Source organism: Mycobacterium sp. NGS26 (assembly GCF_059813025.1).
Window position 1 is genome coordinate 222409 of sequence record NZ_JCALDU010000002.1, and the last position, 56398, is coordinate 278806.

The 56398-nt window shown below is 70.6% G+C and carries 57 protein-coding genes (2 of these 57 running past the window's edge); 30 read left to right on the forward strand and 27 right to left on the reverse strand.

Annotated features, from left to right (window positions below; all coding sequences use genetic code 11):
• The 18 genes from hypD to nicT form a co-directional block, all read right to left on the reverse strand.
• Positions 1-1104, reverse strand: partial view of a hydrogenase formation protein HypD gene (gene hypD, locus AC5Y6X_RS07120; protein WP_324681557.1) — the 5' portion only. The gene continues 27 nt to the left of window position 1, outside the view; 1104 of the gene's 1131 nt are visible here — the first part of the coding sequence; the start codon lies at positions 1102-1104; its stop codon lies beyond the left edge, outside the window.
• Positions 1105-1114: 10 nt separating this feature from the next.
• Positions 1115-1387: a HypC/HybG/HupF family hydrogenase formation chaperone gene (locus AC5Y6X_RS07125; RefSeq protein WP_324681559.1), complete on the reverse strand. Its 273-nt coding sequence runs from the start codon at positions 1385-1387 to the stop codon at positions 1115-1117.
• Between the two features lie 11 nt (positions 1388-1398).
• Positions 1399-2511 carry a hydrogenase expression/formation protein HypE gene (gene hypE / locus AC5Y6X_RS07130; RefSeq protein ID WP_499985529.1) on the reverse strand — a complete coding sequence of 371 codons (1113 nt, stop codon included), beginning with the start codon at positions 2509-2511 and terminating at the stop codon, positions 1399-1401.
• Positions 2508-3185, reverse strand: coding sequence for a D-sedoheptulose-7-phosphate isomerase (locus AC5Y6X_RS07135; RefSeq protein WP_499985531.1), 678 nt, complete (start codon positions 3183-3185; stop codon positions 2508-2510). The genes hypE and AC5Y6X_RS07135 overlap by 4 nt, the downstream gene beginning before the upstream one ends.
• Positions 3186-3209: 24 nt before the next feature.
• Positions 3210-3962 carry a HypC/HybG/HupF family hydrogenase formation chaperone gene (locus AC5Y6X_RS07140; protein ID WP_499985533.1) on the reverse strand — a complete coding sequence of 251 codons (753 nt, stop codon included), beginning with the start codon at positions 3960-3962 and terminating at the stop codon, positions 3210-3212.
• A complete protein-coding gene (hypF, locus tag AC5Y6X_RS07145) occupies positions 3959-6307 on the reverse strand; it encodes a carbamoyltransferase HypF (protein WP_499985534.1) in 2349 nt (782 codons plus the stop codon). The genes AC5Y6X_RS07140 and hypF overlap by 4 nt, the downstream gene beginning before the upstream one ends.
• Position 6308: 1 nt before the next feature.
• Positions 6309-6545 (reverse strand): HypC/HybG/HupF family hydrogenase formation chaperone, encoded by a 237-nt coding sequence (locus AC5Y6X_RS07150; protein ID WP_499985536.1) that lies wholly within the window; start codon positions 6543-6545, stop codon positions 6309-6311.
• A gap of 5 nt (positions 6546-6550) precedes the next feature.
• The gene (locus AC5Y6X_RS07155; RefSeq protein WP_499985538.1) at positions 6551-7045 is read right to left on the reverse strand and encodes a hydrogenase maturation protease; all 495 of its coding nucleotides are present in this window, start codon (positions 7043-7045) and stop codon (positions 6551-6553) included.
• A 13-nt stretch (positions 7046-7058) separates the two neighbouring features.
• A complete protein-coding gene (locus AC5Y6X_RS07160; RefSeq protein WP_420715985.1) occupies positions 7059-7178 on the reverse strand; it encodes a DUF6893 family small protein in 120 nt (39 codons plus the stop codon).
• Positions 7166-8530, reverse strand: a complete 1365-nt coding sequence (locus AC5Y6X_RS07165) for a hypothetical protein (protein ID WP_499985540.1) — start codon at positions 8528-8530, stop codon at positions 7166-7168. The genes AC5Y6X_RS07160 and AC5Y6X_RS07165 overlap by 13 nt, the downstream gene beginning before the upstream one ends.
• Positions 8527-9168, reverse strand: coding sequence for a DUF6084 family protein (locus AC5Y6X_RS07170; protein ID WP_499985542.1), 642 nt, complete (start codon positions 9166-9168; stop codon positions 8527-8529). The genes AC5Y6X_RS07165 and AC5Y6X_RS07170 overlap by 4 nt, the downstream gene beginning before the upstream one ends.
• The gene (locus AC5Y6X_RS07175; protein WP_499985544.1) at positions 9165-9800 is read right to left on the reverse strand and encodes a DUF5947 family protein; all 636 of its coding nucleotides are present in this window, start codon (positions 9798-9800) and stop codon (positions 9165-9167) included. The genes AC5Y6X_RS07170 and AC5Y6X_RS07175 overlap by 4 nt, the downstream gene beginning before the upstream one ends.
• The gene (locus tag AC5Y6X_RS07180; RefSeq protein WP_499985545.1) at positions 9797-10711 is read right to left on the reverse strand and encodes a NifU family protein; all 915 of its coding nucleotides are present in this window, start codon (positions 10709-10711) and stop codon (positions 9797-9799) included. Before AC5Y6X_RS07180 ends, AC5Y6X_RS07175 begins: the two co-directional genes overlap by 4 nt.
• A gap of 3 nt (positions 10712-10714) precedes the next feature.
• Positions 10715-12514 carry a nickel-dependent hydrogenase large subunit gene (locus tag AC5Y6X_RS07185; RefSeq protein WP_499985546.1) on the reverse strand — a complete coding sequence of 600 codons (1800 nt, stop codon included), beginning with the start codon at positions 12512-12514 and terminating at the stop codon, positions 10715-10717.
• A 51-nt stretch (positions 12515-12565) separates the two neighbouring features.
• Positions 12566-13621 carry an NADH-quinone oxidoreductase subunit B family protein gene (locus AC5Y6X_RS07190; protein ID WP_324681583.1) on the reverse strand — a complete coding sequence of 352 codons (1056 nt, stop codon included), beginning with the start codon at positions 13619-13621 and terminating at the stop codon, positions 12566-12568.
• Positions 13622-13918: 297 nt separating this feature from the next.
• On the reverse strand, positions 13919-14674 hold the full coding sequence (gene hypB, locus AC5Y6X_RS07195) for a hydrogenase nickel incorporation protein HypB (RefSeq protein WP_499985547.1): 756 nt from the start codon (positions 14672-14674) through the stop codon (positions 13919-13921).
• Between the two features lie 29 nt (positions 14675-14703).
• A complete protein-coding gene (locus tag AC5Y6X_RS07200) occupies positions 14704-15039 on the reverse strand; it encodes a hydrogenase maturation nickel metallochaperone HypA (RefSeq protein WP_499985549.1) in 336 nt (111 codons plus the stop codon).
• A complete protein-coding gene (nicT, locus tag AC5Y6X_RS07205; RefSeq protein ID WP_499985551.1) occupies positions 15032-16141 on the reverse strand; it encodes a Nickel transporter NicT in 1110 nt (369 codons plus the stop codon). The genes AC5Y6X_RS07200 and nicT overlap by 8 nt, the downstream gene beginning before the upstream one ends.
• A 121-nt stretch (positions 16142-16262) precedes the next feature.
• Here nicT and AC5Y6X_RS07210 point away from each other — a divergent pair, with 121 nt between their 5' ends.
• A complete protein-coding gene (locus tag AC5Y6X_RS07210) occupies positions 16263-16769 on the forward strand; it encodes a Fur family transcriptional regulator (RefSeq protein WP_499985553.1) in 507 nt (168 codons plus the stop codon).
• Here the strand turns inward: AC5Y6X_RS07210 and mtr are convergent.
• A complete protein-coding gene (gene mtr, locus AC5Y6X_RS07215; RefSeq protein WP_499985555.1) occupies positions 16752-18131 on the reverse strand; it encodes a mycothione reductase in 1380 nt (459 codons plus the stop codon). The genes AC5Y6X_RS07210 and mtr overlap by 18 nt on opposite strands.
• 4 nt (positions 18132-18135) lie before the next feature.
• Complete coding sequence (locus AC5Y6X_RS07220) at positions 18136-19173, reverse strand: alpha/beta hydrolase (RefSeq protein ID WP_499985557.1); 1038 nt, start codon at positions 19171-19173, stop codon at positions 18136-18138.
• Between the two features lie 81 nt (positions 19174-19254).
• On the opposite strand from AC5Y6X_RS07220, the gene mqo reads away from it, so the two are divergent.
• The 8 genes from mqo to AC5Y6X_RS07260 all read left to right on the forward strand — a co-directional run bounded on the left by mqo (position 19255) and on the right by AC5Y6X_RS07260 (position 29791).
• On the forward strand, positions 19255-20739 hold the full coding sequence (mqo, locus tag AC5Y6X_RS07225) for a malate dehydrogenase (quinone) (RefSeq protein WP_499985559.1): 1485 nt from the start codon (positions 19255-19257) through the stop codon (positions 20737-20739).
• A complete protein-coding gene (locus AC5Y6X_RS07230; RefSeq protein ID WP_499985561.1) occupies positions 20736-21206 on the forward strand; it encodes a GNAT family N-acetyltransferase in 471 nt (156 codons plus the stop codon). Before mqo ends, AC5Y6X_RS07230 begins: the two co-directional genes overlap by 4 nt.
• Positions 21203-23032 (forward strand): VWA domain-containing protein, encoded by a 1830-nt coding sequence (locus tag AC5Y6X_RS07235; protein WP_499985563.1) that lies wholly within the window; start codon positions 21203-21205, stop codon positions 23030-23032. The genes AC5Y6X_RS07230 and AC5Y6X_RS07235 overlap by 4 nt, the downstream gene beginning before the upstream one ends.
• A 15-nt stretch (positions 23033-23047) precedes the next feature.
• On the forward strand, positions 23048-23671 hold the full coding sequence (gene cobO, locus AC5Y6X_RS07240) for a cob(I)yrinic acid a,c-diamide adenosyltransferase (RefSeq protein ID WP_499985565.1): 624 nt from the start codon (positions 23048-23050) through the stop codon (positions 23669-23671).
• 70 nt (positions 23672-23741) lie between these two features.
• Positions 23742-25157: a cobyrinic acid a,c-diamide synthase CobB gene (locus tag AC5Y6X_RS07245; protein ID WP_499985567.1), complete on the forward strand. Its 1416-nt coding sequence runs from the start codon at positions 23742-23744 to the stop codon at positions 25155-25157.
• Positions 25154-26362, forward strand: coding sequence for a uroporphyrinogen-III C-methyltransferase (gene cobA / locus AC5Y6X_RS07250; RefSeq protein ID WP_499985569.1), 1209 nt, complete (start codon positions 25154-25156; stop codon positions 26360-26362). Before AC5Y6X_RS07245 ends, cobA begins: the two co-directional genes overlap by 4 nt.
• A gap of 33 nt (positions 26363-26395) precedes the next feature.
• A complete protein-coding gene (locus tag AC5Y6X_RS07255) occupies positions 26396-27988 on the forward strand; it encodes an MFS transporter (protein WP_499985571.1) in 1593 nt (530 codons plus the stop codon).
• A gap of 54 nt (positions 27989-28042) precedes the next feature.
• Positions 28043-29791: a proline--tRNA ligase gene (locus AC5Y6X_RS07260; RefSeq protein ID WP_499985573.1), complete on the forward strand. Its 1749-nt coding sequence runs from the start codon at positions 28043-28045 to the stop codon at positions 29789-29791.
• A gap of 3 nt (positions 29792-29794) precedes the next feature.
• Here the strand turns inward: AC5Y6X_RS07260 and AC5Y6X_RS07265 are convergent, their stop codons facing one another.
• Together AC5Y6X_RS07265 and AC5Y6X_RS07270 are read right to left on the reverse strand one after the other, a co-directional pair.
• The gene (locus AC5Y6X_RS07265; protein ID WP_499985575.1) at positions 29795-30241 is read right to left on the reverse strand and encodes a ferritin-like domain-containing protein; all 447 of its coding nucleotides are present in this window, start codon (positions 30239-30241) and stop codon (positions 29795-29797) included.
• Positions 30238-30774, reverse strand: a complete 537-nt coding sequence (locus AC5Y6X_RS07270; RefSeq protein ID WP_499985576.1) for a hypothetical protein — start codon at positions 30772-30774, stop codon at positions 30238-30240. Before AC5Y6X_RS07270 ends, AC5Y6X_RS07265 begins: the two co-directional genes overlap by 4 nt.
• Positions 30775-30982: 208 nt before the next feature.
• Here AC5Y6X_RS07270 and rimP point away from each other — a divergent pair, with 208 nt between their 5' ends.
• The 6 genes from rimP (at position 30983) to AC5Y6X_RS07300 (ending at position 37232) form a co-directional block, all read left to right on the forward strand.
• Positions 30983-31504 (forward strand): ribosome maturation factor RimP, encoded by a 522-nt coding sequence (rimP, locus tag AC5Y6X_RS07275; RefSeq protein ID WP_499985578.1) that lies wholly within the window; start codon positions 30983-30985, stop codon positions 31502-31504.
• The gene (nusA, locus tag AC5Y6X_RS07280; RefSeq protein ID WP_499985579.1) at positions 31504-32559 is read left to right on the forward strand and encodes a transcription termination factor NusA; all 1056 of its coding nucleotides are present in this window, start codon (positions 31504-31506) and stop codon (positions 32557-32559) included. The genes rimP and nusA overlap by 1 nt, the downstream gene beginning before the upstream one ends.
• 172 nt (positions 32560-32731) lie before the next feature.
• The gene (locus tag AC5Y6X_RS07285; protein ID WP_324681611.1) at positions 32732-32974 is read left to right on the forward strand and encodes a YlxR family protein; all 243 of its coding nucleotides are present in this window, start codon (positions 32732-32734) and stop codon (positions 32972-32974) included.
• Between the two features lie 78 nt (positions 32975-33052).
• The gene (infB, locus tag AC5Y6X_RS07290) at positions 33053-35761 is read left to right on the forward strand and encodes a translation initiation factor IF-2 (RefSeq protein ID WP_499985581.1); all 2709 of its coding nucleotides are present in this window, start codon (positions 33053-33055) and stop codon (positions 35759-35761) included.
• Positions 35762-35773: 12 nt separating this feature from the next.
• The gene (rbfA, locus tag AC5Y6X_RS07295; RefSeq protein WP_324680642.1) at positions 35774-36247 is read left to right on the forward strand and encodes a 30S ribosome-binding factor RbfA; all 474 of its coding nucleotides are present in this window, start codon (positions 35774-35776) and stop codon (positions 36245-36247) included.
• Positions 36222-37232, forward strand: coding sequence for a DHH family phosphoesterase (locus AC5Y6X_RS07300; RefSeq protein ID WP_499985582.1), 1011 nt, complete (start codon positions 36222-36224; stop codon positions 37230-37232). The genes rbfA and AC5Y6X_RS07300 overlap by 26 nt, the downstream gene beginning before the upstream one ends.
• Here the strand turns inward: AC5Y6X_RS07300 and AC5Y6X_RS07305 are convergent.
• Positions 37229-37978 (reverse strand): enoyl-CoA hydratase, encoded by a 750-nt coding sequence (locus AC5Y6X_RS07305; protein ID WP_324680638.1) that lies wholly within the window; start codon positions 37976-37978, stop codon positions 37229-37231. The two genes, AC5Y6X_RS07300 and AC5Y6X_RS07305, sit on opposite strands and share 4 nt — an antisense overlap.
• A gap of 44 nt (positions 37979-38022) precedes the next feature.
• On the opposite strand from AC5Y6X_RS07305, the gene AC5Y6X_RS07310 reads away from it, so the two are divergent.
• Positions 38023-38292: a DUF2277 family protein gene (locus AC5Y6X_RS07310; protein WP_499985583.1), complete on the forward strand. Its 270-nt coding sequence runs from the start codon at positions 38023-38025 to the stop codon at positions 38290-38292.
• A gap of 19 nt (positions 38293-38311) precedes the next feature.
• Positions 38312-38884, forward strand: a complete 573-nt coding sequence (locus tag AC5Y6X_RS07315; RefSeq protein WP_499985585.1) for a DUF1802 family protein — start codon at positions 38312-38314, stop codon at positions 38882-38884.
• On the opposite strand, the gene AC5Y6X_RS07320 is transcribed toward AC5Y6X_RS07315, so the two are convergent.
• Together AC5Y6X_RS07320 and AC5Y6X_RS07325 are read right to left on the reverse strand one after the other, a co-directional pair.
• On the reverse strand, positions 38843-40549 hold the full coding sequence (locus AC5Y6X_RS07320; protein WP_499985587.1) for a CocE/NonD family hydrolase: 1707 nt from the start codon (positions 40547-40549) through the stop codon (positions 38843-38845). The genes AC5Y6X_RS07315 and AC5Y6X_RS07320 overlap by 42 nt on opposite strands.
• 49 nt (positions 40550-40598) lie before the next feature.
• Positions 40599-41192 (reverse strand): DUF3558 domain-containing protein, encoded by a 594-nt coding sequence (locus AC5Y6X_RS07325; RefSeq protein ID WP_499985589.1) that lies wholly within the window; start codon positions 41190-41192, stop codon positions 40599-40601.
• 149 nt (positions 41193-41341) lie between these two features.
• Here AC5Y6X_RS07325 and pptH point away from each other — a divergent pair, with 149 nt between their 5' ends.
• From pptH to AC5Y6X_RS07350, 5 genes are read left to right on the forward strand one after another with little or no spacing between them, the layout of a single operon-like run.
• A complete protein-coding gene (gene pptH / locus AC5Y6X_RS07330; protein WP_499985590.1) occupies positions 41342-42307 on the forward strand; it encodes an ACP phosphodiesterase PptH in 966 nt (321 codons plus the stop codon).
• A complete protein-coding gene (gene pptT, locus AC5Y6X_RS07335) occupies positions 42304-42984 on the forward strand; it encodes a 4'-phosphopantetheinyl transferase PptT (RefSeq protein WP_499985591.1) in 681 nt (226 codons plus the stop codon). The genes pptH and pptT overlap by 4 nt, the downstream gene beginning before the upstream one ends.
• Positions 42981-43859 (forward strand): tRNA pseudouridine(55) synthase TruB, encoded by an 879-nt coding sequence (gene truB, locus AC5Y6X_RS07340; protein WP_499985593.1) that lies wholly within the window; start codon positions 42981-42983, stop codon positions 43857-43859. The genes pptT and truB overlap by 4 nt, the downstream gene beginning before the upstream one ends.
• A gap of 22 nt (positions 43860-43881) precedes the next feature.
• Positions 43882-45072: a lipid-transfer protein gene (locus AC5Y6X_RS07345; RefSeq protein ID WP_499985595.1), complete on the forward strand. Its 1191-nt coding sequence runs from the start codon at positions 43882-43884 to the stop codon at positions 45070-45072.
• Positions 45073-45079: 7 nt separating this feature from the next.
• A complete protein-coding gene (locus AC5Y6X_RS07350) occupies positions 45080-46318 on the forward strand; it encodes an acyl-CoA dehydrogenase family protein (RefSeq protein ID WP_499985596.1) in 1239 nt (412 codons plus the stop codon).
• A gap of 78 nt (positions 46319-46396) precedes the next feature.
• Here the strand turns inward: AC5Y6X_RS07350 and mntR are convergent, their stop codons facing one another.
• Positions 46397-47101: a manganese-binding transcriptional regulator MntR gene (gene mntR / locus AC5Y6X_RS07355; RefSeq protein ID WP_324680617.1), complete on the reverse strand. Its 705-nt coding sequence runs from the start codon at positions 47099-47101 to the stop codon at positions 46397-46399.
• Positions 47102-47148: 47 nt separating this feature from the next.
• On the opposite strand from mntR, the gene AC5Y6X_RS07360 reads away from it, so the two are divergent.
• The 5 genes from AC5Y6X_RS07360 to AC5Y6X_RS07380 all read left to right on the forward strand — a co-directional run bounded on the left by AC5Y6X_RS07360 (position 47149) and on the right by AC5Y6X_RS07380 (position 53462).
• Positions 47149-48132 carry a bifunctional riboflavin kinase/FAD synthetase gene (locus AC5Y6X_RS07360; protein WP_499985598.1) on the forward strand — a complete coding sequence of 328 codons (984 nt, stop codon included), beginning with the start codon at positions 47149-47151 and terminating at the stop codon, positions 48130-48132.
• Positions 48133-48237: 105 nt separating this feature from the next.
• Positions 48238-48507, forward strand: a complete 270-nt coding sequence (rpsO, locus tag AC5Y6X_RS07365; RefSeq protein ID WP_324680613.1) for a 30S ribosomal protein S15 — start codon at positions 48238-48240, stop codon at positions 48505-48507.
• 317 nt (positions 48508-48824) lie between these two features.
• Positions 48825-51101 (forward strand): polyribonucleotide nucleotidyltransferase, encoded by a 2277-nt coding sequence (locus AC5Y6X_RS07370; RefSeq protein ID WP_499985599.1) that lies wholly within the window; start codon positions 48825-48827, stop codon positions 51099-51101.
• On the forward strand, positions 51082-52413 hold the full coding sequence (locus AC5Y6X_RS07375) for a M16 family metallopeptidase (RefSeq protein ID WP_499985601.1): 1332 nt from the start codon (positions 51082-51084) through the stop codon (positions 52411-52413). Before AC5Y6X_RS07370 ends, AC5Y6X_RS07375 begins: the two co-directional genes overlap by 20 nt.
• Positions 52414-52418: 5 nt before the next feature.
• Entirely contained in the window at positions 52419-53462 is a 1044-nt protein-coding gene (locus AC5Y6X_RS07380; RefSeq protein WP_499985602.1) for a nitronate monooxygenase, read from the forward strand.
• A 9-nt stretch (positions 53463-53471) separates the two neighbouring features.
• On the opposite strand, the gene ald is transcribed toward AC5Y6X_RS07380, so the two are convergent.
• Positions 53472-54587, reverse strand: coding sequence for an alanine dehydrogenase (ald, locus tag AC5Y6X_RS07385; RefSeq protein WP_499985604.1), 1116 nt, complete (start codon positions 54585-54587; stop codon positions 53472-53474).
• A 67-nt stretch (positions 54588-54654) separates the two neighbouring features.
• Between ald and aldR the strand changes: the two genes are divergently transcribed.
• The 3 genes from aldR to AC5Y6X_RS07400 all read left to right on the forward strand — a co-directional run.
• Complete coding sequence (gene aldR / locus AC5Y6X_RS07390; RefSeq protein WP_499985605.1) at positions 54655-55182, forward strand: HTH-type transcriptional regulator AldR; 528 nt, start codon at positions 54655-54657, stop codon at positions 55180-55182.
• Positions 55183-55202: 20 nt separating this feature from the next.
• Positions 55203-55670 (forward strand): SRPBCC family protein, encoded by a 468-nt coding sequence (locus tag AC5Y6X_RS07395; RefSeq protein WP_499985606.1) that lies wholly within the window; start codon positions 55203-55205, stop codon positions 55668-55670.
• 81 nt (positions 55671-55751) lie between these two features.
• Positions 55752-56398, forward strand: the 5' portion of a protein-coding gene (locus AC5Y6X_RS07400) for a metal-dependent hydrolase (protein ID WP_499985607.1). The gene runs 277 nt beyond the window's last position; 647 of the gene's 924 nt are visible here — the first part of the coding sequence; it begins with the start codon at positions 55752-55754; its stop codon lies off the right edge, out of view.

A 56398-nucleotide genomic window follows, 5' to 3' on the forward strand; every position in this document is an offset into this window, starting at 1 on the left:
ATCGCGGTGCATGCGGCCGAAGTTGTAGTAGGCCGCGCACGCCCCCTCGGGGGACACCATGCACGTCCCGATCGGGGTCTCGGGGGTGCACGCGGTGCCGAAAACCTTGCATTCCCAAGGCTTGAGCACGCCCTTGAGCACCTCGCCGCACTGGCACGCCTTGGGGTCGGCGACCCGCACGCCGGGCATCGCGAAGCGCAGCTCGGCGTCGAACTCCGCGAAGTCGTCGTGCAGCCGCAGCGCGCTCTGCGAGATGAAACCCAGCCCGCGCCACTCGAAGTGCGGGCGCAGCGCGAACACCTTGCCCATCAGCGCCAGCGCCGCCGGGTTGCCGCGCTCGGGCACCACCCGCTTGTACTGGTTCTCCACCTCGCAGCGGCCCTCGCGGATCTGGCGCAGCAGCATCGCGACCGCGGCCAGGATGTCCAGCGGCTCGAAACCGGCCACCACCAAAGGCTTTCCGTACACCTCGGGCACGAACCGGTACGGCCGGTTGCCGACCACGGTCGACACGTGCCCGGGGCCGATGAACCCGGACAGCCGCAGATCCGGGGACTCCAGGATCGCCTTGATGGGCGGCACGATCGTGACGTGGTTGCAGAACACGCTGAAATTGGGCAGGCCCAGGTCCCGGGCGCGCACCAGCGTGACCGCGGTCGAGGGCGCGGTGGTCTCGAATCCGATGGCGAAGAACACCACCTGCTTGTCCGGGTTGTCGACCGCCAACTTCAGCGCGTCCAGCGGGGAATAGACGAATCGCACGTCGGCGCCGCGCGCCTTGGCGTCCAGCAGGCTGCCGGCCGAGCCGGGCACCCGCATCATGTCGCCGAAGCAGGTGAAGATCACCCCGGGCCGGCCGGCCAGCCACATCGCGTCGTCGATGCGGCCCATGGGAATCACGCAGACCGGGCAGCCGGGACCGTGCACCAGCTCGACGTTGTCGGGCAGCAGGTGTTCGATGCCGTGCCGGTAGATGGTGTGGGTGTGCCCGCCGCACACCTCCATGAACTTGAAGTGGTCGGGGCCCATGCCCGCCAGGTGATCGATGGCGGCCAGCAGCTTGCGGGCGGCGGCCGGATCGCGGAACTCGTCAACGAATTTCATCACCGCTCCTTTAGCCGATGGCCGACGAGTCGAAGGCTTGCATCTCGGTGGTGTAGGCCTCGCCGAGCTGCTTGATCGCGGCCAGGGTGAGCAACGCCTCGGTCTCGTCGATCTTGGCCATCGCGAAGCCGACGTGGATCAGCACCCAGTCGTCGGGTTCGGGCATGTCGTCCTCGAGCAGCCGCACGCTGATCGTGCGCTGCACGCCGCTGACGTCCACCCTCGCCAAATAGTTTGCCGGATCGGTGATTTCGACGATCCGGCCCGGAATCCCGAGACACATCCGCTTACCTCCTAGCAGATCCGTGGCAACGGGTCCCCGACGAGCATGTCGACGATCCGCGAGCCGCCGAAGCCGGTGCGCAGCACCACGCTCTGCGCCGGTTCGGTGACGATTTCCCCGACCTCGGCCGCCTGCTCGCCCAGCGGATGCGACCGCAACGCGGCCAGCCCGGCCTCGGCCTCCTCGGGGGCGACGACGGCGACGAACTTGCCCTCGTTGGCGACGTAGAGCGGATCGATGCCGAGCAGCTCGCAGGCGCCATTCACCATGGGCTGCACCGGCAATCGCTCCTCTTCGAGCAGCACCCCCAGGCCGCAGGCCTGGGCCAGCTCGTTGCAGACGGTGCCCACCCCGCCCCGGGTCGCGTCGCGCAGCCAGCGGGTGCCCGGCGCGGCCGCCATGAGCAGCTCGACCAGCGGGCTCAGGCACGCGGTGTCGGAGCGGATGTCGGCCTCGATGGCCAGGTCGCCGCGGGCGAGCATGACCGCCATGCCGTGATCGCCCATCGACCCCGACAGCAACACCTTGTCGCCGGCCCGCACCGACGCGGGCGACAGCGCGCGCCCCGCGGGAACGACGCCGGCCCCCGCGGTGGTGACGAACAGCCCGTCGGCGGCGCCCCTGGGCACCACCTTGGTGTCGCCGGTGACGACGTGCACGCGGGCCCTGGCGGCCGCGGCGGCCATGTCGGCGACGATCTCCTTCAGCTCGGCGATCGCAAAGCCCTCTTCGAGGACGAACGCCGCCGAGATCCACGCCGGCACCGCACCGGCCATCGCCAGGTCGTTGCAGGTGCCGTTGATGGCGAGTTCGCCGACGGACCCGCCGGGAAAACGCCTGGGCTGCACCACGAACGAGTCGGTGGACATCGCGAGTCGCTCACCGCTGGGCAGCGTCAGGACCGCGCCGTCACCGAGCGACTCCAGCGCCGGGTTGCGAAAGGCCTCCATGAACACCGCGTCGAGGATCGCGGCCGAGGCCTTTCCGCCCGCGCCGTGCGCCAGTGTCACGTGGTCGTCGAGCAGGCGGGGACGACGCTTGCGAAACGACTCGATCCGCTCGATCACCTCGCCCTCGGCGAACCGTGGTCCCGACGAAAGGTATTCGCCCGCCGGCCTGTTCATGCGGCCCCCAGGCCTTCATCGCCGCACCGGTCGTGGACCGCCGCCCAGAGCCGATAGCCCAGCAACGCTTGTGATTCCTGGATGCGGTGCACGCTCTGCGAACGAACGACGAAGCAGGCATCCACATTTGGGTTGTTCACGAACGCGCCGCCGTCGTAGCCGGCGAAGCCGACGGTGTACAGGCCGCGCTGGCGCGCCTCGGCCAGCGCGCTGAGCAGGTTGGGCGAATTGCCGCTGGTCGACATCGCGATGGCGATGTCGCCGGCCCTCGCGCGGGCGATCAGCTGGCGCGTGAACACCAGCTCGAAGCCGACGTCGTTGCCCAGGGCGGTCAGGATCGCCTGATCGGCCGTCAACGACCACGCCGGCAGGGGCGTGCCGATCGGCGGCCGGGCGAACAGTCGCGCCAGGGTGGTGGAATCGGTGCAGCTGCCGCCGTTTCCGAAGGCGAACATCCGCCCACCCGCGGCGAAGCGGCGGGCCATCTCGGTGGCGGCGGTTACCAGCAGGTCCGCGTTGGCTTCCAGCGTCGAGCGCCGCAGCGCCAAACTCTCGGCCGCCTTTGCCTGCGCCGATGCGGCCAGGTCGGCCAGCAGCGACGCGGGCCCCTCTCCTTTCCGGTCCTCCTCCGCGTCGATGAACGGGTAGAGGAAGTTGGTGGGTTCGTCAGTCAAAGGTCTTGCTCCTCATCCACTTGCTCATTTGCGCCGCTCCTCAACCCCGGCCATGCCGGCGTCTTCGTCGCCGACGCGGCTGATCGCCGTACCGGCGTGCACCAGCACCAGCTCGCCGGCGGCGACGGGGTCGATCAGCGTCGTCACCACGTTCTCGACGCCCCGCGCGGTGCGCACCTGCGCTTGTCCGCTTGACGCGCTGACCACCTCGCCCAGCCGCCCCTCGTCGCCGCACGTGACGCACGCGTCGTCGTCACGTTCGGGCTTGAGCAGCCCGGAGTGTTCGAAGCACACGTGGGTCAGCTCCCACAGCAGGTGATAGAACAGCACGAAGCCGCCGGTGGCCGGCACCCGCGGGTCGGGGTCGTCGAGCCACAGGACATGGTCGGCCGCACCGGCTTTCGGTCGTTCGCCGCTGCCGATCCAGATCGTGGTGGCGCCCCACGCCGGGCCGCGACGCATCACCGAGCGCACCTGCGCGTCGTCCGCATCGGCAACCGCGACCACGATGTCGCCGGGCCGCACCGACACCCGCACCACGTCGACCAGGTCGGGCCCGGTCAGCGCCACCGCGGGCAGCGCCCGCTTCCCCATGATCACCGGGTGGACGAACTCGACCGCGATGTGCAGCGCGTGCGGTTCCCACGACGGCGCGATCGACCACATGGTCGCTCCCGCGGCGAACCGCTTGGCGAGCGTGAACGCGGTGGCCGCCAGGTCCTCGGCCAGCCCGGCGTCCAGCCCGCGATCCAGACCGGTGGATTCGGACACCGTCATGCGTCAGCCTCCTCGAGCGCTGTCAGCATCGATATCGCGGCCTGGCCCAGGGCCAGCCCGCCGTCGTTGGGCGGGACGGTGTGATGCGTCAGCACCTCGAATCCCGCCCGCCGCAACCCTTCACGGCACGCGCGCAGCAGCAGCACGTTCTGGAACACCCCGCCGGTGAGCCCGACGAGCCGCACGCCGCCGGCCACCTGGGCGACCACCCTGACGACGGCGTCGGCGACCGAGTGGTGGAATGCGGCCGCCAGCACCGCGGGTGGGGTGCGGGCGCGCAGACCCGAAACCAGGGCTCGCACCATGGTGGCCGGGTCGATCACGCCGTCGGCCCGCACCGTCAGCGGCAGCGACGGCGACGCCGCGTCGAAGGCCGTCTGGGCCAGCGCCTCGAGTTCGATGGCGGCCTGCCCCTCGTAGTCGATCCGGTGCCGCACCCTGAGCAGCGAGGCGACCGCATCGAACAGCCGGCCCATGCTCGAGCACGGCACGCATCCGGTGCCGCTCTCCAATTGCGAACGGACCAGGCGCAATTCGGCGGGTGTCGCGGCAGTGACCGGCGCCAGGTCCGGGGCCCATTCGATGTCGGCGTTCCACAACTGGGACAGCGCCATCCGCCACGGATTGCGCACCGCGGCGTCCCCGCCGGGCAGCGGCACCGCCCGCAGGTGCCCGGCCCGCGCCAAGCGGTGGCTGTCGGCGCCGAGCGTGAGAATCTCGCCGCCCCAAATCGTTTCGTCGCTGCCGTAGCCGGTGCCGTCGAATGCGACCCCGACGATCGGCTCGCCGAGCCGCCCGTGCTCGGCCAGCAGCGACACCACGTGCGCGTGATGGTGCTGGACCAGGTCCAGCGGCCGGTCGCCGGCGTGGCGCTCCGCCCAGGCCCGGGTGTGATAGCCCGGATGCAGATCGGCGGCCAGTCGCGTTGGCTCGCCGCGGATCTCGCCGAGCTGGCCCACCGCGCGCTCGAACGCGCGCAGCGTCTCCCACGTGGCCATGTCGCCGATGTGCCCGGACAGGTAGGCGCGCGGGCCGTCGGTGAGGCAGAAGGTGTTCTTCAGCTCGCCGCCCACCGCCAGCACCGCCGGGCCCCCGCTATTGAGCCCGCGGCCGATGTCGACCGGCAGCGGCGCATAGCCGCGGGACCGGCGGATCGGCAGCTCGGAGCCGTCCACGACACGCACCACCGAGTCGTCACACGGGACGTGGATGGGCCGGTCGTGGTCGAGGACGGCGTCGCAGAGCGCCGGAAGCCGTTGCGCCGCATCGTCGTCGGTGAAGCAGATGGGTTCGTCGGACCGGTTGGCGCTGGTCAGCACCAGGCAGTCGGGCACCCGCCCGGGGCCGCCGGGCACCGGCGCCAGCAGCAGGTGATGGATGGGGGAGTAGGGCAGCATCAGCCCGAGCAGCGGGCTGCCGGGCGCGACGGCGTCGGCGACCGGCGCGCCAGGGCGGCGCCGCAGCAGCACGATCGGGCGGGCGGGACCCGACAGCACCGCGGCCTCGGCGTCGTCGACGCGGGCGAAGCGGCGCGCGACGTCCAGGTCGCGGACCAGCATGGCGAACGGCTTGGCGCCCCGGGCCTTTCGCGCCCGCAGCGCGCCGACGGCGGCCTCGTCGTGCGCGGCGCAGGCCAGGTGGTAGCCGCCGATGCCCTTGACGGCGACCACCGCGCCCGCCGCCAGCGCCCGCTGGGTGGCCGCCAGCGCGGCGTCCGAGCCGTCCACCCGTGCGGCCGGCGAGGCGAACCACAGGGACGGCCCGCAATCGGGGCACGCGATCGGCTGGGCGTGGAATCGGCGATTGGCCGGGTCGTGGTATTCGGCGGCGCACCGCCCGCACATGGCGAACGCCGACATCGTGGTGGCCGGGCGGTCGTACGGCAGCTCGCGGATGATGGTGAAGCGCGGCCCGCAGTTGGTGCAGGTGACGAAGGGATGACGGTAGCGCCGGTCGCGCGGGTCGAACAGTTCGGCGACGCAGTCGTCGCACACCGCGATGTCGGGCGGGATCGGCGTTGTGGCGCCGGTGACCGTTCGGCTGGCCACGATCCGGAACCCGCCCGAAGCGCCGGTGGCCGCCACGTCCGTGACCGAGACGGCGGCAATCCGGGCCAGCGGCGGCGCCTCAGCGCGCAGCCGCCGGCCGAATTCGTCCAGGCGCGCGCGTTCGCCCTGCACCTCGAGAAACACTGCGCCCGAATCGTTTCCGACGAACCCGGTCAGCCCCAGCTCGGTGGCGATGCGGTGGACGAACGGGCGGAAGCCCACCCCCTGGACGACGCCGGACACGGCGTAGCGCAGCCGAACCTGGTCGGACCTGAGCAGCACCGGCGCGTCGGTCATCTCAACCGCCCCGGCCCATCAGCCGCAACCCGGCCATCGCCTCCTCGGCCCCGGCCCGGTCCGTTTTCTCGACGACGAAGCCCATGTGAATGATCACCCAGTCGCCGGGCGCGAACGTCTCCTCGGGCAGCATGCCGACATTGACCTTGCGCTGCTCCCCGGTGACGTCGACCAGCGCGAGCTGCCCCTCGTAACCGTCCAGCATTCGGATCACCCGACCGGGGATACCCAGGCACATGGCTCTCAGGCCTCCTCTGGCACCGCGGCGTGGGCGGGGGTACGCAGCGCCGCGACGATCTCCCGGACGGCGCGCGCGGCCCGGGGCACGGCGTTGGCGACGGGCTCGGTGAGGCCGATGCCCTCCTCGACGCTTCCGGCCTCGCAGCCGACCACAACGGTATACGGCGGGCTGCCGCCCAGCGCCCGCAGGCTGGCGAACACCGCGGCCGGATCCATGCCGTGGCCGTCCACCCCCGGCGCGACGTCCGTTGCGTGGTCGGCCTGGAACACGTGCAGCGTGCCCGGGCTGCCGCGGCTGGGCACCGCGTCGACGAGGACCAGCGTGTCCCACTCCTCGAGGAGGTCGTAGGCGAGGTGCATGCCGCTGATGCCGTAGTCGGTGACGCGGACACAAGGATCGTCCGGTGATATCTCCGCGCTGCGGACCACTTCCGAGCCGAATCCGTCGTCCCCCAGGAAGATGTTGCCGATGCCGGCCACCAGAATTCGCGCTGTCATACGCCCGACCTTGCTACATCCGCCTCAGCCTGAGATAACGGCGAGCATCGGGCAGCGACAGCAGCCCGAGCACCAGCCCGATCCCGACCACCAGGGCGATGATCGCGACGAATATCCACCCTAGGATCTCCATGCCGAACTCCCTTCACTTTGCTTGCCCGCCAACGGCTCGACCTCGTCGGGGGAGAAATACAGGTACCGGCCGTACCAGTCGTGCAGGTCGGCGGCCGGGTCGTCGTCGACCACGACCCCGACGTGCTTGTTGCCCTCGACGTCCTCGTGCACGGAGGCGACCCGGGCGGTCTTGCCGGCGACGAACATGTCCTGCGCGTCGCCGCCGGGCCGGGGCCGCAACCTCACCCGGCTGCCCCGCGCCACCGGGATCCCGTTCACCAGCACGGCGTCGACCTCGGGGCGAACGGCGTTGTCGGCCAGCGGGTCCCACCAGTCGACACCCTCGGGAATCTCGGGGATCGGCCCCGCGGAAGCCGCACGCCCATGCGGATCGCGCAGCACGCCGTGCAGGCGGGCCATCGCGTCGGGCGACATGGCGTCGCATCGGTCGATGATCCGCGCGGCGAGCGGATCGGTGGCCCGGGCCTGCGCCTTCTCCTCGTCGGTCATCGTCATCACGCGCAGGGTCAGGATCTCGTCGATCTCGGTGCAGTCGTAGAGCGCGGTGTCGCTCTGCTCGGCGACCTCGGGGTGGTCGTAGAGGATGATCGGCGACACCAGCAGGACGTCGCGGGCGCCGGGCGGGCCGGCGAGCACCGGGAAGCAGCGATGGTGGCCGCACGCGGCCGCGGCGTCGGCCGCGCCGGGCGGCGGCTCGAGCAGCGAGACGAACTGACCGCCTACGGCTTCGGCGATGATGTGGGTCCCGATCATCGACCGCGCGATCGCGTCGTCCTTGTCGGTTGCGGCGGATCCGACGTTGCGCAAACGCACCGAGACCCGGCGCAGGGTGCCGCACGCTTCGCTGGAGATGGTCAGCACGCCCCGCACCTCCCGCCGCTCGCGGACCAGGCGACCGCCCTCGACGGGCTCGATGTCGGTTGCCGCGTCCGCCGCCACTGGCAGCGTGCACGGCTGACCGTCGAGTGTGATAGGGCCGAAGGACCTTTCGCACTCGACGGCTTCGTCCCACGTCAGCCAGGATCCGGACCGGGTGGTCAGCTCGTCGACGGGCTCGAATCCTTGACAGTCGGGGCGCGCGCGCTCGGCCCGGCGGCGCTGCAGCTGCAGGAACCGCACCACCAGCGTGATCGCCCGGGCCCCGTCGACCAGGAACTGCGCCGCCAGGGTGTCGTCTTCGCCCAGGCCGCTGCCGGCCGCGCCGGGCGGGCCCAAAACACCGAACTGCCAACGCGATTGGTTCTTGCTCGAGGTTCCGCGATACGGGTAGAGCAGGTAGCCCTCGTACAGCACCGCGTCGGCGACGGCGCGGGCGCGGTCCCAGCTCTTGGAAGAAGTCTTCGAGCTCATCGCGCCGCCTCCCGCTCGGCGTCCAGCAGCGAGGTGACCGCGTGGTCCAGGTCGAGCAGCCCTTGCGCCGACTTGTAGGCGGCCAGCGCGGCGACGGTTTCGTGACTCAGCCGCACCCAGCCGGCGTTCGGGAAGTGTTGCGCGATCAGATTCCGCCAGACCGCGACCGGCATGTCATAGCGGGACTCGCAGTCCCACGGCACCTGCTGCACCGAGAACCCGCGCCCGGAGTTGACGAAAATGGTTCCGCTGAACAGGAATTGGAGGGGAATCGCGCCGTCGCGCAGCGCGTGCAGGTACTTGGCGGCGGCGACCTCGAAGTCGTAGGTGCAGTCCAGCGGGAGCGTCACGGTCGTGTTTCCGGCGAAACCCGGCACCATCGCGGTGCAGTGCTGCCACAGGAAGGTGCGCTGGGTGTGCGCCCACCGTTCCCGGGGACCGAACAGGTCGAGCAGGCCGGGCGCCTCGGCGTCGGAGTAGGACCGCCGCAGCGGCTCGATCCGGACCTGGCAGCGCAGCGCGACGGCGTGGATGGGGTTGTCGGTGCCGGCGGCGATGGCGACGCGGGCGGTCAGCACCGGTGCGACTGTGTACGGTTCGGGCGCGACGTCTGTGACTGCGAAGCTCACGCCCGTCATCGCGGCATCTCCCGGGCGCGTTCCGCGATCTGCGCGAAGAAGTCGTCGATGAACCGCCGGGCCTCACCGCCGCCGTCGAACCCCCGCCACAGCGTGCGCAGGCGCCCGACGAACTCGTAGCACGCGTCGATCGGGACGAGATAGGTTTGCGGCGGCGCGTTTTCGTCGTCCGGCACGCGGACCAGCAGCGCCTCGACGTCGTCGGCCGGTGGGCCCGAATCGGCGGCGCCGAGGGCGTTCCAGGCGTCTTGCAGGGCTGCCGAGTCCAGCTCGGACTCGGTCGCCCCGGCCGGGCCGGGGTAGAAGGCCACCGTGCGCCCGAGCGCGGAGTTGGTGAAGAAGAAGGCGACGCCGACCGGGATCTGCAGCGCCTCCCACGCGCGGCGGTCCAGCGCGAAGTCGAGCGCCAGGTAGCGGTCGGGCACCGCCCGGTAGCGCAGCTCGGCCTGGGTGTCGGTGAACAGCAGATAGCAGGCGCGGCACACGCACATCAGCTGGCGCTCCGCCACATTCACCACGTGCTGATGCTCGTCGGCGATCGACTCGGAGCACATCTCGCAGCGTTCGCCGGCCGGCTCGGGGACCCGAGGGTTGCTCCTGATGCGCGTCAGCACGTCGTACGGGGTCGTCACGCGCCGGCCCCCATCGGCTCGGCCCCCATCGGTTCGGCCAGTGCCACCGACGGCACCCCGTCGCGCAGCAGCAGGGGCAGCGGCTCGAGGTGGGTTCCGTTCGGGCCGGCGCCCGCGTGCACGACGTCGAACTGCATGTCGCAGCGCGGGCAGCCCAGCAGCGTCTCGCGCAGTTGCGCACCCGCCAGCGAGTCGTCACACACCGGGCAGAGGTCGCGGTAGGCCAGTGGCAGGTCGCCGATCCTGCACACCAGCAGCGCGGTGCCCGAGATGCGGAACCCCGCAACCTCGCCGGGCTCCAAGTCCGCCAGTTCGGGCACCGGATGCCACGTCGAGCCATTCGAACGCACATGTGCCAGAAGCGATTCGGCGGGGATGACGGCCGGCTCGGCCGCGGCTCCGGCGGGTTCGGCGCTGACCGCCTCGATCGAGGTGATCTCCGGGGCCGCCGCCCGGATCGCGTCCTGCACGGCGAGCTCCAGCGTCACCGCCGAGGACGCACAACTCCGGCAGCTGCCCGTGAACGCCAGCCGCACCGTGCCGTCGGCGACGTCGAGCAGGTCGACGTCGCCGCCGTGGGAACCCAGGTAGGGGCGCACCCGGTCCAGCGCGTCGGACACCCGCCGGCGCACGTCGTGCGGGTGCAGGCCGTGCACCAGCAGCAGGCTGGCCATCAGGTCGTCGGCGGCCAGCCGCTCCAGCAGTCCGGCGTCCCCGGCCAGCCGCACGATCCGCTCCAGCCCGGCCCCGTAAAGCCCGACCACCTCGCGGACCAGTTCCTGGGCGCGTTCATAGGCGCCCGGCCCGCTCGCCGCGCAGGAATCCAGCAGCGTCTGGATCCGATCGCCCGCCGTGCGCCACTGCGCGTCTGGTTCCGACGTTCCCGCGGATTGGTCCGGGCGATCCTGCATGCTTCACTCCCCGGCGGGCGACTGGGTGGGCGTGTGCAGTCTCTCCAGGGTCTTGCCCTTGCCGAGGTACATGTGCACGCCGCAGGGCAGGCACGGGTCGAAGCTGCGCACCGTGCGCATGACGTCGATGCCCTTGAAGTGCTCCCGCGAGTTCTCCTCGAAGATCGGCTGGCCCTGCACCGCGTCCTCGTAGGGGCCCGGCGTGCCAAAGCTGTCGCGCGGGTTGGCATTCCACGGGGTGGGCGGGTACGGGTGGTAGTTGGCGATCTTGCCGTCCCGGATCACCATGTGGTGACTCAGCACGCCGCGGACCGCCTCGGTGAAGCCGCAGCCGATGGCCTCGTCGGGCACCTCGAAGCGCTCCCACGTCTTGGTGCGCCCGGCGCGGATCTCCGCCAGCGCCTTCTCCGCGAAGTGCAGCGCGCACGCCGCCGCGTAGGCCTGGAAGTAGGTGCGGGCGCGGTCGCGTTCGATCGTGTTGCTGCCGTGCTTTGGGATCTTCCACTCCAGTTCCACCGGCCCCTTCAGGGCGGTCTTGGGCAGGTTGATCTGCACGCTCGAACCGGTCGCCTTGACGTAGCCGATGTCGACCAGGCCGGCCAGCGCCGTCGCCCACAGCCTGGCCAGCGGGCCGCCGCCGGTGTCCAGGGCCAGGTGGTCCTTGCCGTCGAACCAGCGCGGCGACATCACCCAGCTGTACTGGCCGCCGTCCATGTCCCGCTTGGCCGGGTGCGGGTTGGTGTGCTGGTTCCACGGGTGCCGCCGGTCCACCGCGTTGCCCAGCGGATCGGTCTTGACGAACATCTCCTGGTCGGTCCAGTCGTCGTAATACGAACTGCCCAACAGGATCCGGATGCCGAGGTTGATGTCCACCAGCGAGTGGGTGACCAGCTTGCCGTCCACCACCACGCCGGGGGTGACGAACATCGCGTTGCCCCAGCGCTCCATGTCCTTGTACGCGAAGTTGCACACCTCGGGGTCCTGGAAGGAGCCCCAGCAGCCGAGCAGGGTGCGGCGCAGGCCGACCTTCTCGTAGCCGGGCAGCGCGTCGTAGAAGAAGTCGAACAGGTCGTCGTGCATCGGCACGACCTTCTTCATGAACTCGACATAACGCATCAGCCGGGTCATGTAGTCGGTCATCAGCTGCACGGTCGCCACGGTGCCCACCCCGCCGGGGTACAGCGTGGAGGGGTGCACGTGGCGACCCTCCATGAGGCAGAACATCTCTCGCGTCCAGCGGCTGACCTGCAGCGCCTCCCGGTAGAACTCGCCGCTGAACGGGTTGAGCGAGCGCATGATGTCGGCGATCGTCCGATACCCGTGCGCATCGGCGTGCGGCGCCGCCGTCTTCTCCGCCTGGGACAGCACGCTGGGGTTGGTCTCGGAGACCATCTTCTCGCAGAAGTCCACGCCGACCAGGTTCTCCTGGAAGATGTTGTGGTCGAACATGTATTCCGCGGCCTCGCCGAGGTTGACGATCCACTCGCCCAGGTGCGGCGGCTGCACCCCGTAGGCCATGTTCTGCGTGTAGCAGGAGCACGTCGCGTGGTTGTCGCCGCAGATCCCGCAGATGCGGCTGGTGATGAAGTGTGCGTCGCGAGGATCCTTGCCCTTCATGAAGATCGAGTAGCCGCGGAAGATCGACGACGTGCTGTGGCACTCGACGACCTCCTTGTTCTCGAAATCGATCTTGGTGTAGATGCCGAGGCTGCCCACGATCCGGGTGATGGGATCCCACGCCATCTCGACCAGCTGGCCGGGTTCGCGGGTGGCATGTGACGGCTCGGGGATGATCGTTGTCATCGAAGTCTCTCCGTGTTGAGTGGAAAATTGGTGCCGCGACCTACCAGGTTCTCACCAGGTTCTGCGGGCTCCGGTGGTGAGCTGGTCGCCGCCGTGGCGCCAGCGCGGCTCCTTGTCGACGGTGCGCTCGGTGATGCCGCGCAGGCTGCGGATCACGCTCCCGTACAGGCCCGACGCGGTGGTGGAAACCTTGCCGCCCGGCGGCTCGTCCATGAACGGCATGAACTTGTCCGGGAAGCCGGGCATGGTGCAGCCGATGCAGATGCCGCCGACGTTCGGGCAACCGCCGACGCCGTTGATCCAGCCCCGCTTGGGCACGTTGCACTTCACGACCGGGCCCCAACAGCCAAGCTTGACAATGCATTTCGGCGACCCGTACTCGGTGGCGAAATCGCCCTGCTCGTAGTAGCCGGCCCGGTCACAACCCTCGTGCACGGTGGCGCCGAACAACCACTTGGGGCGCAGCGCGTCGTCGAGCGGGATCATCGGCGCCTGGCCGGTGGCCATGTAGAGCAGGTACGTCAGCGTCTCCGCCAGGTTGTCCGGCTGGATCGGGCAGCCGGGCACGCAGACGATCGGGATGCCGGCCTTGCTCTTCCAGTCCCAGCCGAGGTAGTCGGGCACCCCCATCGCGCCGGTCGGGTTGCCGGCCATCGCGTGGATGCCGCCGTAGGTCGCGCAGGTCCCCACCGCGACGACCGCGGTGGCCTTGGGCGTCAACCGGTCGAGCCACTCGCTGGTGGTCATCGGTTGCCCGGTGGCCGGATCGTTGCCGAACCCGCACCAGTACCCCTCGTCCTTGATCTTCTCGTTGGGGATGGACCCCTCGACCACGAGCACGAACGGTTCCAGCTCGCCGCGGTCGGCCTTGAAGAACCACGCGAGGAAGTCGTCGGCGCCGCCGGTGGGTCCGCACTCGAAATCGATCAGGGGCCAGTGCACGGCGACTTTCGGGAGTCCGGGGAGGGCGCCGAGCGCGATCTCCTCGACGCTGGGTTGGGTGGCGGCAGTCAACGCCACCGAATCACCGTCGCAACTGAGGCCCGCGTTTATCCATAGAACATGGATCAATGTTTCTTCTGCTTTGACTGCTGCTTCTGTGGGCATGCCGCAGCTTTCCGGGGCGGGCTGGAGCCCCTGCGCCGCCGGAGTCGACCATCGGCCCACTTGCGCAGCGCTGTTTTTGGGTCTACCCCCGCCATCAGGCGTTGTCAACGGGTCGCCGGTGGCGGCGCAATACACAGGTATTCTATGGGTTTGCCCGACGGGCCAATCACCGTTGGGGCACAAGGGTTTTCGGTGACACGCGGGCCCCGTTCGCCGGGGCGCCAACCGGGCCGGTCGGGGGCGGCGGTTCACGTTGTCATGCAAGTCATTTGCAGGAGGCAAATGGGCCGTGCCGCGTCAGTCGTCGGCGTCCCGGGCGAAGCGGCGCAGCCAGCCGAACCAGGCCCCCATGCCGGCCCCGGTGCGGGCGCTGACCGGGAGGATGGTGGCCTCCGCGTTGACCTCGCGGACGTGCGCGATGTAGGTGTCCACATCAACGTCGAGGTGGGGCACCAGGTCAATCTTGTTGAGCAGCACGACATCCACGGACCGAAACATCACCGGGTACTTCAGCGGCTTGTCCTCGCCCTCGGTGACGGAGTACACCATCGCCTTGGCGTGCTCGCCGACGTCGAATTCGGCCGGGCAGACCAGGTTGCCGACGTTCTCGATGATCACCAGGTCCAGCGCGGGCAGGTCGAGGCCCGGCAGCGCCCGGCTGACCATGGGCGCGTCGAGGTGGCATTCGCCGCCAAACCCGTTGCTGGTGTTGAGCAGTGACACCTGGGCGCCGCGGCCGCTGAGCTTGGCCGCGTCCAGGTCGGTGGCGATGTCGCCCTCGATCACGCCGATCGCGAACTCACCGGCCAGCTCGTCCAGGGTCGCCTGCAGCACCGTGGTCTTGCCCGAACCCGGTGAGCTCATCAGGTTCAGGGCGCGGATCCCGTTGCTCTCGAACGCGGACCGGTTCGCGCCGGCGAGGATGTCGTTTTCGGCGAAGATCGACTCCAGCACGTCGATGCGTTGCCGGCCCGTCTCGTAGCCGGAGTGATCACCGTGGTCGTGCTCGTGGGTGTGCACGGTGCCGTCGTCGTGCCGATGGAATCGGCCCATGGCCGAATCCTAGTCCCGGGCGGGTGGCGTCACGACACGTCGAGCGACGTCACCAGGAATTCGTTGCCGCGCAGCACCTCGACGTCGGGGCTGTCGCAGCGCGGGCACCAGATCGACCACGCCGACGTGATCTCCGACCGCTCGCCGCATGCGCGGCAGCGCACCTCGGCGGTGACGCACTCGAGTTCCAGCTCGGCGTCGGGCATGTTCTCGCTCTCCCGGACGAGGGTCCAGCAGAACGACAGCGATTCCGGAACCACCTGGCGCAGCGCCCCGATCCGCACCCGCACCACGTCGACGTGCCGGCCCCCGGCGTGGGTCTTGACCACGCCGGCGATCGCCTCGCACAGCGACAGCTCATGCATCGCCGGTCACCGGCGGGGAAGCCCATCTCTCCTCGATGCGGCCGTAGCGCCAGACGAGCACGGCGACGGCCCAGGTGAGCGCGAACGCGCCGACCACGAAGTAGCCGACCGCGTTGAGGTCGAGGCCGTCGACCCAGTTCCAGAACGCGCCCCGCCAGCCGAACTGGCCGGCGAACAGGCCCAGCAGCTCGACGCTGCCGATCACCAGGGCGACGGCCACCGACAGCGCGGTGATGGTGATGTTGTAGTAGATCTTGCGCACCGGGTTGGACAGGGCCCAGCCATAGGCGAAGTTCATGAACGACCCGTCGGCGGTGTCCAGCAGGCACATGCCGGCGGTGAACAACACGGGCAGGCACAGGATGGCGTACCACGGCAGCCCGGCCGCCGCGCTGGTGCCGGCCAGCACCAGCAGGGCGATCTCGGTGGCGGTGTCGAAACCCAGCCCGAACAGCAGCCCGATCGGGTACATGTGCCAGGACGCGGTCACCGATCTGGTGAAGCGGCCGAGCAGCCGGTTGACCAGGCCGCGGTTGTCCAGATGCTGTTCCAGCTCGGCCCCGTCGGTGTCCGGGTCGTAGGCGCCGCGGCGCAACCGCACGAACATCCGCAGGATGCCGACCAGGACGACGACGTTCAGCGCGGCGATCAGGTACAGGAACACCCCGGAGACGCCGGCGCCGATCACGGCCGTGTAGCGATGCAGCGCCGACGAATCGTCCTCCACCGGCCCGGCGACGGCCTTGATGCCGGTCGCCAGCAGCAGCGCCAGCAGGAACACCACCGTGGAGTGGCCCAGCGAGAAGAAGAATCCCACCGCAAGGGGGCGCCGGCCCTCGTTCATCAGCTTGCGAGTGGTGTTGTCGATGGCGGCGATGTGGTCGGCGTCGAAGGCGTGCCGCATGCCCAGGGTGTAGGCGGTGAGCCCGACGCCGATACCGAATGCCTTGCCGCCCAGGCTGAGTCGCGCCGGATCGGCGACCAACACCAACGTGGCCCAGCCCACCAGGTGCAGGGCCGCGATCACCGCCAGCATCGATCCCAGGCGCCACCACTCCGCGGGGGACAGGGCGCCGCGCCACCCGGGCGCACCGAATGCCATGCCGGTCCTTCCGCGGGACGGAACGCAACTGGCACGACTGTAGGTTTCCTCCGAAGCTGCATGCAAGCGACTTGCAGGAACGGCTCTGGCAATCGGCGGTGCCGGGCGCGACACTGAACGGGTGACGCCCAAGCCGTCGGCGCTGGACCCCGCGGTCATCGAACGTATCGGTGAGTTCCTGCGCGCCCGCGGGCTGCGGCGGATGGCGTCGCGGATCCAGGTGCTGGCGGTGCTCGAGCCGGTCAACGGGCACCTGCCGGTGGCCGAGATCCACCGGCGGGTGCGCGCCTGCCTGCCGCCCGGCGCCCAGCCGCCCGACGTGGCGACCATCTACCGCACCGTGACCACGCTGGTCGACCAGGGGGTGCTGCACGCCCTGACCCTCGACGGCGGGGTCACCACCTACGGCCTGGCCACCGCCCCGCACCACCACGCGGTGTGCACGCAATGCGGCTCGATCATCGAGGTGCCGGCCCGCCAGCTCAGCTCGGCGCTCGAGCACGCGATGGCGGGCAGTTCCTTCGCGCTGTCGGAGCGGGCCGGCCTGACGCTGCGCGGCCTGTGCCCGCGGTGCCAGGGCGGCGAGCGCCGGGCGCGCCCGGCCCGGCGCTCAGCACAGGCCCAGTAGCGCGTTCTCCACCACCTCGGGCAGCGCCGGATGGATCCAGTACTGGCCGCGGGCCATTTCCGGGGCGGTCAGGCCGAAGCTCATCGCCTGGATCAGCGGCTGGATGATCGACGACGCCTGGTGGCCCATGATGTGGGCGCCCAACAGGCAGCCGCTGTGGCGCTCGGCGATGAGTTTCACGATTCCGGTGTCGTCCTCCATCGCCCAGCCGTAGGCGACGCCGCCGTAGCTCTGCACCGCGACGGACACGTCGAATCCCCGTGCGACGGCCTGGTTTTCGGTGAGCCCGACGGTTGCCAGCTGCGGGTCGGTGAACACCGCCGACGGCACGAAGCGGTGGTCGGTCACCGCCATCGACTCGGTGTCGTCCCAGTCGCAGAGCAGGTTGCGCTGCACGACGCGGGCCTCGTGGTTGGCGACGTGCTTGAGCTGATACGGGGACGAGACGTCGCCCAGCGCGAAAACCCCACGCGCGGAGGTGCGTTGGTATTCGTCGACCACCACCCGGCCGTTCTCGACCTCGACGCCGGCCTGGCCGGCGTCGAGGAGATCGGCGTTCGACAGCCGGCCCGTCGCCACCAGCAGCAGGTCGGCGTCCAGCTTGGAGCCGTCGTCGAGCTCCAGCGCTATGCCGGAGCCGCGATTGGAACCGTTCACGACGTTGCGGTGGGTGCGCAGCTCCCACTTGCTCGACGCGATGCGGGTGAAACGCTCGCAGATCGTGTCGTCGCAATGCCTCAGCATGCAGCCGCCCCGGATCACCAGGGTCACCCGCGCGCCGAGGGCGGAGAAGATGTGTGCGAATTCGGCTGCCACATAGCCACTTCCGACGATCACGATGTGCTCGGGCAGCTCGGGGATCCGCATCACGGTGTCGCTGGTGTGGTAGGCGACACCGGACGCGAGGATCGCGGGCGGAACCACCGGCCGCGAGCCCGCCGCGATCACCACCTGGTCGGCGGCGAACTCCTCGCCGGCATCCGTGCGCAACAGATAGCGCCCGTCGGGCTGCACCGGCCCGAACCGGGTGTGCTGGTCGTACACGTCGACGTTGGGTGCGCTGCGCCGATAGTCCTCGCCGCTGATCGCGATCGGATCGATCCGCCCGAAGACGCGCGAGACGATGTCGTCCCACCGCACCCGGTCGATGTGGGCGTCTACGCCGTAGCGCGCGGCATCCCGGATCGAGTCGGCGACCCCGGCGGCGTAGACGAACATCTTCGTCGGGATGCACCCGACGTTCAGGCAGGTGCCGCCGAAGGTGCCCTGCTCGCAGATCGCCGCCCGCTTGCCGGCGTAGCGCTCGTCGAGAATGCTGTTGCCCGAGCCCGTTCCGATGATCGCGATGTCATAGGTCTCCACGGCGTCACCCTTTCCCGGTCGGTGTCGGTGCGTCGGTGTTTATGTCGAGGTAGCGATCCAGCCACAGGTCCAGTTGCCGGTAGGCGAACCGGCGCGGCTCGGGCAGCGACAAGAACACGTCGTGTTTGGCGTCGGGCACCGGAACGATGGTGCTGCGGTTGCCGATGCAGCCCGCCCATCGGGCGATCTGGTTGACGTCGAGAACCGCGTCGCCGCGCTGCATGGACTCCGGGTCGTCGCTCTCGCGCACGCTGTGATCCGACCTCAGGATCAGGTTGGGCACGCCGACGTCGAGCCCGCGGTGCAGCCGGGCCTGGCCGCGGCGGATGGCGTGCAGCCAGCCGAGCGTGATCGGGAAGCCGCCCAACGGTTTCCACTGCAGGTTGTAGTCGAACTCGCCGGAGTAGTCGCGGTGCAGGGTGGTGCCGTAGCCGCCCTCGGTGGGTGCGCGGACCACACCCTTGGAGCGCACCTTCGCCAGCCCGGCGATCAGCGCCGTGGTGGCGAACAGCCGCAGCACCGCCGGGCCGTGCAGGTCCAGAAACGGGCTGTTGAGAACCAGGCCGTGAACCAATCCGTGCACCAGGCCGCCGATGCCGGCGTGCGCCGCCGCGCCGCGCCGGCGCATCCGGTCCAGCCACAGCGCCGCGACGAGCCCGCCGGAGGAGTGGCCGTACACCAGGACCCGCCGGTGCCGCTCGCTGATGAGGGCCAGCGCCTGTTCGAGTTCGGTGTCGTAGTCGGCCAGGTCGGTGATGAAGTGCGGGGTCTGGCCGTCGCGCCGGGAGCGGCCGCACTTCTGCAGGTCCAACGCGTAGAAGGCGAAGCCCCGCTCGGCGAAGTGATCGGCCAGCGCGGTCTGGAAGAAGTAGTCGGTGTAGCCGTGCACCGCGAGCACCGCGTGGTCGGCACGGCGGGCCTCGGCCTCGGGCCCGCGCCGGATCAGGGTGGCGACGATGTCGCCCTCGCCGGCGGGATCGCGCCCCAGCGGGAGCGTGCGCTGCCAATACCCGGGCAGGACATCGGCGACCCAGCCAGTCACCAGGCCAGCTTAAAGGTTTTGCTGGTGACGGGTGGGCCGCACGCCGCCGGCGCCCGGATGGCACCGGGATAACCTGGGACGGTGTCAGGGCTAGCCACAACCGCGCGCACCGACGTCGCGCTGGTGGGCGCGGGCATCATGAGCGCCACGCTCGGCGCGTTGCTGCGGCGGCTGGAGCCGGACGCCTCGATCACCCTGATCGAGCGGCTGGACGCCGCCGCCGCCGAGAGCAGCAGCCCGTGGAACAACGCCGGCACCGGGCATGCCGGGCTGTGCGAGATGAACTACACCCCGGAGCGCGCCGGCCGCATCGACATCGCCAAGGCGGTGGCCGTCAACGAGCAATTCCAGGTGACCCGCCAGTTCTGGGCGTACGCCGTCGAGAACGGCATCCTGGCCGACCCCGGCTTCGTCACCGCCGTCCCGCACGTCAGCTTCGTCCGCGGCGCCGAGCGGGTCGACTACCTGCGCCGGCGTCAGCGGGCGCTGTCCGGCAACCCGCTGTTCGCCGGCACCGAATTGATCACCGGCCCGGACGAATTCGCCCGCCGGCTGCCGTTCATGGCCGCCGGGCGCGACTTCTCCGAGCCGGTCGCGCTGAACTGGGCCGCCGACGGCGCCGACGTCGACTTCGGCGCGCTGGCGCGACAGCTGATCGGCTTTTGCGTGCAGGGCGGCGCGACCGCGCTGTTCGGTCACGAGGTCGCCAACCTGACCCGTCGGTCCGACGGCGGCTGGACGCTGCTGATCCGCAACCGCCGCACCGGCGAAAAGCGGCGCCTGAACGCCAAATTCGTGTTCGTCGGGGCCGGCGGCCACGCCCTGCCGCTGCTGCAGCGGTCGGGCATCAAGGAGGTCAGGGGCTTCGCCGGCTTCCCCATCGGCGGCCGGTTCCTGCGCGCCGACAACCCCGCGCTCACGGCCGCGCACCGAGCCAAGGTGTACGGCGTCCCCGCGCCGGGGGCCCCGCCGCTCGGCGCGCTGCATCTGGACCTGCGGTTCGTCAACGGCAGGCCGTGGCTGGTGTTCGGGCCCTACGCGGGCTGGTCGCCGAAGTTCCTCAAGCACGGCCACCTGACCGACCTGCCCCGGTCGATCCGGCCCGACAACGCGCTCTCGATGCTCGGTGTCGCCGTCACGCAGGGGACGCTGATCAACTACCTGATCGGCCAGCTGCGGCTGTCCGGCCCCGACCGGATGCGCGCGCTGCGCGAATTCGCGCCCGGCGCCGTGGATTCGGACTGGGAGCTGACGACGGCGGGCCAGCGGGTGCAGGTGATCCGCCGGGACCGGCGCAGGGGCGGGGTGCTCGACTTCGGCACCACCGTGTGCAGCGACGCCGAGGGCACCATCGCGGGCCTGCTCGGCGGTTCGCCGGGGGCGTCGACGGCCGTGCCGGCCATGCTCGACGTGCTGCAGCGCTGCTTCGCCGGCCGCTACCAGTCGTGGCTGCCGACGCTCAAGGAGATGGTGCCGTCGCTGGGGGCGCAGCTGTCCCGCGAGCCCGCGCTGTACGACGAGGTGTGGTCGTGGGGCACCAAGGCGCTGCGCTTGGGGGACTCATGACGGAATCCCTGCGCCGCGCCTGGGCCAAAGACCTTGACGTCCCGACCCTTTACGAGCTGCTCAGGCTGCGGGTCGAGGTCTTCGTCGTCGAACAGGCCATCCCGTACCCGGAGCTGGACGGGCGCGACCTGCTCGCCGAGACCCGGCACTTCTGGCTGGAGACACCCGACGGCGAGGTGATCTGTACGCTGCGCCTGATGGAGGAGCACGCCGGAGGCGAGAAGGCGTTCCGGATCGGGCGGCTGTGCACCAAACGCGCGGCGCGGGGCCAGGGTCACACCACCCGGCTGCTGCGGGCCGCGCTGGCCGAGGTGGGCGACTACCCGTGCCGGATCAACGCGCAAACCTATCTCGCGGACATGTACGCCCAGCACGGATTCGTCCGTGACGGTGACGATTTCGTCGACGACGGGGTGCCGCACGTGCCGATGCTGCGGCCCGGCTCCGGCCCGGTGGCGCAGCCGTGAAGCCCTATCCGTTCAGCGCGATCGTCGGGCACGATCAGCTGCGGCTCGCGTTGTTGCTGTGCGCCGTCCGGCCGGAGATCGGCGGGGCGCTGATCCGCGGCGAGAAGGGCACGGCCAAGTCGACCGCGGTGCGCGGGCTCGCCGCGCTGCTGTCCGCGGCGACGGGCGGCGCGGGCGCCGGCCTGGTCGAAATGCCGCTCGGCGCAACCGAGGACCGGGTGATCGGCTCGCTGGACCTGCAGCGGGTGCTGCGCGACGGCGAGCACGCGTTCTCGCCGGGACTGCTGGCCCGCGCGCACGGCGGCGTGCTGTACGTCGACGAGGTCAACCTGCTGCACGACCATCTGGTCGACGTGTTGCTCGACGCCGCCGCGATGGGACGCGTGCACATCGAACGCGACGGCGTCTCGCACTCCCACGAGGCACGGTTCGTGCTGATCGGCACGATGAATCCCGAGGAGGGCGAGCTGCGTCCGCAGCTGCTGGACCGGTTCGGCCTGACCGTCGACGTGCACGCGTCGCGCGACGTCGACGTGCGGGTGCAGGTCGTTCGGCGGCGGATGGCCTACGAGGCCGACCCGGACGCGTTCGCCGAGAGCTATGCCGAGGCCGACGCCGAGCTGGCCCGCCGGATCGCGGCCGCGCGCGCCCTCGTCGACGATGTGGTGTTGCCGGACAACGAATTACGGCGCATCGCGGCGCTGTGTGCGGCGTTCGACGTCGACGGCATGCGGGCCGACCTGGTGGTGGCCCGCACCGCCGCCGCGCACGCCGCGTGGCGCGGCGCCGGCACCGTCGAGGAGCGCGACATCCGGGTGGCGGCCGAGCTGGCGTTGCCGCACCGGCGCCGTCGCGATCCCTTCGACGATCCCGGCATCGACCGCGACCAGCTCGACGAGGCCCTGGCGCGGGCCGGCGAACCCGAACCCGAGCCCGACCCCGAGCCCGACCCGCCAGGCGGCGGCCAGTCCGCCAACGGCCCTGTCCCGCAACAGGACTCGATGTCGGCACCGAGGCCGCCCGAGCCCAGCGCGGCGCCGTCGCAGACCTTCCGCACCCGGGTGCTGCGGGTGCCGGGCCTCGGCGAGGGGGCGCCGGGGCGACGGTCGCGGGCCCGCAACGCGACCGGCCGCGTGGTGGCGGCCGCCGACGGCGACGAGGCGACCGCGCACGGGCTGCACCTGTTCGCCACCCTGCTCTCGGCCGCCGAGCGCGCCGGGGCGGGGCCGCTGCGGCCGGGCCCGGACGACGTGCGCCGCGCCATCCGCGAGGGGCGCGAGGGCAACCTGGTGATCTTCGTGGTGGACGCGTCGGGTTCGATGGCCGCGCGCGACCGCATGGCCGCCGTCGGCGGCGCCACCCTCTCGCTGCTGCGCGACGCCTATCAGCGTCGGGACAAGGTCGCGGTGATCACCTTCCGCGGACGCGAGGCGCGGCTGCTGCTGCCGCCGACGTCGAGCGCGCACATCGCCGGCCGGCGGCTGGGCCGGTTCGACACCGGCGGCAAGACGCCCCTGGCCGAGGGGCTGCTGGCAGCGCGCGAGCTGATCGTCCGGGAGAGGGCGCGCGACCGCGCGCGCCGTCCGTTGGTGGTGGTGCTCACCGACGGCCGGGCCACCGCGGGGCCGGACCCGTTGGGCCGCAGCGCAACCGCGGCGGCCCGGCTGGCCGCCGAGGGCGCGGCGGCGGTGGTCGTCGACTGCGAAACGTCGTACGTGCGGCTGGGTTTGGCCGGTCAGCTCGCCCGCCGGCTGGGCGCCCCGGTGGTGCGGCTCGAGCAGCTGCACGCCGACCATCTGACGCGGGCCGTGCGCAGCGTCGCCTGAGAGAGGTAATCGCCCATGCCACAAGGCCGTCCGCTGCAGGTGCCCGACGATGGCCTGACCACCCGGGCGCGGCGCAACGCGCCCCTGCTGGCCGTGCACACCGGCGACGGCAAGGGCAAGTCGACCGCGGCATTCGGGATGGCGTTGCGGGCGTGGAACGCCGGGCTGAACGTCGCGGTGTTCCAGTTCGTCAAGAGCGCCAAGTGGAAGGTGGGCGAGGAGGCGGCATTCCGTGAGCTCGGCCGGTCCCACGACCGGGACGGGGTCGGGGGCGCCGTCGAATGGCACAAGATGGGCAGCGGCTGGTCCTGGACGCGCACGTCGCGCAGGGCGGGCGGCGAGGCCGATCATGCGGCCGCGGCCGTCGACGGCTGGGCGGAGATATCGCGGCGGCTGGCCGCGCAGCGCCACGACTTCTATGTGCTCGACGAATTCACCTACCCGATGAAGTGGGGCTGGGTCGACGTCGACCAGGTGGTCGACGCGCTGCTGGCCCGGCCCGGGCAGCAGCATGTGGTGATCACCGGGCGCGACGCCCCGCCGCGGCTGGTGGAGGCCGCCGACCTGGTCACCGAGATGCGCAAGGTCAAACACCCGATGGACGCCGGCCGCAAGGGCCAAAAGGGCGTCGAATGGTAACCCCTCGGCTCGAGCGCGCTCATCCGTACGGCGACACGCCGTGTTGCGTGGCATTTTGGGGACGCTCGCGGTGAACGCTGTCCCCGCGATCGTCGTCGCCGCACCCGCGTCGGGCAGCGGGAAGACCACGGTCGCAACGGGTTTGATCGGGGCGCTGCGCCGGGCCGGGCAGGTCGTCGCGCCGTTCAAGGTGGGCCCGGACTTCATCGACCCCGGCTACCACAGCCTGGCCGCGGGACGGCCCGGCCGCAATCTCGACCCGGTGCTGGTGGGGGAACGGCTCATCGGGCCGCTGTACGCCCACGGCGCCGGCGGCGCGGACATCGCGGTGATCGAGGGCGTGATGGGACTGTTCGACGGGCGGATCGGGCCGGCCGCGGCCGGCGCCGCGGCCACCCAGGCGGCGGGCTCCACCGCCCACGTCGCCGGCCTGCTGGGCGCCCCGGTGCTCCTGGTGGTCGACGCGCGCGGGCAGAGCCACAGCATCGCGGCACTGCTGCATGGCTTTTCGACGTTCGACCCCGCGACCCGCATCGCCGGCGTGATCCTCAACCGGGTCGGGTCGGACCGACACGAGCACGTGCTGCGGCAGGCCTGCGAGCATGCCGGCGTCCCGGTGCTGGGTGCCGTCCCGCGAACGGCCGAATTGGAGCTGCCGGCAAGGCATTTGGGCCTGGTCACCGCCGTCGAGCACGGGCGGCGCGCGCGGCTCGCGGTCGACGCGATGACCGCCGTGGTCGCCCGCCACGTCGACGTGGCCGCCGTGGCTGCGGCCGCCGGAATCAGCACCGCCGACGCGCCGTGGGATCCCGCCGCGGCGGTGGCCCGGGCGCCGGGCGGGCGCCCCGTCGGCCGGGCTGTCGTCGCCATCGCGGCGGGCAAGGCGTTCAGCTTCGGCTATGCCGAACACGCCGAGCTGCTGCGCGCCGCCGGCGCCGACGTGGTCGAGTTCGACCCGCTCGCCGACCCGCTGCCCGGCGGCACCGACGCGGTGCTGCTGCCCGGCGGCTTCCCCGAGCAGTTCACCGCGGAGCTGTCCGCCAACGACGTCGCGCGCACCCAGATCAGGGAGCTCGCCGCCGCGGGGGCGCCGGTGCACGCCGAATGCGCCGGGCTGACCTATCTGGCCGACGATCTCGACGGGCATCCGATGTGCGGCGTGCTGGCCGGATCGGCGCGGTTCACCCCGCGGCTGACGCTGGCCTACCGCGACGCCGTCGCCGTCGCGGATTCGTCGCTGTATCGCGCCGGGCAGCGGGTCGTCGGGCACGAATTCCACCGAACCGCAGTCACATTCGCCGACGGCTACCAGCCGGCGTGGGCGTACCGCGGCAACGGCGCGGACGACGGCCAAGACGCGGCGCGGGAAGGGGCCGTGCACGGCGGCGTGCACGCGTCGTACCTGCACACCCATCCGGCCGCCACGCCGGAGGCGGTGACACGCTTCGTCGCGCACGCCGCCACACGCCATAGGCTTGCCCGGTGACCGACGAGAACCCCTACCTGGTCGGCTTGCGGCTGGCCGGCAAGAAGGTCGTCGTGGTGGGCGGCGGCACGGTCGCGCAGCGCCGCCTGCCGCTGCTCATCGCCAGCGGTGCCAACGTCCACGTCATCTCCCGCAGCGCCACCCGCGCCGTCGAGGCGATGAGCGGAATCACGTTGTCGTTGCGCGAATATCGCGACGGCGACCTCGCCGGCGCCTGGTACGCGATCGCGGCCACCGACGACGCGCGGGTGAACGCCGCGGTGGTCGACGAGGCCGACCGGCGCCAGATCTTTTGCGTCCGCGCCGACATCGCGGTCGAGGGGACCGCGGTGACCCCGGCGTCCTTCAGCTACGCGGGGCTGTCGGTCGGGGTGCTGGCCGGCGGCGAGCACCGCCGGTCGGCGGCGATCCGGTCGGCCATCCGCGAGGCGCTGCAGCGGGGGATCATCCCGGAAACCGTCGAAGAGGGCTCCGATGTCGTGCGCGGAGGCGTGGCGCTGATCGGTGGCGGTCCCGGCGACCCCGAGCTGATCACCGTCCGCGGCCGCCGCCTGCTGGCGCAGGCCGATGTGGTGGTCGCCGACCGGCTGGCGCCGCCCGAACTGCTCGCCGAGCTGCCGCCGCACGTGGAAGTCATTGACGCCGCGAAGATCCCGTACGGGCGGGCCATGGCCCAGGACGCGATCAACGACGTCATGATCGACCGGGCCCGGGCCGGCAACTTCGTCGTCCGCCTCAAGGGCGGCGACCCCTTCGTGTTCGCGCGCGGTTATGAGGAGGTGCTGGCGTGCGCCGACGCCGGGATCCCCGTCACGGTGGTGCCGGGTGTGACGAGCGCCATAGCCGTGCCGGCCCTGGTCGGCGTCCCGGTCACGCATCGGGCGGTGAATCACGAGTTCGTGGTGGTCAGCGGCCATCTGGCGCCCGGCCATCCCGAATCGTTAGTGAATTGGGATGCGCTGGCAGCAATGTCTGGCACGATCGTCTTGCTGATGGCGGTCGAACGCATCGAGCTCTTCGTCGAAGTCCTGATAAAAGGGGGTAGACCTGCGGATACGCCGGTGCTGGTGGTCCAGCACGGAACCACGGCCGCCCAGCAGACGTTGCGGTCCACGCTGGCCGACACGCCCGAGCAGATCCGCGCCGAGGGTATTCGACCTCCCGCGATCATCGTGATCGGGCCCGTGGCGGCGTTCGGCGTTTAAAGGATCATTAAGATTACTGTAAGGTAACCCGATATGACGGCTCTCAACGACGCAGAGCGTGCGGTCCGGAATGTGGCATCCGCGCGCCCCGATCGTCCGGCCCCGGTGCGCGCCGAGCGCCCGGTGGAGACCGCCTCAACACGTATGAGCAGGTATTATCCCGCGTGGTTACCCTCTTATCGCTTCATCGCGGCGGTCATCGCGATCGGGGGAATGCAGCTGCTCGCGACCATGGACAGCACCGTCGCCATCGTCGCGCTTCCTAAGATTCAGAACGAGCTGAGCCTGTCCGACGCCAGCCGCAGCTGGGTGATCACCGCATATGTGCTGACCTTCGGCGGGCTGATGCTGCTCGGCGGCCGGCTCGGCGACACCATCGGGCGCAAGCGCACCTTCATCGTCGGCGTCGCGCTGTTCACCATCTCCTCGGTGCTGTGCGCCGTGGCGTGGGACGAGGCGACGATGGTGATCGCCCGGCTCTCGCAGGGCATCGGGTCGGCCATCGCGTCGCCGACCGGCCTCGCGCTCGTCGCGACCACCTTCCCCAAGGGTCCGGCGCGAAACGCCGCCACGGCCGTGTTCGCCGCGATGACGGCGATCGGCTCGGTGATGGGCCTGGTCGTCGGCGGGGCGCTGACCGAGGTGTCGTGGCGGCTGGCGTTCCTGGTGAACGTGCCGATCGGGCTGGTGATGATCTACCTGGCCCGCACGGCGCTGCGCGAAACCAACCGGGAGCGGATGAAGCTCGACGCCGCCGGGGCCATGCTGGCCACGCTGGCGTGCACCGCCGCCGTTTTCGCCTTCTCGATGGGCCCGGAGAAGGGCTGGGTCTCGGTCACCACCATCGGTTCGGGTGCGGTGGCCGTGGCCGCCGCCATCGCCTTCGCCATCGTGGAGCGCACCGCCGACAACCCCGTCGTGCCCTTCGACCTGTTCCGCGACCGCAACCGGCTGGTCACGTTCGTCGCGATCTTTCTGGCCGGCGGGCTGATGTTCAGCCTGACCGTGTGCATCGGCCTGTACGTGCAGGACATCCTGGGCTACAGCGCGCTGCGGGCGGGCATCGGGTTCATCCCGTTCGTCATCGCGATGGGCATCGGCCTGGGCGTCTCCTCGCAACTGGTGTCGCGGTTTTCGCCCCGCGTGCTGACGATCGGCGGCGGGATCCTGCTGTTCTGGGCGATGATCTACGGCTGGGCGTTCATGAGCCGCGGCGTGCCCTACTTCCCGAACCTGGTGCTGCCCATCATCGTTGGCGGCATCGGCATCGGCATCTGCGTCGTCCCGCTGACCCTGTCGGCGATCGCCGGTGTCGGTTTCGACCGGATCGGCCCGGTGTCGGCGATCGCGCTGATGCTGCAGAGCCTGGGCGGCCCGCTGGTGCTGGCGGTGATTCAGGCGGTGATCACGTCCCGCACGCTCTACCTGGGCGGCACCACCGGCCCGGTGAAGATCATGAACGACGCGCAGCTGCACGCGCTCGACCACGGCTACACCTACGGCCTGCTGTGGGTGGCCGGGGTGGCCGTCATCGTGGGCGGCGCGGCGCTGTTCATCGGCTACACCCCCGCGCAGGTCGCCCACGCCCAGGAAGTCAAGGACGCCATCGACGCCGGCGAGCTGTAGCCGCCGACCCGCACCGCACCGCACGCCCGGACCCACCCGTTAGGCTGGCCCGCTGTGATCACCCGGATGTCCGAGTTGTTCCTGCGCACCCTGCGTGACGACCCCGCCGACGCCGAAGTGGCCAGCCACAGGCTGCTGGTCCGGGCGGGATACATCCGGCCGGTCGCGCCCGGGCTGTACAGCTGGCTGCCGCTCGGCCTGCGGGTGCTGCGCAACATCGAACGCATCGTCCGCGACGAGATGAACGCCATTGGCGCGCAGGAGATCCTGTTTCCGGCCCTGGTGCCGCGCGCGCCGTACGAGACGACGAACCGCTGGACCGAATACGGCGACAGCGTGTTCCGGGTGCGCGATCGGCGCCGCAACGACTACATGTTGGGCCCCACCCACGAAGAGCTCTTCGCCCTGACCGTGAAGGGGGAGTACAGCTCCTACAAGGATTTTCCGCTGACCCTGTATCAGATCCAGAACAAATACCGCGACGAGGCGCGGCCCCGCGCCGGCATCCTGCGCGCCCGGGAATTCGTCATGAAGGACTCCTACTCCTTCGATCTCGACGAGGACGGGCTCAAGGTGTCGTATCACGCGCACCGGGAGGCCTACCGGCGCATCTTCGATCGGCTCGGGCTGCGCTACGTCATCGTGTCGGCGCTGTCGGGCGCGATGGGCGGCAGCGCCTCCGAGGAGTTCCTGGCCGAGAGCCCGGCCGGTGAGGACACCTTCGTGCGGTGCCTGGAGTCCGGTTACGCGGCCAACGTCGAGGCGGTGATCACCCCGCGCCCCGACGCGGCGCCGACCGACGGGCTGCCCGAGGCGGTCGTGCACGACACCGGCGACACCCCGACCATCGCCAGCCTGGTGGCCTGGGCGAACGAGGCCGACCTGGGCCGCACGGTCACCGCCGCGGACACGCTGAAGAACGTCATGCTCAAGGTCCGCCCGCCCGGCGGCGACTGGGAGCTGCTGGCCATCGGGGTGCCCGGCGACCGCGAGGTCGACGACAAGCGGCTGGGTGCCGCGCTGGAACCCGCCGACTACAAGTTGCTCGACGACGACGATTTCGCCAAGTACCCCTTTCTGGTGAAGGGCTACATCGGACCGAAGGCGTTGCGGGACAACGACGTTCGCTACCTTGTCGATCCGCGGGTGGTGGACGGCACCAGCTGGATCACCGGCGCCGACGAGCCCGGCCGGCATGTGGTGGGGCTGGTGGCCGGGCGTGACTTCACCGCCGACGGCACCATCGAGGCCGCCGAGGTGCGCGAGGGCGATCCGTCGCCCGACGGCGCCGGACCGCTGGTCATGGCGCGCGGCATCGAGATCGCGCACATCTTCCAGCTCGGCCGCAAATACACCGACGCGTTCACCGTCGACGTGCTCGGCGAGGACGGCAAGCCGGTGCGGCTGATCATGGGCTCCTACGGGCTGGGGGTGTCGCGGCTGGTCGCCGTCGTCGCCGAACAGCAGCACGACGAGCTGGGCCTGCGGTGGCCGCCGTCGATCGCGCCGTTCGACGTCCACCTGGTGATCGCCAACAAGGACGCCGAGGCCCGCGCCGGGGCCGAGACGCTGGCCGGCGACCTGGATCGGCTGGGCCTGCAGGTGCTGCTCGACGACCGGCAGGCGTCGCCGGGGGTCAAGTTCAAGGACGCCGAGCTGCTGGGCGTGCCCCGGATCGTCGTGGTGGGGCGCGGCTGGGCCGACGGCGTGGTGGAGCTGCGCGACCGCTTCAGCGGAGAGACCCGGGAGCTGGCCGCCGGCACGTCGCTGGCCGTCGACATCGTGGCGGCCGTCAGGCCGTAGCCGTCATTCGTTGCCGCCGGGGAAGCTCGTCGTGATGGGCCAGGCGTTCAGGACCCGGTTCCAGCGGGCGGCCAGCACCGTGCCCTGGGTCAGCGCCGTCGAGGCGAACGCCCGGTCCTCGCCCGTCTCGGCGTGCTCGATGACGGCGCGCCACGCCGTCTGGCCGTCGCTTTCCATCCGCACGGCCAGCCGCGCCGCGTCCGCCGGGCTGCCCACCAGCATCGGCAGCTGGTAGCCGGCGGCCGCGACCGGGGCGGTGACCTTGCGGGCGGTCAGCATGGCGATCACGTCGTCACGGCGTTGGCGGTGCTGCTGCAGCGCCTCCACCACCAGGTTGTTGACGCCCGGCGGCGACAGCGCCGACACGATGCCGTAGCCGTAGATCGTCGAGTGCTCGACGGACAGGGCGTCGCACAGCGCCGCGTTGTCGGCGTCCTTGCCGGAGGTCACGGCGTCGGCCCCGCGGGCACCAGGGCGACCGTGTAGGACGCCGTGCAGGAGGCGGCGATGGAGCCGAGCAGCCCGGCCCGGTAGCCCGACGAGGTGGCCACCAACCGGTTGGCGCTCTCGGCCGAGGCGCGCAGCGCGTTGACCACGTCCGGCAGCGGCGGGGGTGGTGGTGGCGGCGGTGGCGGCGCCCCCGGCGAGGCCGGGCTGGGGCTGGGCGTCTCGCTCGACGAGGACGCGAGCTTGCCCGCCGCCCGGGCGATCTCGGTGGACAGGGCACGGGCGTGCGCGGCGCGCTGGGTGGCGACCACCGTCAGCGCGGCGGCGATCTGCGGCGGGTTGCCGACGGCCGAGGCGGCGGCACCGGCCAGGGCGCTGTCGCGCCGGGCCTGGTCCAGCGGCCCCAGCAGCTCCTCGACGGCCGGGGGCTTGGGCGGGGGCTCGCCGCAGGCGGATGCGACCACCCCGAGCGCGGCGATGGCCGCGCCGCCGGCGAGCACACCCCGCCGATTGGTGACGGGTATTGCGCTGCGCACAGCAACATCCTGCCATTGGTTGAAGGGCTGCCAAGCCGGGAGGAGCCGGACCACGCGATCGCGCCGTCAGACCCGATTCCTGGCGTATCGTTGATAGCTGGTTCTCGTGGAACGGGGGGTTCCGCCGGGACACCGGAAGCCGCTCGGATCCTAATAAGTCGACGACATCCGACCAGATGACCGGACAACTCAAGATGAGGAGCTCGCCGTGACCACCGGGCTACCTTCGCAGACGCAGGTGATCGAGCTACTCGGTGAAGAGTTCGCGCGCGCCGGCTACGAGATCGAAGACGTGGTCATCGACACCCGCGCGCGCCCGCCGCGCATCAGCGTGGTCGCCGACGGCGACACCGCCCCGGACCTGGACACCATCGCCACCCTGTCGCGGTCGGCGTCGGCTTTGCTGGACGGCCTGGAAAACATCCGCGACCGCTACGTGCTGGAGGTCAGCTCGCCGGGCGTGGACCGCCCGCTGACCAGCGCGAAGCACTTCCGCCGGGCGCGGGGCCGCAAGGTCGAGGTGGCGCTGGCGGACGGATCGAGGCTGACCGGTCGCGTCGGCGAGACGCGCGACGACACGCTGGCGCTGGTGGTCCGCGCCGGGCGCGACTGGGCGGTGCGCCGGATCCCGCTCGCGGACATCGTGAAAGCCGTTGTCCAGGTTGAGTTTTCGCAACCGGCTCGGGCCGAGCTGGAGCTGGCTGGATTGGCTGAGAAGGAGCGGCGCTGATGAACATCGACATGGCCGCGCTGCACGCGATCGAGGTGGACCGGGGCATCTCGGTCAACGAACTGCTCGAGACGATCAAATCCGCGCTGCTCACCGCCTACCGACACACCCAGGGTCACCAGAACGACGCGCGCATCGACATCGACCGCAAGACCGGCGTCGTCCGGGTGATCGCCCGCGAGCTGGACGAGGACGGCAACCTCATCAGCGAATGGGACGACACCCCGGAGGGGTTCGGCCGCATCGCCGCCACCACCGCGCGCCAGGTCATGCTGCAGCGATTCCGGGACGCCGAGAACGAGCGCACCTACGGCGAGTTCTCCACCCGCGAGGGCGAGATCGTCGCGGGGGTGATCCAGCGCGACAGCCGGGCCAACGCCCGCGGCCTGGTCGTCGTCCGGATGGGCACCGAGACCAAGGCCTCCGAGGGCGTCATTCCGGCGGCCGAGCAGGTCCCCGGCGAGAGCTACGAGCACGGCAACCGGGTCCGCTGCTATGTCGTCGGGGTGTCCCGCGGCGCCCGGGAGCCGCTGATCACGCTGTCGCGGACGCACCCCAACCTGGTGCGCAAGCTGTTCTCGCTCGAGGTCCCCGAGATCGCCGACGGGTCGGTGGAGATCGTCGCGGTGGCCCGCGAGGCCGGCCACCGCTCCAAGATCGCGGTGCGCTCCAATGTCCCCGGTTTGAACGCGAAGGGCGCCTGCATCGGCCCGATGGGCCAGCGGGTCCGCAACGTGATGAGCGAGCTGTCCGGGGAGAAAATCGACATCATCGACTACGACGAGGATCCGGCCCGGTTCGTCGCCAACGCGTTGTCGCCGGCCAAGGTGGTCTCGGTGTCGGTGATCGACCAGACCGCCCGGGCCGCCCGGGTGGTGGTGCCCGACTTCCAGCTGTCGCTGGCCATCGGCAAGGAGGGCCAGAACGCGCGGCTGGCCGCCCGGCTGACCGGGTGGCGCATCGACATCCGCGGCGATTCGCCCGCCGCCTCCGCGGGGCAAGCGGAGAACCAGCCCGAACACGGCGCCAGCCACCCGATGGCACACGACCGCTAGCGCCCCGCGGCCGGTTCTGACCGGCGGTCCGGTGCGGCTACACTGAGCCGTGATTCAGCGCGAGCCTTCGGCCCCCGGCACACGGGCGCACCGACACCCAGGTGGACCTGTGCGAACGTGCGTCGGGTGCCGAAAGCGAGAGCTGGCCGTCGAACTGCTTCGCGTGGTGGCCGTGTCGACCGGGAACGGCGAATACGCCGTGATCGTTGACGCGGGGAGTAGCCTGCCGGGGCGGGGTGCATGGCTGCATCCCGTACCGCAGTGCGTCCAACAGGCGATTCGGCGGCGGGCTTTCACCAAAGCGCTGCGAATCACCGGTGCACCGGATACATCCGCGGTGGTCGAGCACGTAGAGTTGCTCAGTGCGCCCGACCCGGCAACAGAAGAGGCAGCAAAGAACATGAGCACACCGTGAAGTCCCGATGACAATGCGTCATAGCTAAACCCGAGGCGCGGCCGGCCCACGACTGTCGCCTCATAGACAGGAGATGTAGTGGCAGGTAAGGCCCGCGTACACGAGTTGGCCAAGGAACTCGGTGTCACCAGTAAGGAAGTGCTCGCCCGGCTGAATGAACAGGGCGAATTCGTCAAATCCGCGTCGTCGACGGTAGAGGCGCCGGTCGCCCGCCGGCTGCGCGAATCGTTCGGCGGGGGCAAGCCCGCCGCCGACAAGGCCGCCAAGGCTCCCGCCAAGGCGGCCAAGGCGGCCGACAAGGGGGTCGACAAGTCCGTCGGCAACGGTGAGGCCGGCGCGCCGGCCAAGCGTGCCGACGCCGTCGCCCAGGGTTCCCCGGCCGCGACGGCCGAAGCGCCGGCGCCCCAGGCGCCCGGACGGCCCGCGCCGCCCCCGGGTCAGCCTGCAGGCCCGGCCCCCGGCCAGCCGACCCAGGGCATGGCGCCGGGGCCGCGTCCCGGTCCGGCGCCGAAGCCCGGCGTGCGCACCCCGCGCGTCGGCAACAACCCGTTCTCGTCGGCGCAACCCGTCGACCGCCCCATTCCCCGTCCGCCCGCGCCCCGTCCCGGCGCGGCCCGGCCCGGGATGCCCCGCCCGGGGGTGTCGCCGGGCAGCATGCCGCCCCGTCCCGGCGGGGCCGCGGCGCAGGGTCGCCCGGCCCGCGCCGGTGGGCCCCGGCCCGGGGGCGGCCGGCCCGGTGGGCCCGGTGGCGGCCGCTCCGACGGCGGCGGCGGTAACTACCGCGGCGGCGGCGGGGGCGGCGTCGGCGCCGCGCCCGGTGGTTTTCGCGGCCGTCCCGGTGGCGGCGGCCGTCCCGGACAGCGCGGCGGCGCCGCGGGCGCGTTCGGCCGTCCCGGCGGTGCGCCCCGGCGCGGCCGCAAGTCCAAGCGGCAGAAGCGCCAGGAATACGACTCGATGCAGGCGCCGGTCGTCGGCGGTGTGCGGTTGCCGCACGGCAACGGCGAGACGATCCGGCTGGCGCGCGGGGCGTCGCTGTCCGACTTCGCCGAGAAGATCGACGCCAACCCGGCCGCGCTGGTGCAGGCGCTGTTCAACCTCGGCGAGATGGTGACGGCCACCCAGTCGGTCGGCGACGAGACGCTCGAGCTGCTGGGCAGTGAGATGAACTACAACGTCCAGGTCGTGTCCCCCGAGGACGAGGACCGCGAGCTGCTCGAGTCGTTCGACCTCACCTACGGCGAGGACGAGGGCACCGAGGAGGACCTGCAGACCCGTCCGCCGGTGGTGACCGTGATGGGCCACGTCGACCACGGTAAGACCCGGCTGCTGGACACCATCCGCAAGGCCAACGTCCGCGAGGCCGAGGCCGGCGGCATCACCCAGCACATCGGCGCCTACCAGGTGTCCGTCGACCTCGACGGCACCGAGCGGCTGATCACCTTCATCGACACCCCGGGCCACGAGGCGTTCACCGCCATGCGTGCCCGCGGCGCCAAGGCCACCGACATCGCGATCCTGGTGGTCGCCGCCGACGACGGCGTGATGCCGCAGACGGTGGAGGCCATCAACCACGCGCAGGCCGCCGACGTGCCGATCGTGGTGGCGGTGAACAAGATCGACAAGGAGGGCGCCGACCCGGCCAAGATCCGCGGGCAGCTCACCGAATACGGTTTGGTGCCAGAGGAATTCGGCGGCGACACGATGTTCGTTGACATCTCGGCGAAGGTCGGCACCAACATCGAGGCGCTGGAGGAGGCGGTGCTGCTGACCGCGGACGCCGCCCTGGACCTGCGGGCCAACCCCGACATGGAGGCCCAGGGTGTGGCGATCGAGGCGCACCTGGACCGCGGACGCGGGCCCGTCGCAACGGTTTTGGTGCAGCGCGGGACGCTGCGCGTCGGCGACTCGGTGGTCGCGGGCGACGCCTACGGGCGGGTGCGCCGCATGGTCGACGAGCACGGCGAGGACGTCGAGGAGGCGCTGCCGTCGCGGCCGGTGCAGGTCATCGGCTTCACGTCGGTGCCCGGCGCGGGCGACAACTTCCTGGTCGTCGACGAGGACCGCATCGCCCGCCAGATCGCCGACCGGCGCAGCGCCCGCAAGCGCAACGCGCTGGCGGCCCGCAGCCGCAAGCGGATCAGCCTGGAGGACCTGGACTCGGCGCTGAAGGAAACCAGCCAGCTGAACCTGATCCTCAAGGGCGACAACGCCGGCACGGTCGAGGCGCTGGAGGAGGCCCTGATGGGCATCCAGGTCGACGACGAGGTCGCGCTGCGGGTCATCGACCGCGGCGTCGGCGGCATCACCGAGACCAACGTCAACCTGGCGTCGGCCTCGGACGCGGTGATCATCGGCTTCAACGTGCGCGCCGAGGGGAAGGCGACGGAGCTGGCCAACCGCGAGGGCGTGGACATCCGCTACTACTCGGTGATCTACCAGGCGATCGACGAGATCGAGAAAGCCCTGCGCGGCATGCTCAAGCCGATCTACGAGGAGAACGAGCTGGGGCGCGCCGAGATCCGCGCGATCTTCCGGTCCTCGAAGGTCGGCATCATCGCCGGCTGCATGATCACCTCCGGCATCGTGCGCCGCAACGCCAAGGCCCGGCTGCTGCGCGACAACATCGTCGTCGCCGACAACCTCACGGTGACCTCGCTGCGGCGGGAGAAGGACGACGTGACCGAGGTCCGCGAGGGCTTCGAGTGCGGTATGACGTTGGGCTACAACGACATCAAGGAAGGCGACGTCATCGAGACCTACGAGCTGGTGCAAAAGGAGCGCACCTGATGGGCGGCCGGCATGGCTGACCCCGCTCGGGCGCGCCGGCTGGCCAAGCGGATCAACACGATCGTCGCCTCGGCGATCGAGTTCGAGATCAAGGATCCCGGGCTGGACGGGGTGACCATCGTCGACACGAAGGTGACGGCCGACCTGCACGACGCGACGGTGTTCTACACGGTGATGGGGCGAACGCTGGACGACGAGCCGGACTACGGTGCCGCGGCGGCCGCGCTGGAGCGGGCCAAGGGCACGCTGCGCACCAGGGTCGGCGCGGGCACCGGGGTGCGCTTCACCCCCACGCTGACGTTCACCCGGGACACGACGTCCGACCACGTGCGGCGGATGGACGAGCTGCTGGCCCGTGCCCGCGCGGCGGACGCCGATCTGGCGCGGGTTCGGGTGGGTGCCAAGCCGGCGGGGGAGGCCGATCCGTACCGTGATAGCGGGCCCGACGCTAAGGACACCGGTGACGACGATCAACGCGAAGACTGAGCCGCCCGCCGCCCCGATCGCGGGGGCGCGGGTCGACGCCGCCGGCGCCGCCGAGTTGCTGTCGGCGGCGACGACGATCGCGGTGATCTGCCACGTCCACCCGGACGCCGACACCATCGGCGCCGGGCTGGCGCTGGCCACGGTCCTGGACAGGTGCGGCAAGGCCGTCGAGGTCAGTTTCGCCGCGCCGGAGGCGTTGCCGGAGTCGCTGCGGTCGCTGCCCGGGTGCCACCTGCTGGTCGGCCCCGACGAGATCCGCCGCGACGTGGATCTTGTTGTGACCGTTGATGTTCCGAGCGCCAAGCGGCTCGGTGCCCTGATCGACCTGGCCGGCCCGGACCACCACCTGCTGGTGATCGACCACCACGCCTCCAACGACATGTTCGGCACCGCCAACTTCGTCGACCCGACGGCGGACTCCACCACGCTGTTGGTCGCCGAGCTTCTCGACGCGTGGGGCAAGCCGATCGACACCGATGTCGCGCACTGCATCTACGCGGGGCTGACGACCGACACCGGGTCGTTCCGCTGGGCCAGCGCCCGGGCGCTCCGGCTGGCGGCCCGGCTGGTGGACGCCGGCGTGAACAACGCCGCGATCAGCCGGGCGCTGATGGACACCCATCCGTTCGCGTGGCTGCCGCTGCTGTCGCGGGTGCTGGGCTCGGCGCAGCTGGTGCCCGACGCGGCGGGCGGCCGCGGCCTGGTCTACGCGGTCGTCGACAACTCCGAATGGGTCAATTCGCGCCCGGAGGAAGTCGAGAGCATCGTCGACATCGTGCGCACAACGCAGCAGGCCGAGGTGGCCGCCGTGTTCAAGGAGGTCGACCCGCAGCACTGGTCGGTGTCCATGCGGGCCAAGTCCGACGTGGATCTGGCGGCGGTCGCGTCGGTGTTCGGCGGCGGTGGTCACAAGCTGGCCGCCGGCTATTCGATCAACGGGTCGATCGACGACGCCGTCGCGTCACTGCGCGCCGCGCTCGGCTAGCGCACCTGGGAGCGTCCGCGTTGCAGCACGGCCTCGCGGTTGGCGGCGATGTCGGCACCGCTGGTCCGGAATTGGCGGGCCGCCATGGCCTCCAGCCAAAGCCCCTCGCTGGTTTGCGACTCGTCGATCCGGTGGTAGGACGCCAGCAACGCCCGCACCGCGTCCTGGTTGTTGCCGACGATGCTGGCCGCCACCCCGCGGGCGGCGGCCGGCAACTTCTCGTGCGGCACCACCTCGGTCACCAGCCCGGCCCGCAGCGCGTCGGCGGCCGACAGGTAGTCGCCGGTCAGGCTCATCCGCCGGGCCAGGCCGACGCCCACCTTCTGCGGTAATCGCACGCTCAACCCCCAGGTGGGCAGCAGCCCCACCCGGGCGTGGGTGTCGGCGAAACGCGCCCGCTCCGAGGCGATCACGATGTCGCAGTACAGGACCAGCTCCAGGCCGCCGGTGACCGCGGCGCCGTTGACGGCGCCGATGACCGGCTTGGTCATCGGCGGCCAGCGCGGCGAGATGTCCGGCAGCGCCGACTCGCTGCCCAGCTCCTTGAGATCCAGCCCGGCGCAGAACACCGGGTCGGCGCCGGTGAGGATGACGACGTCGACGTCGTCGTCGGCCTCCGCGTCGGCCAGGGCGCCGAAGAACCGGTCCCGCAACGCCGAGGACAGCGCGTTGCGGGATTGCGGCCGGTTCAGCGTCAGGGTTCGCACCCGCTCGTCGGTGCCGATCAGCAGGATGTCGTCGGTCATGACAACACCGTAGAGGCCCGCGGCCCGCGGTTATCGTTGAGGGCATGTGCCGGAACATCACCGAATTGCGGGGCTTGCAGCCCGCGGCCACGGCCGAGGAGATCGCCGCCGCCGCGCGCCAGTACGTGCGCAAGGTCAGCGGCATCACCCGCCCGTCCGCAGCCAACGCCGAGGCGTTCGAGGCCGCGGTGGCCGAGGTCACCGAGACGACGACGCGGTTGCTGCGCGCCCTGCCGCCGCGGCGCCAGCCGCCCAAGACCGTCCCGCCGCTGCGCCGGCCCGAGGTGGTGGCCCGGCTGGCCGCGGCGAAATGACCGGCGAAATGGCGGCGAATTGACCTTGACGGCAACCGCACCCGCGCTCAAGGAGTGGAGCGCGGTCGTGCACGCGCTGCTGGACGGCCGCCAGCGGGTGCTGTTGCGCAAGGGCGGCATCCATGAGAAGCGGTTCGAGGTGGCGGCGCAGGAGTTCCTGCTGTTTCCGACGGTCGCGCACAGCCACGCGCAGCGCGTCCGGCCCGAGCATCGCGACCTGTTGCCACCGGCGGCCGCCGACAGCACCGACGAGCACCTGGTGATCCGGGCCGCCGCGAAAGTTGTTGCCGCACAAGAGGTCAACCGGCCCGACGGGCTGGCGGCGATCGAGGATCTGCACATCTGGACGCCCGAGTCGGTGCGGGCCGATCGGCTCGACTTCCGGCCCAAGCACAAACTGGCCGTGTTGGTGGTCTCCGTGATCCCGTTGGCCGAGCCGGTGCGAATCACCCGCACCCCCGAGTACGCGGGCTGCAAGAGCTGGGTGCAGCTGCCGGTGCGGCCGGACCTGGCGGCGCCCGTCCATGACCCCGTCTATAGCGAAGCCGCGCTAGCCGAGGTCGCCGTCCGGGTCCGCGACGCCGTCGGCTGACGGGTCGGGCGGGCCGACGGGAAGCAGCAGCCGGGAGCGCTCGTAGCGCACGGTGTGGGTGGCCGGCTTCGACTGCCGGCCCGTCAGAATCGGTTCGCCCGTGCCGAGATTGCGCGCGTAGCGGGGAAACCAGCTGCCGGCGATCAGCAGGCGGATGCGCGAGCCGGCCCGGAAACGGTGGGCGATCCCGTCGAGCTCGATGCGCACCGTCCCTCTAACCGCCTTGGTGGCGGCCCCCAGCCGGCGGTAGCCGTCGCTGACATTTCGGGAGCGGCCCTTGGCATCGACCTCGCTCACCCGGACGAACAGGTCGACATGCGGATTGTCCGCGGCATGCGCGAGCTCGACGACGGGGCTGCCGTACACGCACAGGTCGCGGGTGAGGGTCGCGCCGGTGAAGGCGAGCACGTCGTCGCGCAATGCGAGCCGGCTGTCGTCGCGGTAGCCACCGTTCAGGGAGAGCAGCGGGCCACCGGTTGTGGGCGTCGGGTCGGCGGGGTCGTAGCGAAACGTCGCCGGTGCCACGCCGGCCAGGCCGGTCGGCGCGACCTCGTCCAGATACCGCCCGGGCCGCAGGTACAGCGCGTGCTCGGTGGTCTTGGGCGGCCAGTCGTTCAGGTTGTGCCACCCGTGGCCGGTGACGCAGACGCGGACGCGGCTGGGGCGGCTCGGCGTGCCGTCACCCAGGTGGGCGTCCAGCCAGTCCAGCGATTCTCGCGCGCAGGCGGCCAATCCCTTGGTGAGCAGCTGGGTGTGCGTCCAGGGGCCGATCGTGAGGGCGGTGTCGACGCGCCGGCGGCGCAGATGCGTGTACTGCTGCAGGGTCTGCCGCAGGAAGATGTCCTGCCAGCCACCCAGCAGGAGCACCGGCACCTGCACGCGATCGAGCGCCTCGCCGAACCGCAGTGCCTCCCAGAACGATTCGTCGTGTTCGGGAGGGCGGGCCCACGATTCGAACCAGGGCGCACCGTCGCCGAGCAGGGCCCGGGCCGCGGCGCCCATCGGTATTCCGGCCGCCGCGTCGGCGACCTTGCGGGGACCCAGCAGTTGCGGGACTGCCGTCGAGATTCGCCTGGGACCCTCCTGCCGGGCCACCAGGTCGCTCCAGGCCAAAAAGTCGTTGACCGCGAACGAGCCGGTGCCCCACACGGAGGCCAGGAAATCGTGCGGGCCCGCGGTGATCACGGCCGCCGCCAGTTCCGGCGGCGGATCGGACGCCAGCAGCGCCCACTGCGTGAATCCAAGATACGAGATCCCGATCGTCGCGAACCGGCCGGTGAACCAGGGCTGCTCGCGCAGCCACCCGACGGTGTCGGCGCCGTCGGCGGACTCGTTGACCATCGGCTCGAACCGCCCGCCGGACCCGAACGTCCCGCGCACGCTCTGCAACACCACGTGGTAGCCGCGGGCGGCATACAGCCTGGCGAAGACCAGCGAGAAGGGAAATCCCCGCCCGTAGGGGCCGCGGACCAGCACGGTGCCGGCGGGTGCCGGGGTGGTCGGCGCGTAGTGGTCGGCCACCAGGTGGACCCCGTCGCGCATCGGGACCCCGACCCGATGCACGGTGTACTCGGTGGTCGCCCGCGGCAGACGCAACGCTCGGCCAAGGGCGTTGTCGCCGAGTCGCTTCAGGGATGTCTTCACGGGTGTTGCCGTCACGACCATCAGGCTAAAGGCCGACCGGCCACGGTTGCCCTTTGACGTGGACGATCGCCTAGAACTTGTAGTACGGCGCCAGGTCGTTGGCCCGCTGCAGGTTGGTTGACGGGCAGTCGACCTCGGGGTTGGAGTAGATCGTCGAGTAGTACAGCGCCTGCTGCAGCACCCCGTAGCTGGTCTTGAACGCGACCATGCAGGAGAAGTACCAGTAGCTGTTGTGATAGGTCGGCTTGAGGACCCAGTACGTGGCGGCGCGGTGCCCGGCGATCGTGGTCTCCAGGGCGTCCGGCGGCAGCGACTCCTCGTACTTGCGCCAGATGATGGGCTCGACGGCCACCTGGTAGTTGCCCGCGTCGAAGTGGCAGCGCAGCCCGTCCTCGTGTTCGGGCGGGGTGAACGCCAACCCGAGCCGCTGCACGACGTCGAACGGGATGTCCTCGCACGCGTCGAACGGGCGCGGGTCGGTGGTCGCCACGATCGGGCTCTTCATCGTGGTCTCCGGGGTCTCCAGCGGCGCGGCGGTCGATCGCAGCTCGACGGCCTTGCGCGCGGCCGGCGCGGGCGGGCCGCTTTGCCAGCCCACCGTGCCGCCCAGCGCCGCCGCGATCAGCGCAGCGACCGCCCCGATCAGACGCACCCTGGTGAACACGACACCCCCTGACGCCTCGGCGGGCCCTTGCCGGGAGTGTACAAGTCGGGTCAGCACCGTCACAGTGAAACGAGAACATGTTCTAATCCCCCCGGGCAAGGGCCCGGCCGAAACCGGCTCGTCGCGCCGGGTCGTTAGGCTGGTCTGTCGTGGCGAGTCAGCAGTCGAGCAACGGGGGACAACCAACCCTGTGGGCCGTCTCCGACCTGCACACCGGGCACATCGGCAACAAGCCGGTCACCGAGTCGCTGCACCCGTCGTCGCCGGACGATTGGCTGATCGTCGCCGGCGACGTCGCCGAACGCACCGACGACATCCGCTGGGCGCTCGACCTGCTGCGACGCCGGTTCGCCAAGGTGATCTGGGTGCCGGGCAACCACGAGCTGTGGACCACCAACCGGGATCCCGTGCAGGTCTTCGGGAAGGCCCGCTACGACTACCTGGTCAACATGTGCGACGAGATGGGCGTCGTCACGCCCGAGCATCCGTTCCCGGTGTGGACCGAGCGCGGCGGCCCGGCCACCATCGTGCCGATGTTCCTGCTCTACGACTACAGCTTCTTGCCGGAGGGGGCGATGAGCAAAGCCGAGGGGCTGGCCATCGCGCGGGAGCGCAACGTGGTGGCCACCGACGAGTTCCTGCTGTCGCCGGAGCCCTACCCCACCCGCGAGGCCTGGTGCCGGGAGCGGCTCGAGGTCACCCGCGACCGCCTCGAACAGCTGGACTGGATGACGCCGACCGTGCTGGTCAACCACTTCCCGCTGGTGCGCGAGCCCTGCGACGCGCTGTTCTACCCGGAGTTCTCGCTGTGGTGCGGCACCACCAAGACCGCCGACTGGCACACCCGCTACAACGCCGTCTGCTCGGTCTACGGCCACCTGCACATCCCGCGGACCACCTGGCACGACGAGGTGCGCTTCGAGGAGGTGTCGGTGGGATACCCGCGGGAGTGGCGGCGCCGCAAGCCCTACACGTGGCTGCGGCAGGTGCTGCCCGACCCGCAATACGCGCCGGGCTACCTCAACGACTTCGGCGGCCACTTCGTGATCACCCCCGAGATGCGCCGGCAGGCCGCACAGTTCCGGGAACGGTTGCGGCAGCGGCAGTCACGATGACGGCGCACACACTGGTGTCGTCGGTGCTGCCGGCGTCCGGGGACCTGGCGCATTCGGAGGTCTACACCGACCCGCCCGGCCTGTCCCCGCTGCCCGAGGAGGAGCCGCTGATCGCCCGCTCGGTTGCCAAGCGGCGCAACGAGTTCGTCACCGTGCGCCACTGCGCGCGGATGGCGCTGGATCAGCTCGGCGTGCCGCCGGCGCCGATCCTCAAGGGCGACAAGGGACAACCGTGCTGGCCCGACGGCGTGGTCGGCAGCCTCACGCACTGCACGGGCTACCGCGGCGCGGTGGTGGGGCGCAGCGGCCCGGTGCGTTCGGTGGGCATCGACGCCGAACCGCACGACGTGCTGCCCGACGGCGTGCTGGACGCGATCACCCTCGAAGAGGAGCGCCACGAGATCGCCGCCCTGCCCGAGGGCCTGCACTGGGACCGAATCCTGTTCTGCGCCAAGGAGGCAACCTATAAGGCGTGGTTTCCGCTGACCGAGCGTTGGCTGGGCTTCGAGGACGCGCACGTGGTGTTCGACGTCGATCCCGCGGCCGGGGGAGCCGCCGGGGTGTTCGTCTCCAAGATCCTGATCGACGGCGCCGCCCTGTCGGGCCCGCCGCTGACCGCGCTGCGGGGGCGCTGGTCGGTCGATCGCGGGCTGGTGCTGACCGCGATCGTGCTATGAGCGCGGGCATTGTCGTCGTCGACAAGCCCGCCGGAATGACCAGTCACGACGTCGTGGGGCGGTGCCGCCGGATCTTCTCCACCCGCCGGGTGGGACACGCGGGGACGCTGGACCCGATGGCCACCGGCGTGCTGGTGATCGGGGTCGAGCGCGCCACCAAGATCCTCGGCCTGCTGACGGCGGCGTCGAAGTCGTATGCGGCGACCGTCCGCCTCGGCCAGACCACCACCACCGATGACGCGGAAGGCGAAGTGCTGCAATCTGTTTCGGCCGAGCGCGTGACGCGGGAGGCGATCGAGGCCGCGGTCGCGGGGCTGCGCGGCGAGATCCGGCAGGTGCCGTCGACCGTCAGCGCGATCAAGGTCGGCGGGCGTCGCGCCTACCGGTTGGCGCGTGAGGGCCGCGACGTGCAACTCGAGGCCCGACCGGTGCGCATCGACCGGTTCGAGGTGTGCGACGTCCGGTCCCACGACCGGGTCGTCGACGTCGACGTCGAGGTCGACTGCTCGTCGGGGACCTACATCCGCGCGCTGGCCCGCGACCTGGGCGCGGCGCTGGGCGTCGGCGGGCACCTGACGTCGTTGCGGCGCACCCGGGTCGGCCGGTTCGCGGTGGGACAGGCGCGCTCGCTCGACGACCTGGCCGAGCGGCCCCGGCTGAGCTTCACGCTGGACGAGGCGTGCCTGCTGATGTTTCCGCGCCGCGAGCTGACCGCCGCGGAGGCCGAGGCCACCGGCCACGGCCGGTCGCTGACGCCGGCCGGCATCGATGGCGTCTACGCGGCCACCGACCCGGACGGCCGGGTGATGGCGCTGCTGCGCGACGAGGGCTCGCGGACCAAACCGGTGGTCGTCATCCGGCCCGCGACGCTGTAGACACCCGCCGTACGCTAGGGCAATGACAAACAAGGTTTACGTCGTCGGCGTCGGCATGACGAAGTTCGAGAAGCCGGGCCGCCGCGAGGGCTGGGACTACCCGGACATGGCGCGGGAGTCGGGGACCAACGCGCTGGCCGACGCCGGCATCGACTACGGCGAGGTGCAGCAGGGCTACGTCGGCTACGTCGCCGGCGACTCGACGTCGGGGCAGCGGGCGCTGTACGAGCTGGGCATGACCGGCATCCCGATCGTCAACGTCAACAACAATTGCTCGACGGGCTCGACGGCGCTTTTCCTGGCGGCGCAGGCCGTCCGCGGCGGCCTGGTCGACTGCGCGATCGCGCTGGGCTTCGAGAAGATGCAGCCGGGCGCGCTGAGCGGCGGCGCGCAGGACCGCGAGTCGCCGATGGGCAAGCACGTCAAGGCGATGGCCGAGATCGACGAGTTCGCGATGCCCGTCGCGCCGTGGATGTTCGGCGCCGCCGGCCGCGAGCACATGCGGCAGCACGGCACCACCGCCGAGCACTTCGCCAAGATCGGCTACAAGAACCACAAGCACTCGGTGAACAATCCCTTCGCGCAGTTCCAGGAGTCCTACACCCTCGATGACATCCTGGCGGCCCGGATGATCTCCGACCCGCTGACCAAGCTGCAGTGCTCGCCCACGTCGGACGGCTCGGGCGCGGCCATCGTGGCCTCCGAGCGCTTCGTCGACAGCCACGGGCTGGCCGGACAGTCGGTGGAGATCGTCGGGCAGGCGATGACGACGGACTTCGCCTCGACGTTCGACGGCAGCGCCAAGAACCTCATCGGCTACGACATGAATGTCCAAGCGGCGCAACAGGTTTATGACCAGTGCGGGCTCGGGCCCGCCGACTTCCAGGTGATCGAGCTGCACGACTGCTTCTCGGCCAACGAGCTGCTGCTCTACGAGGCCCTCGGCCTGTGCGGCCCGGGTGAGGCGCCCAAGCTGATCGACAACGGCGACACCACCTACGGCGGACGCTGGGTGGTCAACCCGTCCGGCGGCCTGATCTCCAAGGGGCACCCGCTGGGCGCGACGGGTCTGGCGCAGTGCGCCGAGCTGACCTGGCAGCTGCGCGGCACCGCGGACAAGCGTCAGGTCGACAACGTCAGCGCCGCTTTGCAGCACAACATCGGGCTGGGCGGCGCCGCCGTCGTCACCGCCTACCAGCGCGCCGAACGCTAAGGGCGCCATGATCGAGTGGTCCGACACCGACCTGATGGTGCGGGACGCCGTCCGCCAGTTCATCGACAAGGAGATCCGCCCGCACCTCGACGAGCTGGAGACGGGCGCGCTGTCGCCCTATCCGATCGCCCGCAAGCTGTTCAGCCAGTTCGGCCTCGACGTCATGGCCGCCGAGGCCGTCCAGAAGATGCTGGACTCCGAGCGTGCGGGGAACCGCGAAAGCGGTGGCGGCTCAGGCGGTTTCGGCGGCGGCGCGCAGGCGTCGATGATGGCGGTGCTGGTCTCCGAGATCGCCGGCGTCAGCATCGGGCTGCTGAGCACCGCGTCGGTCAGCATCGGCCTGGGCGCGGCGACCATCGCCAGCCGCGGCACGCTGGCCCAGAAGGAACGCTGGCTGCCCGACCTGATGACGCTGAAAAAGATCGCGGCGTGGGCCATCACCGAGCCGGACTCCGGCTCGGACGCGTTCGGCGGCATGAAGACTAACGTCAAGCGCGACGGCGAGGACTACATCCTCAACGGGCAGAAGACCTTCATCACCAACGGGCCCTACGCCGACGTCCTGGTGGTCTACGCCAAGCTCGACGAGGGCGACGCCTCCTTGAGCAAGGAAGACAAGCGGAACCGGCCGGTGGTCGTCTTCGTGCTCGACGCGGGCATGCCGGGCCTGACGCAGGGCAAGCCGTTCAAGAAGATGGGCATGATGTCCTCGCCGACGGGCGAGCTGTTCTTCGACAACGTGCGGCTGAGCCCCGACCGGCTGCTCGGCGAGAGCGAACAGCACGGCGACGGCCGCGACAGCGCCCGCGCCAACTTCGCCGCCGAGCGGATCGGGATCGCGATGATGGCTTTGGGCATCATCAACGAATGCCACCGGCTGTGCGTGGATTACGCCAAGAGCCGCACGCTGTGGGGCCGCAACATCGGGCAGTTCCAGCTGATCCAGCTCAAGCTGGCCAAGATGGAGATCGCCCGAATGAACGTGCAGAACATGGTGTTTCAGGTGATCGAGCGGCAGCGGGCCGGCAAGCCGCTGACGCTGGCCGAGGCGTCGGCGATCAAGCTGTACTCGTCGGAGGCCGCCACCGACGTCGCGATGGAGGCCGTGCAGCTGTTCGGCGGCAACGGCTACATGGCCGAGTACCGGGTGGAGCAGCTGGCCCGCGACGCGAAGTCGCTGATGATCTACGCCGGCAGCAACGAGGTCCAGGTCACCCACATCGCCAAGGGCCTGCTGGGCACCTAGCCCCGCATCGCCGAGAGTGAAGCTGTTGCGAATCCGCCGCCGAAATCTCGCAGCAGTTTCACGCTCGGCGAAGGACCGTCAGGCCGTCACCCAGATCGCGCGGGCCGCCGGGCTGCCCAGGTCGACGGTGGCCTCGGCGCCGTCGGCGCATTCGATCGCCACCGAGATCATGCCGGCGAATTCGCGGCGGGTCAGCACCCGCACCCGGGAGTCGAGGCTGATCCCGACGCTGTCGAAGTAGCGCAGCATCTCCGGATCGGAGTCGGAGATGCGGGCCACCGTCCCGGTGTCGCCGTCGCCGCACGCCCACAGCTGCCGGGCGGGGGGCGTCGGGACCTGCCCGTCGGAGGCGGGGATCGGGTCGCCGTGCGGGTCGCGCCGCGGGAATCCCAGCTTGGCGTCGATGCGGGCCACCAGCCGGTCCGACACCGCGTGCTCGAGCACCTCCGCCTCGTCGTGCACCTCGTCCCAGCCGTAGCCGAGCTCGTTGACCAGGAAGGTCTCCAGCAGCCGGTGGCGGCGCACCATCTCCAGCGCGGCCCGCCGGCCCGCCTCGGTCAGGGTCACCGCCCCGTACTTCTCGTGATCCACCAGGCCCTGCTCGGCCAGCTTGCGGATCGACTCCGACGCGGTGCTGGCGGACACGCCGATCTTCTCGGCCAGCATCTTGGTGCTGACCCGCTGCGGCGCCCCCGCGGGCGACCACTCCTGGGCATTCCAGATGACCTTCAGATAGTCCTGGCCAACCGCGGTGAGACCGCCAGGCTCGTCGTCAGCCCTCACAAGCAGAAAGTTTAGGCGCGAACCTGCGACGCCGTAGGCTTGCGGTCGTGCAGCGGTGGCGGGGCCAGGACGAGATCCCCACGGACTGGGGCAGATGCGTGGTCACCATCGGGGTCTTCGATGGTGTGCACCGCGGCCATGCCGAGCTCATCGCGCACGCCGTGAAGGCCGCCCGCACCCGCAACGTTCCTTCCGTGTTGATGACGTTCGACCCGCACCCGATGGAAGTGGTCTATCCCGGCAGCCACCCCGCGCAGCTGACCACGCTGACCCGCCGCGCCGAGCTCGTCGAGGAGCTGGGCATCGACGTCTTCCTGGTGATGCCGTTCACGACCGACTTCATGAAGCTCACCCCGGAGCGCTACGTCCACGAGCTGCTGGTGGAACACCTGCACGTGGTGGAGGTCGTGGTGGGCGAGAACTTCACCTTCGGCAAGAAGGCCACGGGCAACGTCGACACCCTGCGCAAGGCCGGCGCGCGGTTCGGATTCGCGGTCGAGTCGATGTCGCTGCTGTCCGAGCACCACAGCAACGAAACCGTCACGGTCTCCTCCACCTATGTCCGGTCCTGCGTGGACGCCGGCGACATGGTCGCGGCCACCGAGGCGCTGGGCCGCCCGCACCGCGTCGAGGGCGTGGTGGTCCGCGGCCACGGCCGCGGCGCGGAGCTGGGCTTTCCCACCGCGAACGTGGCGCCGCCGATGTATTCGGCCATCCCCGCCGACGGCGTGTACGCCGCCTGGTTCACCGTCCTCGGGCACGGTCAGGGGGCGGGGGCCCCCGGGGCGATGGTCCCCGGCGAGCGCTACGAGGCCGCCGTCTCCGTCGGCACCAATCCGACCTTCTCCGGACGCACCCGCACGGTCGAGGCGTTCGTCCTCGACACCACCGCCGACCTGTACGGGCAGCACGTGGCCCTGGACTTCGTCGCGCGCATCCGCGGGCAGCGCAAGTTCGACTCGGTGGGCGACCTCATCGCCGCGATGGACAACGACACCGAGCGGGCGCGCGCGCTGCTCTCGGCGGGCTGACCGGCCGGGCTGCTAAACTGCCGGACGACATCGGCGCGCGCTGCGGTTCGCGGTGGCCGCGCCTTGATACCTCGATGATCGCGGACCAATTGATGGAGTAGCTTCGTGGCGCTTACAGCCGAGCAGAAAAAAGAAATCCTCAGCCAGTACGGCCTGCACGACACCGACACCGGGTCCCCGGAGGCGCAGATCGCGCTTCTGACCAGGCGGATCGCGGACCTGACCGAGCACCTCAAGGTGCACAAGCACGACCACCACTCGCGGCGGGGATTGCTGCTGCTGGTCGGGCGCCGGCGGCGGCTGATCAAGTACATCTCCCAGATCGACGTCGAGCGGTACCGCTCGCTGATCGAGCGGCTGGGTCTGCGGCGCTGACCCGGGCGAATCCGCCCGTGTAGAGTGAGAGCGTTCTGGGCCCACCCGGCCCGGGCAAACGGTGCGGTTCGCGCAGATCCGCGCGTGCCGTTCCAGCGTGTCACTGTGCACGTCCAAGGGAGCTGCCCGGTCTGCATCGGGCGGTCTTCGGTAGTGGCTGCCGGGCTCTCCGGATCTGGGGCAGGTCGGCCGCTTCGATCGATGGCCGTAGCCGCATTCAGACTTCTTCCTCTCAGGGAAATTTGGGAAGCTCTCGGGGTAGTTGCGCGCGACGACGCGAAAAAGCTGAATAACCCAGAGAGGCCGTACGGACACCCATGTCTGTAGCTGAAATAGAAAAAGGCGTGTTCGAGGCAACCGCCACCATCGACAACGGGAGCTACGGCACCCGCACCGTCCGATTCGAGACCGGCAGGCTGGCCCAGCAGGCCGCCGGCGCCGTGGTCGCTTACCTGGACGAGGAGAACATGCTGCTGTCGGCGACCACCGCCAGCAAGTCCCCCAAGGAGCACTTCGACTTCTTCCCGCTGACCGTCGACGTCGAGGAGCGGATGTACGCCGCGGGCCGCATCCCCGGTTCGTTCTTCCGCCGCGAGGGCAGGCCGTCCACCGACGCGATCCTGACCTGTCGGCTCATCGACCGTCCGCTGCGCCCGTCGTTCGTGGACGGCCTGCGCAACGAGATCCAGATCGTGGTGACGATCCTGAGCCTGGACCCCAACGACCTCTACGACGTGCTGGCCATCAACGCCGCGTCGGCCTCCACCCAGCTGGGCGGCCTGCCGTTCTCCGGCCCCATCGGGGGTGTGCGGGTGGCGCTGATCGACGGCACCTGGGTCGCGTTCCCCACCGTCGAGCAGATCGAACGGGCGGTGTTCGACATGGTGGTGGCCGGCCGGATCGTCGGCCAACACGAAGGCAAGCCCGACGTGGCGATCATGATGGTCGAGGCCGAGGCCACCGAGAACGTCATCGAGCTCGTCGAGCGCGGCGCCCAGGCCCCGACGGAAAGCGTTGTGGCGCAGGGCCTGGAGGCGGCCAAGCCGTTCATCGCCGTGCTGTGCGCGGCCCAGCAGGAGCTCGCCGACGCCGCCGCGAGGCCGACCAACGAGTACCCGGTGTTCCCCGACTACGCCGACGACGTGTACTACTCGGTGTCCTCGGTGGCCACCGACGAGCTGGCCGCCGCGCTGACCATCCCCGGCAAGGCCGAACGCAACGAGCGCACCGAGGAGATCAGGGCACAGGTTCTGGAGCGGTTCACCGGAGACTCCGGCACCTACGCGGGCCGCGAGAAGGAGGTCAGCGCCGCGTTCCGGTCGCTGACCAAGAAGCTGGTGCGCCAGCGCATCCTCACCGACCACTTCCGCATCGACGGCCGGGGCATCACCGACATCCGCGCGTTGTCGGCCGAGGTCGCCGTCGTGCCGCGCGCGCACGGCAGCGCGCTGTTCGAGCGCGGCGAGACGCAGATCCTGGGCGTGACGACGCTGGACATGGTCAAGATGGCCCAGCAGATCGACTCGCTGGGGCCCGAGACGTCCAAGCGCTACATGCATCACTACAACTTCCCGCCGTTCTCCACCGGCGAGACCGGCCGGGTCGGCTCGCCCAAGCGGCGCGAGATCGGGCACGGCGCCCTGGCCGAGCGCGCCCTGATCCCGGTGCTGCCCAGCGTCGAGGAGTTCCCGTACGCGATCCGGCAGGTGTCGGAGGCGCTGGGCTCCAACGGCTCGACGTCGATGGGCTCGGTGTGCGCCTCCACGCTGGCGCTGCTCAACGCCGGGGTGCCGCTGAAGGCGCCGGTGGCGGGCATCGCGATGGGCCTGGTCTCCGACGACGTCGAGACCGACGGTCGCACCGAGCGCCGCTTCGTGACGCTGACCGACATCCTGGGCGCCGAGGACGCGTTCGGCGACATGGACTTCAAGTGCGCCGGCACCAAGGACTTCGTCACCGCGCTGCAGCTGGACACCAAGCTCGACGGGATCCCGTCGCAGGTGCTGGCGGGCGCGCTCGAGCAGGCCCGCGATGCCCGGCTGACCATCCTGGAGGTCATGGCCGAGGCCATCGACTCGCCCGACGAGATGAGCCCGTACGCGCCGCGGGTGACCACCATCAAGGTCCCGGTCGACAAGATCGGCGAGGTCATCGGCCCCAAGGGCAAGGTCATCAACGCCATCACCGAGGAGACCGGCGCGCAGATCTCCATCGAGGACGACGGCACCGTGTTCGTCGGCGCCACCGACGGGCCGTCGGCGCAGGCCGCGATCGACAAGATCAACGCCATCGCCAACCCGCAGCTGCCGACGGTGGGGGAGCGATTCCTCGGAACCGTGGTCAAAACAACGGATTTCGGCGCCTTCGTGTCGCTGCTGCCGGGGCGCGACGGGCTGGTGCACATCTCCAAACTCGGCAAGGGCAAGCGGATCGCGAAGGTCGAGGACGTGGTGAACGTCGGCGACAAGCTGCGGGTCGAGATCGCCGACATCGACAAGCGCGGCAAGATCTCGCTGGTCCTGCTGGGCGAAGAGGACAGCACGGCCCCCGACGCCCCGGCGGCCGCGCCAGCCGATGCCGCCAGTTCCGTTTAGAAGGCCAGCAGCCGCCGAAGCCGCGCCCGAACATCGCCTGCGCCGCACCACCCTGCCGGGCGGGTTGCGGGTGGTCACCGAGTACCTGCCGGCGGTGCGATCCGCGTCGGTCGGCGTCTGGGTCGGCGTCGGGTCGCGGGACGAGGGCGCCAGCGTGGCCGGGGCGGCGCACTTCCTGGAGCACCTGCTGTTCAAGTCGACCCCGACCCGCAACGCCGTGGACATCGCGCAGGCGATGGACGCGGTCGGCGGGGAGCTGAACGCGTTCACCGCCAAGGAGCACACCTGCTACTACGCGCACGTGCTCGACAGCGACCTGGAGCTGGCCGTCGACCTGGTCGCCGACGTGGTCCTCAACGGCCGCTGCGCCTCCGACGACGTCGAGCTCGAACGCGACGTGGTGCTCGAGGAGATCGCGATGCGCGACGACGACCCCGAGGACGCGCTGGGCGACATGTTCCTGGCGTCGCTGTTCGGCGATCACCCGGTGGGCCGGCCGGTGATCGGCACCGCGCGGTCGGTGTCGGCGATGACGCGGTCCCAGCTGCACTCGTTCCACGTGCGGCGCTACACGCCGGAGCGGATGGTGGTCGCGGTCGCCGGCAACGTCGACCACGACGAGGTGGTCGCGCTGGTGCGCGAGCACTTCGGGCCGCGACTGGTCCGCGGGCGCCACCCCGTCGCGCCGCGCAAGGGCTCCGGCCGGTTGAACGGCGGCGGCGGATTGCTGCTCGGACGCCGGGACGCCGAGCAGACCCACGTGTCCCTGGGCGTGCGCACGCCGGGGCGGCGGTGGGAGCACCGCTGGGCGCTGTCGGTGCTGCACACCGCGCTGGGCGGCGGGCTGAGTTCGCGGCTGTTCCAACAGGTTCGCGAGTTGCGCGGCCTGGCCTACTCGGTCTACTCGGCGCTGGACATCTTCGCCGACAGCGGCGCGCTGTCGGTGTACGCCGCCTGCCTGCCCGAGCGTTTCGCCGACGTGATGCGGGTGACCAGCGAGGTGCTGGAAGCGGTGGCGCGCGACGGCATCACCGAATCCGAATGCCGCATCGCGAAGGGCTCGTTGCGCGGCGGGCTCGTGCTGGGCCTGGAGGATTCCAGCTCCCGGATGAGCCGCATCGGCCGCAGCGAACTGAACTACGGCAGGCACCGCAGCATCGAGCACACCCTGCGGCAGATCGACGCGGTCACCGTCGACGAGGTCAACGCGGTGGCGCGACGGCTGCTGCGCAAGCGCTACGGCGCCGCGGTTTTGGGTCCGTACGCCTCGAAACGATCGCTGCCCCAACAACTTCGGGCGATGGTAAATTAGCGCAGATGGTGCTCGTTGACCAGAGGGTACTGGGCTTTTGGGACATCATGGTGCCCATCGTGGGCGCGCCGATGGCCGGGGGCCCGGGCACCCCGGCGCTGGCCGCCGCGGTGACCAACGCGGGCGGGCTCGGTTTCATCGCCGGCGGGTACCGCACCGCCGAGCAGTTCGCCGACGACATCGCCGCGGCGCGCGCGGCCACCACCGGCCCGCTCGGCGTCAACCTGTTTGTGCCCCAACCCAGTGTCGCCGACTGGGTGGCGCTGGAGTACTACGCGGAGGAGCTCGAGGACATTGCCGAGCATTACCAGGTCGAGGTCGGCCGGCCCGAGTACGGGGACAACGACGACTGGGAGCGCAAGCTGGAGGTCGTGGCCGACGTGCGCCCGGAGCTGGTGTCGTTCACCTTCGGCGTGCCGTCGCCGGACGTCATTCGCCGGCTGGGCGCGCTGGGGCTGTTGGTCATGATCACGGTGACGTCGGCCTACGAGGCCGGGGTCGCCATCGCCGCCGGCGCGGACAGCCTGGTGGTCCAGGGCCCGGGCGCGGGCGGGCACCGCGGCACGTTCGCGCCCGACATGGACCCCGGCACCGAGTCGCTGCACCAGCTGATCGACCGGATCCGCAGGGCGCACGACGTGCCGATCGTCGCGGCCGGCGGACTGGGCACCGCCGAGGACGTCGCGGCCGTGCTGCGCAGGGGGGCGGTGGCCGCGCAGGTGGGCACGGCGCTGCTGCTGTCCGACGAGGCGGGCACCAACCCGGCGCACCGCACCGCGATGGTGAACCCGCTGTTCGGCAGGACCATCGTCACGCGCGCGTTCTCGGGGCGGTACGCGCGCGGCCTGGAGAACGAGTTCATCCGCATCTTCGATCGCGTTGCGCCGCTGGGGTATCCGGAGGTGAACCAGATGACGGCGCCGATACGGGCGGCGGCGGCCCAGCTGGAGGACCCCGACGGGATGAACCTTTGGGCCGGAACGGGATTCAAGGATGCCCGGCCCGGGCCGGCGGCCGACATCGTGGCCGGCCTCGCCGCAACCGACTGAAGCCCGGCGTCAGGCCAGCAGGCTCGCCGGGTCGGTGAACTCCAGATCGAGGTCGGCGGCCACCCGATCGGACAGCAGCGCACCCTCGTGCGTCGAAAGCCCGTGTGCCAGCGCCGGATCCGACCGGCACGCCGCCCGCCAGCCGCGGTCGGCGAGCGTGAGCACGTAGGGCATCGTCGCGTTGGTCAGCGCGTACGTCGACGTCTTGGGCACCGCGCTGGGCATGTTGGTCACGCAGTAGAACAGCGTGTCGTGCACGGCGAAGGTGGGGCGATCGTGGGTGGTCGGCCGCGAATCCTCGAAGCAGCCGCCCTGGTCGATGGCGACGTCCACCAACACCGCACCCGGTTTCATCTGTGCCACAAGCGAATTCGAGACCAACTTGGGCGCCCTTCCGCCCGGCACCAGGACGGCGCCGATCACCAGGTCGGCCGCCTTGACGGCGGTTTCGAGCTCGTAGGCCGACGAGTGGCGGGTGCGGACCGCGCCCCCGAACGTGGCGTCGAGGCGTCGCAGCTTGTCGAGTTTGACGTCGAGGACGGTGACGGCCGCGCCCATGCCGCCGGCCACCCGGGCGGCGTTGTATCCCGCTGTGCCGCCGCCGATCACGACGACGTCGGCCGGTTCGACGCCGGGCACCCCGCCCATCAGCACGCCGCGCCCGCCGTGGGTGCGCATCAGGTGATACGCCCCGACCTGAGCGGAAAGCCGGCCCGCGACCTCGCTCATCGGCGCGAGCAGCGGCAGCGTGCCGTCGGCGGATTGGACGGTCTCATACGCGATCGAGGTCGTGCCCGACGACAACAACGCGTCGGTGCAGGCGCGCGACGCGGCCAAATGCAGGAACGTGAACAACACCTGGCCGGGCCGCAGGAAGCCGTACTCGTCGAGCGTCGGTTCCTTGACCTTGAGCAGCAGGTCGGCGTCCGACCACACCTGCCCGGCGGCACCGATCAACTGGGCGCCCGCCGCCTTGAAGTCCGCGTCGGCGATCGCCGACCCTTCCCCGGCGCCGGACTGGATGAGAACCTCGTGGCCGCGGCGGGTCAGTTCGACGACGCCCGACGGGGTGACGGCCACCCTGAACTCGTTGTTCTTGGTCTCGGTCACGACGCCGACGCGCATGACTCAAGTGTGAAGAAAGTTCGAAGGACCTTCAAACATGCTGACGATAATTCTATAGTGTGCGGGTATGCCCGATAAGTCGACGCCAGCTGCGGGTCCGCCGGGTGGCCCGCCGAAGGATGTTCGGCCCGCCGACCGGCCCGCCGACCTGGATGACGTGGACCGCCGGATCCTGGGTGTGCTGCACGCCGACGCGCGCATCGCCAACAACGCGCTCGCCGAGGCGGTCGGGATCGCGCCGTCGACCTGTCACGGCCGGGTGCGGCGGTTGCTGGAGCTCGGCGTCATCCGGGGTTTCTACACCGACGTCGACCCGGTCGCGGTGGGCATGCCGCTGCAGGCGATGATCTCCGTCAGCCTGCAGTCCAACGCGCGCGGCAAGATCCGCAGCTTCATCCGGCAGATCCGCCGCCGCCGGCAGGTGATGGACGTCTATTTCCTCGCCGGCGCCGACGATTTCCTGCTGCACGTCGCCGCCCGCGACACCGAGGACCTGCGCTCGTTCGTGGTCGAGAACCTCAACGCCGACGCCGACGTCGCCGGCACCCAGACCTCGCTGATCTTCGAGCACCTGCGCGGGGCGGCACCGATCTGAGTCGCGGTTATGATCCTCGAATGAGCGACCCGAGCGTGTCGGCCACCGTTGCGATCGACGCCCACCCCGACGTCGTCTATGGGCTCATCACCGACCTGCCGACGCTGGCGTCGCTTGCCGAGGAGGCGTACGCCATGGAGTGGCGCAAGGGCGATTCCGCGCGCCGGGGCGCGGTGTTCGCGGGCCACAACCGAAATGGCGGGAAGCGGTGGACCACCAAGTGCACCGTCACCGACGCCGAACCGGGCCGGCTGTTCGCGTTCGAGGTGCGACACACCGTCTTGCCCATCGCACGCTGGCAATACGACATCGTCTCGGCCGACGGCGGCTGCCGCGTCACCGAGAGCACCTGGGACCGCCGGCCGGGCTGGTTCCGCAAGATCGCCGGCAGGGCCACCGGCGTCGGCGATCGGGTGGCCGCCAACACCGAGCACATCCGGCTCACCCTGCAACGCCTCAAGCAGCGCGCCGAAAACCCCGGGGGATAAAAAACCCGGTACCGGCGGTTTCGCATATGTTGGGCGGTGTCACTATACTTGCCAAACGCGTGTAACCGCAGGTAGGGGGTCATGATGTTCACCGTCGACGACCAGGCAGCCGGTCCACACTATGGTCGGTCCGGGGCATCGCTGGACCACGAACGCCTCGTCCTCGAGGCGCGCGACGTCGAGTTCGACTGGGCGAAGCTGCCGTTGCACTACGTGCCCGGCGAACCTTTTGCCACCCACGTCCTGGACGTGCTGCACCTGCTGCTGCCCGCGGGCGAGGAGTTCTTCGTCGAGGTCTTCAAGAAGGCGTTGCCCCTGATCAAGGACGACCAGCTGCGGCTCGACGTGCAGGGATTCATCGGCCAGGAGGCGGTGCACTCCCAGGCGCACGCCGGAGTGCTGGACCACTTTGCCGCCCGGGGCATCGACGTGACGCCCTACACCGACCAGATCAAGTGGCTGTTCGAGAAGTTGCTGGGCGAGCGGCCGCGGTGGAGCGCGCGCCGACAGCACAGCTGGCTGCTGGAGCAGATCTCCTTCGTGTCGGCGATCGAGCACTACACCGCGATCCTGGGCGAGTGGATCCTTGACTCCCCGGCCCACGACGAGATCGGCACCGACAAAACGATGCTGGACATGCTGCGCTGGCACGGCGCCGAGGAGGTCGAGCACAAGGCGGTGGCCTTCGACACCATGAAGCACCTGCGGGCCGGGTATTTGCGGCAGGT

Coding starts and splice junctions, on each gene's coding strand:
- nicT (WP_499985551.1), bottom strand. CDS start 16,141: ATGGCATTCGGTGCGCCCGGGTGGCGCGGCGCCCTGTCCCCCGCGGAG.
- nusA (WP_499985579.1), top strand. CDS start 31,504: ATGAACATCGACATGGCCGCGCTGCACGCGATCGAGGTGGACCGGGGC.
- AC5Y6X_RS07125 (WP_324681559.1), bottom strand. CDS start 1,387: ATGTGTCTCGGGATTCCGGGCCGGATCGTCGAAATCACCGATCCGGCA.
- hypE (WP_499985529.1), bottom strand. CDS start 2,511: ATGAACAGGCCGGCGGGCGAATACCTTTCGTCGGGACCACGGTTCGCC.
- pptT (WP_499985591.1), top strand. CDS start 42,304: ATGACGGCGCACACACTGGTGTCGTCGGTGCTGCCGGCGTCCGGGGAC.
- ald (WP_499985604.1), bottom strand. CDS start 54,587: ATGCGCGTCGGCGTCGTGACCGAGACCAAGAACAACGAGTTCAGGGTG.
- AC5Y6X_RS07310 (WP_499985583.1), top strand. CDS start 38,023: ATGTGCCGGAACATCACCGAATTGCGGGGCTTGCAGCCCGCGGCCACG.
- AC5Y6X_RS07150 (WP_499985536.1), bottom strand. CDS start 6,545: ATGTGCCTGGGTATCCCCGGTCGGGTGATCCGAATGCTGGACGGTTAC.
- AC5Y6X_RS07170 (WP_499985542.1), bottom strand. CDS start 9,168: ATGACGGGCGTGAGCTTCGCAGTCACAGACGTCGCGCCCGAACCGTAC.
- AC5Y6X_RS07255 (WP_499985571.1), top strand. CDS start 26,396: ATGACGGCTCTCAACGACGCAGAGCGTGCGGTCCGGAATGTGGCATCC.
- AC5Y6X_RS07200 (WP_499985549.1), bottom strand. CDS start 15,039: ATGCATGAGCTGTCGCTGTGCGAGGCGATCGCCGGCGTGGTCAAGACC.
- AC5Y6X_RS07140 (WP_499985533.1), bottom strand. CDS start 3,962: ATGACGGTGTCCGAATCCACCGGTCTGGATCGCGGGCTGGACGCCGGG.
- AC5Y6X_RS07155 (WP_499985538.1), bottom strand. CDS start 7,045: ATGACAGCGCGAATTCTGGTGGCCGGCATCGGCAACATCTTCCTGGGG.
- aldR (WP_499985605.1), top strand. CDS start 54,655: ATGCCCGATAAGTCGACGCCAGCTGCGGGTCCGCCGGGTGGCCCGCCG.
- hypF (WP_499985534.1), bottom strand. CDS start 6,307: ATGACCGACGCGCCGGTGCTGCTCAGGTCCGACCAGGTTCGGCTGCGC.
- AC5Y6X_RS07230 (WP_499985561.1), top strand. CDS start 20,736: ATGACGGAATCCCTGCGCCGCGCCTGGGCCAAAGACCTTGACGTCCCG.
- AC5Y6X_RS07370 (WP_499985599.1), top strand. CDS start 48,825: ATGTCTGTAGCTGAAATAGAAAAAGGCGTGTTCGAGGCAACCGCCACC.
- AC5Y6X_RS07345 (WP_499985595.1), top strand. CDS start 43,882: ATGACAAACAAGGTTTACGTCGTCGGCGTCGGCATGACGAAGTTCGAG.
- truB (WP_499985593.1), top strand. CDS start 42,981: ATGAGCGCGGGCATTGTCGTCGTCGACAAGCCCGCCGGAATGACCAGT.
- AC5Y6X_RS07375 (WP_499985601.1), top strand. CDS start 51,082: ATGCCGCCAGTTCCGTTTAGAAGGCCAGCAGCCGCCGAAGCCGCGCCC.
- AC5Y6X_RS07350 (WP_499985596.1), top strand. CDS start 45,080: ATGATCGAGTGGTCCGACACCGACCTGATGGTGCGGGACGCCGTCCGC.
- AC5Y6X_RS07305 (WP_324680638.1), bottom strand. CDS start 37,978: ATGACCGACGACATCCTGCTGATCGGCACCGACGAGCGGGTGCGAACC.
- AC5Y6X_RS07180 (WP_499985545.1), bottom strand. CDS start 10,711: ATGCAGGATCGCCCGGACCAATCCGCGGGAACGTCGGAACCAGACGCG.
- AC5Y6X_RS07190 (WP_324681583.1), bottom strand. CDS start 13,621: ATGCCCACAGAAGCAGCAGTCAAAGCAGAAGAAACATTGATCCATGTT.
- AC5Y6X_RS07380 (WP_499985602.1), top strand. CDS start 52,419: ATGGTGCTCGTTGACCAGAGGGTACTGGGCTTTTGGGACATCATGGTG.
- AC5Y6X_RS07320 (WP_499985587.1), bottom strand. CDS start 40,549: ATGGTCGTGACGGCAACACCCGTGAAGACATCCCTGAAGCGACTCGGC.
- AC5Y6X_RS07160 (WP_420715985.1), bottom strand. CDS start 7,178: ATGGAGATCCTAGGGTGGATATTCGTCGCGATCATCGCCCTGGTGGTC.
- cobO (WP_499985565.1), top strand. CDS start 23,048: ATGCCACAAGGCCGTCCGCTGCAGGTGCCCGACGATGGCCTGACCACC.
- AC5Y6X_RS07165 (WP_499985540.1), bottom strand. CDS start 8,530: ATGAGCTCGAAGACTTCTTCCAAGAGCTGGGACCGCGCCCGCGCCGTC.
- AC5Y6X_RS07185 (WP_499985546.1), bottom strand. CDS start 12,514: ATGACAACGATCATCCCCGAGCCGTCACATGCCACCCGCGAACCCGGC.
- rbfA (WP_324680642.1), top strand. CDS start 35,774: ATGGCTGACCCCGCTCGGGCGCGCCGGCTGGCCAAGCGGATCAACACG.
- AC5Y6X_RS07395 (WP_499985606.1), top strand. CDS start 55,203: ATGAGCGACCCGAGCGTGTCGGCCACCGTTGCGATCGACGCCCACCCC.
- hypB (WP_499985547.1), bottom strand. CDS start 14,674: ATGGGCCGATTCCATCGGCACGACGACGGCACCGTGCACACCCACGAG.